Annotated in this window: 57 protein-coding genes and 1 tRNA gene (1 of these 58 running past the window's edge); 24 read left to right on the forward strand and 34 right to left on the reverse strand. The window is 37.7% G+C overall.

Annotation, left to right across the window (positions count from 1 at the left end; all coding sequences use genetic code 11):
- Nucleotides 1-102: 102 nt before the first annotated feature.
- From WC707_00005 to WC707_00045, 9 genes are all read right to left on the reverse strand, one after another.
- A complete protein-coding gene (locus WC707_00005; protein MFA6065552.1) occupies nucleotides 103-636 on the reverse strand; it encodes a hypothetical protein in 534 nt (177 codons plus the stop codon).
- Nucleotides 637-714: 78 nt separating this feature from the next.
- Complete coding sequence (gene ndk, locus WC707_00010; GenBank protein ID MFA6065553.1) at nucleotides 715-1,116, reverse strand: nucleoside-diphosphate kinase; 402 nt, start codon at nucleotides 1,114-1,116, stop codon at nucleotides 715-717.
- On the reverse strand, nucleotides 1,109-2,929 hold the full coding sequence (locus WC707_00015) for a 30S ribosomal protein S1 (GenBank protein ID MFA6065554.1): 1,821 nt from the start codon (nucleotides 2,927-2,929) through the stop codon (nucleotides 1,109-1,111). Before WC707_00015 ends, ndk begins: the two co-directional genes overlap by 8 nt.
- 407 nt (nucleotides 2,930-3,336) lie before the next feature.
- On the reverse strand, nucleotides 3,337-3,687 hold the full coding sequence (locus tag WC707_00020; protein MFA6065555.1) for a hypothetical protein: 351 nt from the start codon (nucleotides 3,685-3,687) through the stop codon (nucleotides 3,337-3,339).
- Between the two features lie 270 nt (nucleotides 3,688-3,957).
- A complete protein-coding gene (locus tag WC707_00025; GenBank protein MFA6065556.1) occupies nucleotides 3,958-4,341 on the reverse strand; it encodes a hypothetical protein in 384 nt (127 codons plus the stop codon).
- A gap of 247 nt (nucleotides 4,342-4,588) precedes the next feature.
- On the reverse strand, nucleotides 4,589-5,467 hold the full coding sequence (locus WC707_00030; GenBank protein ID MFA6065557.1) for a hypothetical protein: 879 nt from the start codon (nucleotides 5,465-5,467) through the stop codon (nucleotides 4,589-4,591).
- Between the two features lie 336 nt (nucleotides 5,468-5,803).
- Entirely contained in the window at nucleotides 5,804-6,757 is a 954-nt protein-coding gene (locus WC707_00035) for a hypothetical protein (GenBank protein ID MFA6065558.1), read from the reverse strand.
- A 19-nt stretch (nucleotides 6,758-6,776) separates the two neighbouring features.
- Nucleotides 6,777-7,292 (reverse strand): hypothetical protein, encoded by a 516-nt coding sequence (locus tag WC707_00040; protein ID MFA6065559.1) that lies wholly within the window; start codon nucleotides 7,290-7,292, stop codon nucleotides 6,777-6,779.
- Between the two features lie 846 nt (nucleotides 7,293-8,138).
- A complete protein-coding gene (locus tag WC707_00045) occupies nucleotides 8,139-8,762 on the reverse strand; it encodes a hypothetical protein (GenBank protein ID MFA6065560.1) in 624 nt (207 codons plus the stop codon).
- A 396-nt stretch (nucleotides 8,763-9,158) separates the two neighbouring features.
- On the opposite strand from WC707_00045, the gene WC707_00050 reads away from it, so the two are divergent.
- The 12 genes from WC707_00050 (at nucleotide 9,159) to WC707_00105 (ending at nucleotide 19,270) form a co-directional block, all read left to right on the forward strand.
- Nucleotides 9,159-10,904 carry a DEAD/DEAH box helicase gene (locus WC707_00050; GenBank protein MFA6065561.1) on the forward strand — a complete coding sequence of 582 codons (1,746 nt, stop codon included), beginning with the start codon at nucleotides 9,159-9,161 and terminating at the stop codon, nucleotides 10,902-10,904.
- 136 nt (nucleotides 10,905-11,040) lie between these two features.
- Nucleotides 11,041-11,676 (forward strand): hypothetical protein, encoded by a 636-nt coding sequence (locus WC707_00055; protein MFA6065562.1) that lies wholly within the window; start codon nucleotides 11,041-11,043, stop codon nucleotides 11,674-11,676.
- A 142-nt stretch (nucleotides 11,677-11,818) separates the two neighbouring features.
- On the forward strand, nucleotides 11,819-12,496 hold the full coding sequence (locus WC707_00060; GenBank protein MFA6065563.1) for a hypothetical protein: 678 nt from the start codon (nucleotides 11,819-11,821) through the stop codon (nucleotides 12,494-12,496).
- A gap of 43 nt (nucleotides 12,497-12,539) precedes the next feature.
- A complete protein-coding gene (locus WC707_00065) occupies nucleotides 12,540-13,157 on the forward strand; it encodes a hypothetical protein (protein ID MFA6065564.1) in 618 nt (205 codons plus the stop codon).
- A 107-nt stretch (nucleotides 13,158-13,264) separates the two neighbouring features.
- Complete coding sequence (locus tag WC707_00070) at nucleotides 13,265-13,894, forward strand: hypothetical protein (GenBank protein ID MFA6065565.1); 630 nt, start codon at nucleotides 13,265-13,267, stop codon at nucleotides 13,892-13,894.
- 40 nt (nucleotides 13,895-13,934) lie between these two features.
- Nucleotides 13,935-15,170, forward strand: coding sequence for a hypothetical protein (locus tag WC707_00075; GenBank protein ID MFA6065566.1), 1,236 nt, complete (start codon nucleotides 13,935-13,937; stop codon nucleotides 15,168-15,170).
- A gap of 126 nt (nucleotides 15,171-15,296) precedes the next feature.
- Nucleotides 15,297-16,631 (forward strand): signal recognition particle receptor subunit alpha, encoded by a 1,335-nt coding sequence (locus WC707_00080; protein MFA6065567.1) that lies wholly within the window; start codon nucleotides 15,297-15,299, stop codon nucleotides 16,629-16,631.
- A 33-nt stretch (nucleotides 16,632-16,664) separates the two neighbouring features.
- Nucleotides 16,665-16,922 carry a 30S ribosomal protein S16 gene (gene rpsP / locus WC707_00085; GenBank protein MFA6065568.1) on the forward strand — a complete coding sequence of 86 codons (258 nt, stop codon included), beginning with the start codon at nucleotides 16,665-16,667 and terminating at the stop codon, nucleotides 16,920-16,922.
- 9 nt (nucleotides 16,923-16,931) lie between these two features.
- The gene (locus WC707_00090) at nucleotides 16,932-17,165 is read left to right on the forward strand and encodes a KH domain-containing protein (GenBank protein MFA6065569.1); all 234 of its coding nucleotides are present in this window, start codon (nucleotides 16,932-16,934) and stop codon (nucleotides 17,163-17,165) included.
- A complete protein-coding gene (locus tag WC707_00095) occupies nucleotides 17,162-18,472 on the forward strand; it encodes an RNA methyltransferase (protein ID MFA6065570.1) in 1,311 nt (436 codons plus the stop codon). Before WC707_00090 ends, WC707_00095 begins: the two co-directional genes overlap by 4 nt.
- 28 nt (nucleotides 18,473-18,500) lie before the next feature.
- Nucleotides 18,501-18,899 carry a 50S ribosomal protein L19 gene (gene rplS, locus WC707_00100; protein MFA6065571.1) on the forward strand — a complete coding sequence of 133 codons (399 nt, stop codon included), beginning with the start codon at nucleotides 18,501-18,503 and terminating at the stop codon, nucleotides 18,897-18,899.
- Nucleotides 18,900-18,970: 71 nt separating this feature from the next.
- A complete protein-coding gene (locus WC707_00105; GenBank protein ID MFA6065572.1) occupies nucleotides 18,971-19,270 on the forward strand; it encodes a hypothetical protein in 300 nt (99 codons plus the stop codon).
- Here the strand turns inward: WC707_00105 and WC707_00110 are convergent.
- Nucleotides 19,267-19,620, reverse strand: coding sequence for a hypothetical protein (locus tag WC707_00110; protein MFA6065573.1), 354 nt, complete (start codon nucleotides 19,618-19,620; stop codon nucleotides 19,267-19,269). The two genes, WC707_00105 and WC707_00110, sit on opposite strands and share 4 nt — an antisense overlap.
- 145 nt (nucleotides 19,621-19,765) lie before the next feature.
- On the opposite strand from WC707_00110, the gene WC707_00115 reads away from it, so the two are divergent.
- Nucleotides 19,766-20,902, forward strand: coding sequence for a hypothetical protein (locus WC707_00115; protein MFA6065574.1), 1,137 nt, complete (start codon nucleotides 19,766-19,768; stop codon nucleotides 20,900-20,902).
- Between the two features lie 7 nt (nucleotides 20,903-20,909).
- On the opposite strand, the gene murC is transcribed toward WC707_00115, so the two are convergent.
- The 3 genes from murC to WC707_00130 all read right to left on the reverse strand — a co-directional run bounded on the left by murC (nucleotide 20,910) and on the right by WC707_00130 (nucleotide 24,609).
- Entirely contained in the window at nucleotides 20,910-22,301 is a 1,392-nt protein-coding gene (murC, locus tag WC707_00120) for a UDP-N-acetylmuramate--L-alanine ligase (protein ID MFA6065575.1), read from the reverse strand.
- 128 nt (nucleotides 22,302-22,429) lie between these two features.
- Nucleotides 22,430-24,073, reverse strand: coding sequence for a hypothetical protein (locus tag WC707_00125; protein ID MFA6065576.1), 1,644 nt, complete (start codon nucleotides 24,071-24,073; stop codon nucleotides 22,430-22,432).
- Nucleotides 24,074-24,099: 26 nt separating this feature from the next.
- Nucleotides 24,100-24,609: a hypothetical protein gene (locus tag WC707_00130; protein ID MFA6065577.1), complete on the reverse strand. Its 510-nt coding sequence runs from the start codon at nucleotides 24,607-24,609 to the stop codon at nucleotides 24,100-24,102.
- Nucleotides 24,610-24,872: 263 nt separating this feature from the next.
- On the opposite strand from WC707_00130, the gene hflX reads away from it, so the two are divergent.
- The 5 genes from hflX to WC707_00155 all read left to right on the forward strand — a co-directional run bounded on the left by hflX (nucleotide 24,873) and on the right by WC707_00155 (nucleotide 32,415).
- Nucleotides 24,873-25,982, forward strand: coding sequence for a GTPase HflX (gene hflX / locus WC707_00135; GenBank protein ID MFA6065578.1), 1,110 nt, complete (start codon nucleotides 24,873-24,875; stop codon nucleotides 25,980-25,982).
- 76 nt (nucleotides 25,983-26,058) lie between these two features.
- The gene (locus WC707_00140) at nucleotides 26,059-27,237 is read left to right on the forward strand and encodes a tetratricopeptide repeat protein (GenBank protein MFA6065579.1); all 1,179 of its coding nucleotides are present in this window, start codon (nucleotides 26,059-26,061) and stop codon (nucleotides 27,235-27,237) included.
- Between the two features lie 48 nt (nucleotides 27,238-27,285).
- Complete coding sequence (locus WC707_00145) at nucleotides 27,286-28,890, forward strand: methyltransferase domain-containing protein (GenBank protein ID MFA6065580.1); 1,605 nt, start codon at nucleotides 27,286-27,288, stop codon at nucleotides 28,888-28,890.
- Between the two features lie 79 nt (nucleotides 28,891-28,969).
- Nucleotides 28,970-30,085 (forward strand): WD40 repeat domain-containing protein, encoded by a 1,116-nt coding sequence (locus tag WC707_00150; protein MFA6065581.1) that lies wholly within the window; start codon nucleotides 28,970-28,972, stop codon nucleotides 30,083-30,085.
- An 83-nt stretch (nucleotides 30,086-30,168) separates the two neighbouring features.
- On the forward strand, nucleotides 30,169-32,415 hold the full coding sequence (locus tag WC707_00155; protein MFA6065582.1) for a UvrD-helicase domain-containing protein: 2,247 nt from the start codon (nucleotides 30,169-30,171) through the stop codon (nucleotides 32,413-32,415).
- Nucleotides 32,416-32,544: 129 nt separating this feature from the next.
- On the opposite strand, the gene WC707_00160 is transcribed toward WC707_00155, so the two are convergent.
- The 12 genes from WC707_00160 to WC707_00215 all read right to left on the reverse strand — a co-directional run bounded on the left by WC707_00160 (nucleotide 32,545) and on the right by WC707_00215 (nucleotide 39,541).
- Nucleotides 32,545-33,135 carry a hypothetical protein gene (locus WC707_00160; GenBank protein MFA6065583.1) on the reverse strand — a complete coding sequence of 197 codons (591 nt, stop codon included), beginning with the start codon at nucleotides 33,133-33,135 and terminating at the stop codon, nucleotides 32,545-32,547.
- 92 nt (nucleotides 33,136-33,227) lie between these two features.
- Complete coding sequence (locus WC707_00165) at nucleotides 33,228-33,629, reverse strand: hypothetical protein (GenBank protein MFA6065584.1); 402 nt, start codon at nucleotides 33,627-33,629, stop codon at nucleotides 33,228-33,230.
- 55 nt (nucleotides 33,630-33,684) lie between these two features.
- Nucleotides 33,685-34,131 (reverse strand): hypothetical protein, encoded by a 447-nt coding sequence (locus tag WC707_00170; GenBank protein ID MFA6065585.1) that lies wholly within the window; start codon nucleotides 34,129-34,131, stop codon nucleotides 33,685-33,687.
- Between the two features lie 90 nt (nucleotides 34,132-34,221).
- Nucleotides 34,222-34,656, reverse strand: coding sequence for a hypothetical protein (locus WC707_00175; GenBank protein MFA6065586.1), 435 nt, complete (start codon nucleotides 34,654-34,656; stop codon nucleotides 34,222-34,224).
- A gap of 3 nt (nucleotides 34,657-34,659) precedes the next feature.
- The gene (locus tag WC707_00180; protein ID MFA6065587.1) at nucleotides 34,660-35,124 is read right to left on the reverse strand and encodes a hypothetical protein; all 465 of its coding nucleotides are present in this window, start codon (nucleotides 35,122-35,124) and stop codon (nucleotides 34,660-34,662) included.
- Between the two features lie 17 nt (nucleotides 35,125-35,141).
- Entirely contained in the window at nucleotides 35,142-35,615 is a 474-nt protein-coding gene (locus WC707_00185) for a hypothetical protein (protein MFA6065588.1), read from the reverse strand.
- An 81-nt stretch (nucleotides 35,616-35,696) separates the two neighbouring features.
- Nucleotides 35,697-36,707 carry a tryptophan--tRNA ligase gene (gene trpS / locus WC707_00190; GenBank protein ID MFA6065589.1) on the reverse strand — a complete coding sequence of 337 codons (1,011 nt, stop codon included), beginning with the start codon at nucleotides 36,705-36,707 and terminating at the stop codon, nucleotides 35,697-35,699.
- Between the two features lie 72 nt (nucleotides 36,708-36,779).
- Nucleotides 36,780-37,235 carry a hypothetical protein gene (locus WC707_00195; GenBank protein ID MFA6065590.1) on the reverse strand — a complete coding sequence of 152 codons (456 nt, stop codon included), beginning with the start codon at nucleotides 37,233-37,235 and terminating at the stop codon, nucleotides 36,780-36,782.
- 14 nt (nucleotides 37,236-37,249) lie between these two features.
- The gene (locus WC707_00200; GenBank protein MFA6065591.1) at nucleotides 37,250-37,687 is read right to left on the reverse strand and encodes a hypothetical protein; all 438 of its coding nucleotides are present in this window, start codon (nucleotides 37,685-37,687) and stop codon (nucleotides 37,250-37,252) included.
- A 14-nt stretch (nucleotides 37,688-37,701) separates the two neighbouring features.
- Nucleotides 37,702-38,277, reverse strand: coding sequence for a hypothetical protein (locus tag WC707_00205; protein MFA6065592.1), 576 nt, complete (start codon nucleotides 38,275-38,277; stop codon nucleotides 37,702-37,704).
- Between the two features lie 44 nt (nucleotides 38,278-38,321).
- Complete coding sequence (locus WC707_00210) at nucleotides 38,322-38,891, reverse strand: hypothetical protein (protein MFA6065593.1); 570 nt, start codon at nucleotides 38,889-38,891, stop codon at nucleotides 38,322-38,324.
- Nucleotides 38,892-38,938: 47 nt separating this feature from the next.
- Nucleotides 38,939-39,541, reverse strand: a complete 603-nt coding sequence (locus WC707_00215) for a hypothetical protein (protein MFA6065594.1) — start codon at nucleotides 39,539-39,541, stop codon at nucleotides 38,939-38,941.
- A 315-nt stretch (nucleotides 39,542-39,856) separates the two neighbouring features.
- Here WC707_00215 and WC707_00220 point away from each other — a divergent pair, with 315 nt between their 5' ends.
- From WC707_00220 to WC707_00245, 6 genes are all read left to right on the forward strand, one after another.
- Nucleotides 39,857-40,339 carry a hypothetical protein gene (locus WC707_00220; GenBank protein ID MFA6065595.1) on the forward strand — a complete coding sequence of 161 codons (483 nt, stop codon included), beginning with the start codon at nucleotides 39,857-39,859 and terminating at the stop codon, nucleotides 40,337-40,339.
- A gap of 196 nt (nucleotides 40,340-40,535) precedes the next feature.
- Nucleotides 40,536-40,952 (forward strand): hypothetical protein, encoded by a 417-nt coding sequence (locus tag WC707_00225; GenBank protein ID MFA6065596.1) that lies wholly within the window; start codon nucleotides 40,536-40,538, stop codon nucleotides 40,950-40,952.
- 164 nt (nucleotides 40,953-41,116) lie between these two features.
- A complete protein-coding gene (locus WC707_00230) occupies nucleotides 41,117-41,725 on the forward strand; it encodes a hypothetical protein (GenBank protein MFA6065597.1) in 609 nt (202 codons plus the stop codon).
- Between the two features lie 214 nt (nucleotides 41,726-41,939).
- Nucleotides 41,940-42,773 carry a hypothetical protein gene (locus WC707_00235; protein MFA6065598.1) on the forward strand — a complete coding sequence of 278 codons (834 nt, stop codon included), beginning with the start codon at nucleotides 41,940-41,942 and terminating at the stop codon, nucleotides 42,771-42,773.
- On the forward strand, nucleotides 42,766-43,110 hold the full coding sequence (locus WC707_00240; protein MFA6065599.1) for a hypothetical protein: 345 nt from the start codon (nucleotides 42,766-42,768) through the stop codon (nucleotides 43,108-43,110). The genes WC707_00235 and WC707_00240 overlap by 8 nt, the downstream gene beginning before the upstream one ends.
- Before the next feature lie 9 nt (nucleotides 43,111-43,119).
- Nucleotides 43,120-44,436, forward strand: a complete 1,317-nt coding sequence (locus WC707_00245) for a hypothetical protein (protein ID MFA6065600.1) — start codon at nucleotides 43,120-43,122, stop codon at nucleotides 44,434-44,436.
- Nucleotides 44,437-44,478: 42 nt separating this feature from the next.
- On the opposite strand, the gene WC707_00250 is transcribed toward WC707_00245, so the two are convergent.
- The 9 genes from WC707_00250 to rpoB all read right to left on the reverse strand — a co-directional run.
- Nucleotides 44,479-45,036: an ankyrin repeat domain-containing protein gene (locus WC707_00250; GenBank protein MFA6065601.1), complete on the reverse strand. Its 558-nt coding sequence runs from the start codon at nucleotides 45,034-45,036 to the stop codon at nucleotides 44,479-44,481.
- 77 nt (nucleotides 45,037-45,113) lie between these two features.
- Nucleotides 45,114-45,554: a hypothetical protein gene (locus tag WC707_00255; GenBank protein MFA6065602.1), complete on the reverse strand. Its 441-nt coding sequence runs from the start codon at nucleotides 45,552-45,554 to the stop codon at nucleotides 45,114-45,116.
- A gap of 3 nt (nucleotides 45,555-45,557) precedes the next feature.
- Nucleotides 45,558-46,502 (reverse strand): hypothetical protein, encoded by a 945-nt coding sequence (locus tag WC707_00260; GenBank protein MFA6065603.1) that lies wholly within the window; start codon nucleotides 46,500-46,502, stop codon nucleotides 45,558-45,560.
- Nucleotides 46,499-47,308: a ribonuclease PH gene (rph, locus tag WC707_00265; protein ID MFA6065604.1), complete on the reverse strand. Its 810-nt coding sequence runs from the start codon at nucleotides 47,306-47,308 to the stop codon at nucleotides 46,499-46,501. Before rph ends, WC707_00260 begins: the two co-directional genes overlap by 4 nt.
- A 3-nt stretch (nucleotides 47,309-47,311) precedes the next feature.
- Nucleotides 47,312-49,387, reverse strand: a complete 2,076-nt coding sequence (gene pnp, locus WC707_00270; protein ID MFA6065605.1) for a polyribonucleotide nucleotidyltransferase — start codon at nucleotides 49,385-49,387, stop codon at nucleotides 47,312-47,314.
- Nucleotides 49,388-49,424: 37 nt separating this feature from the next.
- Nucleotides 49,425-49,682, reverse strand: a complete 258-nt coding sequence (rpsO, locus tag WC707_00275) for a 30S ribosomal protein S15 (protein ID MFA6065606.1) — start codon at nucleotides 49,680-49,682, stop codon at nucleotides 49,425-49,427.
- A gap of 31 nt (nucleotides 49,683-49,713) precedes the next feature.
- Nucleotides 49,714-49,788, reverse strand: a tRNA-Val gene (locus WC707_00280).
- Nucleotides 49,789-49,810: 22 nt separating this feature from the next.
- Entirely contained in the window at nucleotides 49,811-53,890 is a 4,080-nt protein-coding gene (gene rpoC, locus WC707_00285; GenBank protein ID MFA6065607.1) for a DNA-directed RNA polymerase subunit beta', read from the reverse strand.
- Nucleotides 53,883-57,671, reverse strand: the 3' portion of a protein-coding gene (rpoB, locus tag WC707_00290) for a DNA-directed RNA polymerase subunit beta (protein ID MFA6065608.1). The gene runs 537 nt beyond the window's last position; the window shows 3,789 of its 4,326 coding nt (coding positions 538-4,326); the start codon falls outside the window, past its right edge; it ends in the stop codon at nucleotides 53,883-53,885. Before rpoB ends, rpoC begins: the two co-directional genes overlap by 8 nt.

A 57,671-nucleotide genomic window follows, 5' to 3' on the forward strand; every position in this document is an offset into this window, starting at 1 on the left:
GAAAAAAATAGACCACCTTTATGAAAATACTTTTTTCGTGCTTGCTACGATTACAACGCGCGTTTTAAAACAAAAAGATCTTAAAATTATTATTGCGAGGACTTAATCATGAATTTCAAACAAGCTCGCCTTTTGTAAAAACCAATTAGGCAAAAATCCAAGAGGCAGCTCTACTATTTTTGCAACAGATGTAGATTCTTTTAACGAATCTAAATAATGTGCCGGGTGAACGCGTTCTAAATCTGGGCGAGAAACTTCTTGTGGTTCATGAAAGTGTCCTGTTGTACGCTGTAGTGCTTGCGTAATAATACGAGCCGCAACGCGATATTTATTGGCAGGAAACGGATGTAATTTTTCTAACCCATAAGCGGACATATTATATTTATCGCTGTATACAATGGGTAATTTGTCTTCTTCTGCAACTGGTGTAGCAATAATAGATGATTTTTTATAATTTTTGTAAAGTTTTATTCCGCCACCGACAAAAAAACTACATCCGAGTATGGTACATGTAATTTTTGCATTCCAGGTTAATGGATTTACATATGACCAATCAAAAGTTTTAATTGACGTCGGTGTGCTAAGAATTATTGCTATAGAAAGTAAAAATAATATTTTTTTATTGTGTGTATGCATGACGTGTATAATTCGTATTTTGCGAAAAAAAGACAGGAGGAGGGAAAGCCCCTCCTCCTGTCTAACTAATTATTTTGCTTATTCAGCAAAGAAAAATTTCAGTTCCTGCGCAGCGTTTTCTGCTGAATCAGAACCATGTGTAGCGTTTGAGCCGATGCTCGTGCCAAACATTTTTCTTATTGTTCCAACGGCAGCTTGTGCTGGATTGGTAGCGCCCATGAGGTCGCGCCATTCTTGTATAGCATTTTCTTTTTCTAATGCCATAACAATAACAGGTCCCGATATCATGTAATCCACCAATTCACCAAAGAATGATCGTTGGCTGTGCACAGCATAAAATTCTTCCGCTTGTGCACGAGTAAGATGCATTTTTTCCATGCGAGCAAGAGTAAATCCATTAAGTTCAATCAGTGAAATAATGTTACCACTATGCTTTGCAGTGACTGCATCTGGTTTGATAATAGCGCAGGTTTTATTCATTGTTGTCTTCGTCAGTGTAGTTACGAGCTGCAGCATGTCGTTCGAGTTCTAACTGGAACTGTGATTTTGCCTTAGGCCCCACTTGTTCAGTATGTTTTTCACGACGGCTTGGTTGCTTTTCAGCGCGTTGTTCTTTTTTATGTGATGGCTTATTTTCACGTTGTTCTGATTGTTGATCAGCTTTAAGGCTGAGACCAAGTTTGTGATCTTCTTGGCTTACCTTAATAACTCTAAATTGAGCGCGTTGGCCAACTTTTACGATATCTTCAACTTTGTTCACATTGTTTCCTGAAAGTTCAGAAATGTGAACAAGGCCTTCAATGCCGCTATCAAGTTTAACGAAAGCACCAAAATCAGTTATTTTGGAAATTTCACCGTCTACTAAAGATCCAACTGGGTATTTTTGTTCAATATTTTCCCATGGATTTTCAGTAAGTTGCTTGATGCCAAGTGATATTTTTTTCTTTTGCTTATTAATATCAGTAATGATCGCTTCTACTTCGTCACCCTTGTGATAAATATCTGCTGGATGCTTGATATGTTCTGTCCATGAAAGGTCAGAAATATGAACAAGGCCATCTACGCCGCGCATAAGCTGAACAAAGATACCAAAGTCGGTGATGTTACTAATCTTGCCTTTGATCTTTTGACCAACAACAAACTGATCGGTAATTTCTTCCCATGGATTTTTTTCAAGTTGCTTGATGCTGAGAGACATACGTCGATTTTCTTTATCAAGAGATACCACTAATGCTTCGATAGTGTCGCCAACTTTGTAATGTTTTGCAAGGTCGGTAATGCGATCAGTCCAGGATATTTCTGAAATATGGATAAGTCCTTCAACACCTTTTGCGACTTCAACGAATAAGCCGTAATCAGTAATGCTGGAGATGGTACCTTTAACGGTTGATCCAACTTGGACATCTTCAGGGAGGTGTTCCCATGGATTTCCAGCAAGTTGTTTGATACCCAATGAAATTTTTTCATTGTTTTTATCAAATGAAATAACTTTAACGGTAATCGTTTCACCAATTTTAAGAAGTTCGCTTGGGTGAGCAATTCTGCCCCATGTCATATCAGTGATATGGAGAAGTCCGTCTACGCCGCCGATGTCGATAAATACGCCATAGTTGGTGATATTCTTAACGGTACCTTGAATAACTTGTCCTGGTTGCAATGAATCAAGAATTTTCTTGCGAACTTCAGAGCGTTGTTCATTAAGGTATTTGCGACGTGATATAATAACGTTGCCACGTTTTTGATTAACTTTGATGATGTATGCAGTAATATACTGGTTTACAAACTGATCAAAATCATTAACGCGTTGTACGTCAACTTGGGATCCTGGTAAGAATGCAGGGATGCCGATATCAACGCTGAGACCACCTTTAACTTTATGAGTAACAAGGCCTTCTACTGGCTTGCCTTCATCATACAGTTTCATGATAGAATCCCATGCCTTGAGCGCTTTTGCCTTCTCATAGGAAAGAATTACGTTGCCGTCAAAATTTTCAAGTTCATCGATGATGACTTCAATTTCTGATTGCGGAGTTAATTTTTTAAGTTCATGTTCTGTAAATTCATACAGTGGAATCAGCCCGTCGGATTTGTAGCTGATGTCAACCAGGACGCCGTCGGCGCTTGTTGCGATAACAGTACCTTTGATAATACTGCCTGGTTTATACTTGTTAACGGTGCCATCGTATAACGAGGCAAGTTCTTGCTTTTGTTCTGGATTTAATCCAAACTCCGCATCATCCCATTGGGGCTGTGCAGCAGCAAATTGTTTCGGTTTTATAAACTCTTTTGACATTAAGATGCTCCTTTGAGCAGATATCAGGCTTTTTGTGTCTCAAAAAACCCGGTTTAATGGTTGAACATTATTTACTGATAATACATTTTAAAATAGCATATTTTATCTTGATTGCCAAATATAGTAGACCTTATGCGTAACTAAATTTGCTTGAAATAGTCTCTGGAAAAAATGTGCGCAAAAGTCGCTCGTGGTGAGTGATTTCGAAGAAAACGTATCGAACCATGCGACTTATTTTTATTTCGTCAGGACCCTTCGATACATCGATCCTATCGGATCGCCACTCAGGGCGAGCGAAATTATAAAACTTTCTTTTGCTTATTGTGCATAAGGTCTAGTCTTATGCGTAAGAAAAGGGGGACTTTCAAAGTCCCCCTTTTCTTGGTTGTAATCGTATGTTGTAATATTTACATTGTTCTGGCAAATCTAAAGGTTTTAAGTGCCACCATGCCGAAACCAAATGTGCTTAAAGCTCCAAATAGACCAAGAGTAGTGGTTGCTTTGTTGTTGCCTATTGTCGCTAATACTGTTTTATGTTCTTTGTATTCTTTTCTGAGATTATTAACTGATATAGCGGTAAGCGTTGCGCAAGGTAGTGCTGCAAGAGCTGATGTAAGGCTTATCCCTAAGATAGGTAATTTAACCGCAGCCTTTGCTGCCGCTTCTACTACGTCGCCAGCATTGAAAGGATCGAATTTTGCCAACGTTGTAGAAAATACAGCGCTTGATATGCATATATACATTAAAAATTTTTTCATGTTTTCTCCATTTGAATTTTACTAGTTATCTTAATATCTAATTTCAATTATACATGTTTTGTGTATTTTGTCAAAAATTTATGCCGATGTTCAGCTCCGCTCATCTCAGCCCGTCCAAGCATCCCCTCGCTCATCTCGAGTGAATTTCGAAGAAATTAGTATCGAGAGGTATACGTATTAACACAGTCAAAAAAAGAGAGAGGGGGTGTTTCGAAGCACCCCTCTCTCTTTAGCATAAGTTTATTGTTTATGTGCCAAACTGCTCTCTTATTATATTTTGCTAGCAAATTTATAGCTACCATAGGCTAATGCGCTAAATCCTATCGTGCCTAAAGCGCTGAAAATACCTAAAGCTGTTGTTGCTTTATTGTTGCGCACTGTTTTCATGAAGGTTGGGAATTTTGCGGCAGCTTCGTTTATAACGCGCTCTTTTTTATATTCGTCTACTAATTTTTTTGTTGATAATGCTGTCAATGTAAAGCAAGGGACGGCGCCGAATGCTGATACAACGCTTACTCCTAGAAAAGGCAGTACAAACGCACCTTTTGCTACAGCATTTACCACGCTTTTAGAATCGAAAGGATCGATGTTTCCTGCGGATATTGCCGAAAACGCACAACTTGCTGCGCATATATACATTAAAAACTTTTTCATGTTTTCTCCATTTGAATTTTACTAGTTATCTTAATATCTAATTTCAATTATACATGTTTTGTGTATTTTGTCAAAAATTTATGCCGATGTTCAGCTCCGCTCATCTCAGCCCGCCCAAGCATCCCCTCGCTCATCTCGAGTGAATTTCGAAGAAATTAGTATCGAGAGATATACGTATTAACACATTATAAAACAGGGGGGGGCTTTCAAAGCCCCCCCCTGTTTTATCAATTAGGAGAAATTGTTTTTATTTATCAGATATGAAAATTTCAGCATATTTCAGAATTACTGCTTTGAGTTCATTAAGAGTATTTGCTGCTTGTAGCTCTTTTGCTAATTCTACTTTCTCGTTTTTGAAGTTGAATAAACTTGTTCCCATGAGGCGAGACATGTATTTGTTTCCAACCCATTGTAGAACGCTATAATTTGGAGTATTGTAGCACTTATTGATCTCGGCGCAGGCCAACTTTATTGCCGCTCTTATTGTTGCATTAGGTGCAGCAGTGCCAATTTCCGTTGAATTTTCAATTGTGTTGAATACTGTCAAAAGGGCCGCATTTGTCTTAATTCTATTGTCATAATCCACATTATAGCTTGCAGCGAAGCAGTATAAGCGATATGTGCCATATAGTGCGATTATACCTGCTAACCATGGATATTCATATGCAAAATTTCGCGTATTTGTCAATGCATGTTGCATTATTGAATTTATCCTTTCCGTGTTTATCGTCATAATTGGGGCATCGGGTTGTCCACCAAGACGTGCTGCGGCTTTCTGTAATGCATGAGCTGTAACGCCAGTGTCAGGAAATATAGCGTAATTTAAGGTGCCATCAAGTACCCTTTTTACAGGGTCCAAGCCGTATTTAAGTGTATTTTCCGCTGCTTTTGCAGCGGCATCGACTGTCGCTTCTGTAACTTTAGCCGTAACTGTTTGCGCTACGGGGGTTATTGCGGTTTCAGCGACTTTTTCAACGGTAGCATTTGTTAATTTGCTTGCCCCTGCTTGAACTAGTGAATCGCGCCAATTTGATATAAAACCAGCTTTGATAATAGTTGGTTGAAACACGTTTACAGCAACACAGGTCGCTATAATTGCGAGTAATTGTTTTTGTCTTTTGTTCATAATAATATCTCCACCTTTATTAGTTACATTTATTTAGTTATTACTCTAAGAATATCATATATAGAGCCTTTGTCAATAAATATCAAATAGAATTAATTAATTGTTTCAATCTGTATAAAATACAGGTTAAAGGTGGGGTAATGGAGATGATGAGGGTATTGGGACTTTATAGAGAGAAGAAAAGGGGAAGTAGGGGGTAAGCGAAAATAAGCGTTTATAGGGCATATTTGACGGCAAAATAGGCCTAAATTAGACCCCTTTATAGCTTATAGCCTGGTTTTTATGTTAAAAGGGGGCCTAAAGAAGGCCCCCCGAAAATACGTTCTATTTAGGCTATTATTTATTAAAAATTGACGCAAAAGCCTTATTTAGTTGTTCTTGAGCGGTACATCTTTTTGTATTTTGAGCTGTGATTATGTTTATCGTAGTTCTTAAGTTGTTATCTTCTGTGCGATAATAGCTGTGCGTTTTTAATGCGCTATGTGTCACTCCGCCTAATATTCCGGATCCAATGAGCGCTAGTGAAATGCTTTTCGCATATATGCTCATAGTGGTGTCAGTCGTGTAATAATAGCTTGTCCCGAATGCTAAGCCCATGCCTACCAATGTTGTCCCTGGGCTTCTCAGCCAATTATTAAAAAAGCTTGATAGCGCTGATTTGCTTGTGTTCTTTTCATAGCGCGATTGCGCATTTTTTATAGTGATTTCTTCTGCTTGTTTATTTATATATATGAAATGACCCATTTTTGTATTAAATTTGCTCTTTATATCGCTGCGATCGGTTTCGCTTAAAGACGACCCTGTAGCAAATTGCTGCTTAAGTTTTTCAATTTGTTTGTCGGTTGGATTATAGCCGCTCATTTCTGCTATTGCTGCAATGATATTAGCTTTAACTTGAACATTATCATCACTAGGCGTCTTGATTGCTTCAAGCGGATTGTTAGTTTTGCTGCCATTTGTAGAATCTGAAGTTATTTCAGTTTTTTCTTCAAATTTGCTTTGTGAGAGCTCTTTGAAGCCAGGTCTATCCTTATTAAGATTATTTAGCCGATCCAACAACTGCGCCTTCCTATTTTCGTCAGTAATTTTATTGGTAGCAGGCTCTTTGTTTTCTTTTTCACGAAGTTGATTTGCCTGTCGTTCTTTGAGCGCTGTTAGCCATTCGGCAAAATTAGTATCCATAGTCTTCTTGTACTGTTCGTGTCTTTCTCTTCTTTCTCTTTCCATTGCATGGGTAGCGGTGGGGGGTAGTAATAGTAGTATTGTAAGAGTTAAAAATGTTCTTTTCATGAGAGATATTCCATTTGATTTACTTGGTTAGCGATGTTATAGCATCAATTTCAGCATCTATTTCTTTGAGTAATTGATCGTCTTCTGTTTGGGCTTTTTGTTGAGTTGCTTGGCGTTCGGCGTTTTTTATGCTTGTAAAAATGCTACTTGCGTGTGCAATGGTTGTTTTATGAGCTGCATGATCAAGAGGGTTGTTGTGACGATGAAAAAGCGGTTCTTGCGCTTGTTCGTTAAGCAGTTTTACATATGCTCTTCTGGCGCTACGCGTGTTTTCAGGTGTAAGTATATGGCTTATTGGCATGATTTTATTAAGCTCTTGATCGCATGTATCGAGTGCTGTACGTTGTTCTTTTTGTGTGCTGTGCAAAGAAACGTCATCTAAGGCATTTAAAAGTTCTTCCTTTGCCCGTTGTTCATATCGACCCTTTTGGGTTTTGCTGAATTTACCAAAGATTTCTCTGTTGCGGAGATCCATTGCGCACGCTGTTAGTACATGAAGTAATGCAATAATGGAAAAAAGTGTTTTCTTTGCCATCGTTAATCTTTCTGATTGTTTGGTTTTACAATTATTTTTTTTAAAAATAATAACTAATTTTACATATATAAAATTTATATTTTATTCTTAATTTGTCAATTTATATAAGCCAGTGATAGGCCCTTTGGGCCACGCTCGACTTCGCCAAGGCCACGGACGCACGGGTCGATGGGCGTGCAGGGTGAGAAAAGAAAGAAAAAAGAGAGAAATAGGGGTAGGTGTAAATCAGGGTTTATAGGGCCATATTTGACGGCAAATAGGGGGCTTTAAAGCCCCCCAAGCTATGTTTTTTAACTAAAATCGCTTATTTTTTATCGTTTGAAATGAAATCTACCAAAATTATCATTTATAAAGGCGATTCTTTTTCGGTTAAACGGATTGCGTTTGCAGATATCAATATAAGTACTATAGGTTGTATCGATGGCGTGGGTGAGAGTTAAGCTGGCGCCAATAAGAGTTGCAAAAGGGCAATAGGCTTGTGATTGTTGGTTTATCAGGTATTAAATTGCCATTTTTCGCGTCACAAAAAGCTACGGTAAAGTAGAAGATCGGGTTTTTTATTACACCTTTAAAAAATGTTTTGGTTGCTTGCCGGGGGTAAAAATGCCCGTTTTTTTGCTATTTATAGCTTTAGTTATTTCTTTTCTATCGTTATCGTCCAGAGGCGCGAAATCAATGTTTTCGTCGCTCTCTATAATACGTAGCCTTGGATTGTTACGTGGGATATCGCTTAACGCTGCAGCAATTCTTATATCGTGTGCAAAAATTATGACTTAATTTGCTTATTGCGTATAGGGCTTGTTGTCCAACCCATAGCGCAGGCCTAAATAATCGAAACCATAAAAACTATGCGATTTGTTGTGAGTTGTTTACCAGTTGAGCGGTGATACAATCTAATTCTTCAATAATTATTGTGCGTCTTTGAGGTAATTTGCTTAGCCAGGATGAAAAGTTATTATGTGCCTTGGTAGAATCCCTGGTTTTTTTTGTGGTTCTTAATATTTCACACAAAAATGCTATGCCAGCTATTTTTTTGAGTGGTATGAAGTTATACGGTTTGATTATGTAATGTGCTGTATAATATACTATGACCGACAACAAAAAGCTCTTATTTATAATATTTTTAAGCCAAATAGAGGCTGTGCTTGAGGTATTTAGCTTTGAGGTTTGCTGTTCTGGGCGAATAAGACGATCTTGCTCATTGGCTTTACTAAGGGCTTGTTTTCGATTGGCAATCGCATCTCTGATGTGTTGTTTTTCAAGTTCATTGAGAGCAAATTTGGTTGTGTCTAGGTTTTTTAATTTTTTTAGCATGATTGTGGCAGTATCAAGTCCGTGCGGATTAATACTCATTATGGTTTTTACAATAATATCACCGGCGGGCATTTTGTGACCTTGTTGGGCGGGTATTGTAGCTTGCATGACCCCATTAAGTATATTCAGAGTGAGTAATAATATTATTTTTTTCATAAAGGACCGTTTTTATTATTTTTTATAAATTTACTACTATTCTTAGTTTATATGAAGAAAAAAACATGTCAATTTGAAATTCGATGCAATTTTTAGGTTTATTGGGCTCCGTCTTGTGCGATGACGGGGAGAAAGAAAGTGAGATAGGTTTGGCGGTATACTTGACAAAAGAGCAAAAAAGATTAATATTGAGAATAATGTATATCCCTAATAGAATATACGTTTTAATCTCACTCGCATCTTTTCTTATGCGTCTATCTTAAAAGCAAGCAAGGCTTTCCGAGTGGCATTAAAAACTCGGCCTTTCCATACATCAAGATCTGTGTAAGCTCCGAAATTCATATAAGGGATATAGCAGTATTATCGTTTAACCCTTATTAATCAAGAGAAGATTATATGAAAATAACATTTAAAGATTTTAACATGATGCCTGAAATTTATCAGGTTATCGAAAAATTAGGCTTTACGGAGCCTACAGAAATTCAAAGTAAGGCAATACCAGCGTTATTGGCTGCTGACAAGGTTGATATCCATGGTCAAGCTCAAACGGGTACAGGTAAAACGCTTGCTTTCGGTCTTCCTTTGTTGCACCGAATTGAACGAGCAAATAGGTCTACTCAGGCATTAATAGTTGCTCCAACGCGTGAACTTGCTTTGCAAATTTGTGATAGCATGCGTCCTTTTGCGCAAGCGCTTGGCTTGGTTGTTGAGCCTGTGTACGGCGGCATGTCTATGGAAGAACAAATTAGAGCGTTAAAGCGCGGGGTTCATATTGTTATTGGTACTCCCGGCCGCTTGAATGATCATCTTCGTAGAAAAACTCTTTCCCTTAAAGATATTAAAACATTGGTTCTTGATGAAGCTGATATCATGCTTGATATGGGCTTTAAAGATGAAATCGATGAAATTATGCAATATGCTCCAACAACAAGAGAAATATGGCTTTTCTCTGCAACGGTTAAAGCTGGTATCAGCACGTTGATGAACGCGCACATGAAGAATCCTATTTCTGTCCGCGTGAGCAAAACTAATGTTGGAACGCCAACAACTAAGCAATATTTTTGCGTATTGCCTATGAAGCAACGTCTTAATGCATTATGTCGCTTTATAGAATGTTCCTCTGAGTTTTATGCCTTTATTTTCTGTCAAACCAAAATTTTAACCAGTGAAATTGCTGAGCAATTAGCACGTCGCGGTTATAATGTTGGTGCATTGCACGGCGATATGAGTCAAGCTCAAAGAAACTTGGTGATTAAAAAGTTTAAAAATAAAGAAATTACTATCCTTGTTGCAACTGACGTTGCTGCTCGTGGTATTGATATTGCGAATTTAAGTCACGTAGTTAACTTTTCTCTTCCAGAAGATCACGAAAGTTACGTTCACCGTGTAGGTAGAACGGGTCGTGCTGGTAAAGAAGGTATCGCTATTACTTTTGTTGGTAAAAGTGAAACACGTTTTATCCAAATGATTCAACGCAAGTTCAATATTCAAATTTCACCATTAGAAGTTCCGTCACGTGATGCGATTATTAAAGGTCGCGTTGCTCAAGCGGCTCAATATCTTGTGCACATTAATGAACAAAGTGTAACCAATGCTCCTCATGCTGCTATTAAAGATATGCTTGATAGTTACTCAGAAGCAGAATTGCGCACAGCATTAATGTATATTCTGCATGAAAAGTTTTTGAGTTCTATTTTGAAAGAAGAAGAAATTTCATTCTCTCCTGCTCGTGCAACATCTTCTGAATTTGAAAAAACAGTTCAAGAATGCGTGTTGTCGGTTGGTGCTGATGATGGTTTAACTTCTACCGAAATTACACAATATTTAACAGAAACTGGTCTTATCACAGAAGAACTCATACAAAAAATACGCATTATTAAGCGTCGTACTTTTGTAGAAGTGCCCGTAGGTTGTGCATCTGCATTGCTTGACGCATTACGCAACACTTCACTTGCAGGACGCAATACGCGCTTTGCATTTGTTGAAGAAGATGAAAATCAGCAGCAGCGCCGTAATAGTGGTGGTGGTGATTTTAATAATCGCCGTCGTTCTTCTGGCGGATCTAATAATAGACGTTATGGCGGCTATTCAGAAACCCGCAATAGTGGTGGTTATGAACGTTCCGACCGTCGCCGCTATTAATTGATTATTAGTATAAGTATTATTTTACAAGGCTCGTGTGAAAACACGGGCCTTTTTTATATACAAATATGTTGCACATGTTAAAATAAAAAAATTGATGTGGAATTTTATAAAATAATGTAACAAGGGTATTTTTATGAAACATGATGCCTTTAAAATAGCACTTATTGCATGTGTAATAACGGCGCCATCTGCATGGTGTATGAATAAAGTCGTAGAGCCGTTGCCGAATGCCATGACGTCGCTGTATAAAACGATATGTCCTGCCATAGGTAATGTGAGAAAATTTAATAGGGTAATGGGAGATTGCCGCGCAGACATTGGTTTGTTGTCTAAGCAAGATCAAGGTACGTTGTTTTCTCATCTTAACGGGCAAATTAACGAGCAGCGTCGACCATGTAAAAAAAATCTAGATGATTGGAATGGATCAAGAGGAGATAAATGTAGATCAGATTGGTGGTTTATTCGGAGCGTTACATCTGATTTGAATTGGCGTGGACTTGGTATAGGAAGCGCCGCAACTGTTTTTGGAGGTGTTTTTACAAATCTGGCAATAGTCGCAATATTAAATAATTATTCTGTGAACGCTATGGAAAATACTGCTTTTTTGTGCGGGTTTGCAATTTTTGGATACGGCATTTATAAAACGGCGCGTTCATTTGGACATAGCAAGGTGCTTCAAGCGCAGGTTGCGCCATATGACGAGTGTAATGATACTGTGTGGCGATTTAAGCGAGACATGGAAGTTGCTTCTGATTTATCTCATTCGTAAATCCACCGCTATTAATTGATTATGAGTATAAGTATTATTTTACAAGGCTCGTGTGAAAACACGGGCCTTTTTTATATACAAATATATTGCACATGTTAAACTTGTGCGAATGTTAATTTGTTTTTTTATTAGGATTATGCGCATGAAAAATAGTACATATACGTTGTTTTACTCTGTCATTCTTTGTGCAACTATCAATTCCGCATACGGGATGCAAGTTGAAAAAAAAATAGATCCAAAAAAATCTGAAAAACATATCAAAGCGCTTCTCGGTAAACGTCATGACAAAACAGCGTTTATGCTATTTCATGAGAAAAATAAAGAACAAATAGATGAGAAGTTGTTTAAGAACGCATTGTTCGAGAAGCATAAAGAAGATGCAGAAAAATATGTGAATTTTAAAAATGATGCTATCGATGATGGCGATGGTGTATATCAACATATGAACGGCAAGGGCTTTTTGGGAGGGCTTTCTTTGTTTGGCGCAAGTGCTTTAGGTTCCTGGTTTACAGGAAGATTTTTTGCACGACATGTAGGAAAACTTGCAACTGATTTTTTGGATACGAGTAGCTCATTTGTATTTACTCGGCACGATGTAACTGTGCTTGCAGCTGGACTCGGCGTATTCTTATGTTCATGGGCTGGTTATCGCGGCGTAAAGCGTGCTTATTATAGCTATGATTATACTAATACTTTAAAGCAAGAACTTTCGTGCGTAACTGATATAAGAAAAGGTCTTCAACATATTGACGATTCGTATCCAATAGGGGAACCATTCAGTATCTTGACTTTAGAGATCGTTAACAGTTTGAATCATTAAATTAAATTAAAGAATATGTTTAACTTTTATGAAGGGTTTTTTTATGAAAAACAATGTTGTTTTTATGACTGTAGTGCTTTGTGCAGGTTTATCAGTCTCGCCGTTGCAGTGTGGTAAGGTTAATTATGATAATATAAATAACGAGCTTCGTTGTGCGATAGGCAATCAAGGTGCATTTAAGGATGTATACCACCGCTATGAACATTCTATTACGAATGATTCGGCGAATATTCCTGTGAAGGAATTAGTTGGAAAGCATATCAAGGAGCAGATGGAAATTCGCAACAAAGAAGCTCAGGCTTGGGATGCGGTTAAAAAAGATCGTGAGGATAGTAACTTTTTTAAAAGAGCTACCGCTGATGTTAAGTGGCGGAAGCTTGGTGCAGGTTTTAGTGAAGCTGTAGTAGCCGGATTCTTTACTCTTGTATTTGCTAAATTGGGCATGAAGATGCAAGATCCCGTGCAGTCTGGTTGTGCGGGTTTATTTGCCGCAGTGTCTGCTTTTTTTGTATATCATGGTGCGGGAAAAACGGTTGATGCTGTGCATCACTCGGAGCATTTTAAAGGCTTAGTGGCGGTACTTCAGGATCATAACAAAGTTCTTGGAGGCGTTACTCATGACGACGAAAAAACTTATGACGGCGAAAAATCCCGCGATTGAGATAAAGTACTATAAAATATGTAGGTGATTTTTAAAATAGGGGGCTTGCCAAGAGCAGGCCTCTATTTATTTATTTATGTTTATAATCCCCGAGTTAAAGAGATTGTATGAAAAGCAAGATTATCGCAGTAGCGGTGTTTTTGTGTTTAGCTGCTGCATCGCTGCAGTCTGGTATTCAGGATTATCAAAATATATATGAGAGGCTTGTGGGTGTTATAGGCAATCATACAGCATTTGCCGCGATGTACGAAAAAAGAAGACATGCTATTGAAAATGACCCGAGGCCGCGATGCATATCAGTTCTCTTGTATGATGCTATGGATCAGCGTTCAAACCGTGCCAAAGAAAAATTAGAAGAGTGGCAAAAGAGGGTTGCAGATGTTCGTGAGCAGGGTAACTCTTTTCAGAAAGCTACCGCTGATTTTGAATGGTTGCGGCTTGGTGCTGCTTGTGCAACAATTACAGCCAGTTTAGGGCTTGTTGCCTTTTGTGCCAGCAATGTGCAAGATCGCACTCTACTTTGGTGCATGGGTTTATTGATACCAGGAGCCACTTTTTTTATATGTGATGCCTTGGATAGAATAGCTAGTGCCATGAATTATGAACGCTATCTTTATGAGGAATGGCGTAAAACTTTCGGATCTTACAGCGTTTTGCGCGCTGAGTTTGTAGCGCGTGAGATGTATTATGATAGATATGGCCATATAAGAGCGAAGGCAGAAAATGTGCGACGGTGAGAGTCGCGGGGATAGTATTATTGTACAAAAGGGTTCTCGTATGACCTTTGAGCTTACAGAGGGTGTTGCAATAGCAGCATTTTTATGTTTAGTCGCAGCATCATTACGGTGCGGTGTTCTGGATTATCAAAAGATGTACGGGGAGCTTGTGGGTGCTATGGGCAATCATACAGCATTTGCTGCGATGTACGAAAAAAGAAGATATGCTATTGAAAATGACCCGAGGCCGCGATGCATATCATTTCTCTTGTATCATGCTATGGATCAGCGTACACGCCGTGTCGAAGAAGAGATAAAAAATTGGGGAAAGAGGGTTGCAGTTGTTCGTGAGCAGGGCAATTCTTTTCAGAAAGCTACCGCTGATTTTGAGTGGCGGCGGTTTGGTGCTGGTTGTGCCGAAACTACAGCAGCTTTAGGGCTTGTTGGCTTTTGTGCTCATTGTGCCATGAATGCCCAAGATCTCACGCTATCTTGGTGCGTGCGTTTATTGGCTGCAGGGTCTACTTTTTTTATATATGATGGCGCGAATAGAATAGCTAGTGCTATGCATTATACATCCTACCTTTATGAAGAATGGCATAAAATTTCCAAATCTTACAGCGTTTTGAGCGCTGAGTTTGTAGCGCGTAAGATGTATTATGATACAAATGGCCACGTAAGAGCGCCGGCAGAAAATGTGCATTTAGAAGAAAGTAACGATATGCAGGATTATCAAAATATATATGAGGAGCTTGTGGGTGTTATGAGTAATCATACAGCATTTGCTGCGATGTACGAAAAAAGAAGATATGCTATTGAAAATGACCCGAGGCCGCGATGCATATCAGTTCTGTTAAAGGATGCTATGGTTCAGCGTTCAAACCGTGCCAGCGTAAAATTAAAAGATTGGCGAAAGAAGATTGTAGGTGTTCGTCAGCAGGGCAATTCTTTTCAGAAAGCTACCGCTGATTTTGAGTGGCGGCGGTTTGGTGCTGGTTGCGCGGAAGCTACAGCAGCTTTAGGGCTTGTTGGCTTTTGCGCTCATTGTGCCATGAATGCTCAAGATCTCACGCTGTCTTGGTGCGCGGGTTTATTGGCGGCAGGGTCTACTTTTTTTATATATGATGGTGCGAATAGGATACGTAGCGCCATGTATTATGAAGCCTATCTTCAGGATAAATATATTAAGAGTGGTGATTCTGACGGTGTTTTGATGGGCGAGTTTTTGGCGCGTCAGATGTATGATGATGCAAATGGCGATGTAAGAGCGTGGGCAGAAAATCTGCCGCGGTACTAGAATGATTGAATAAAGTCGATGAAGCGTGATCTATAAAAAGATTATGGGCGGCGGCCTTATCAAAAATAAAATTATTGTTATAATTAATAAGATATCTTTAAAAAACTCTAACTTTTGATAAAACCCATGTTTGATCTTTTAGCAAACAAATTTTCATCCATTTTTTCTCGCCTTACCGGTTCTGGAAAACTTGATGAAAACGCAATTAGCACCGTATTTTCTCAGATAGAAGACGCCTTGTTTGAGGCCGACGTGCCGTACGCTGTTGTCAAAGACTTTTTAGGAAGTCTTAAGCAAGAAGTAACCGGGCAGGCCAGAAATAAAGCTCTTAATCAGCGCGAGCAGCTTATTAAGCTAGTTCACGATAAAATTTTGTACTTTTTAGGAGGAGCGGGGCAAGGGGCGTTCTCTTTTGCCATTCCGTCTACCATTATGATCATGGGGCTTCAGGGGTCCGGTAAAACAACAACCATTGGCAAACTGGCTCATTTTGTTCAGCAAGCGGCTCTTGCCCGTGGCAAAAAACGTAAAATTTTGATCGCATCGGTTGATTTTTATCGGCCGGCGGCCCATGAACAACTTAAGATCCTCGCGCAGCAAGCCCAGGTTGATTTTTATCAGCCAAGCGCGCGTACGCCCGTTGAGGCAGCAGTAGAAATTTATGCATATAGTCAATCTCAGCGTGTTGAGCTCCTGATACTAGATACTGCAGGTAGGCTTAATGTCGACGCAGAGCTGATTAAAGAATTACAGGTTATTGATGCTCGGTTGAAGCCAAAATACAAATTATTAGTGCTTGATGCAATGACCGGCCAAGAGTCTTTATCTATCGCTCAAACGTTTGAAGATGCCTTAAATTTTACCGGGGCTATTATTACCAAAATGGATAGCAATACGCGCGGTGGAGCTCTTTTTGCCTTTAAGCATGCAATCAAAAAGCCGATTCTCTTTGTTGGGCAGGGTGAAAAAATAGATGACCTGGAGCAGTTCAAGCCTGAGCGTATCGCAACGCGAATGCTTGGCATGGGTGATATGCAAAGCCTTTTGGAAAAAGCTCAGCAAAAAATACAAGTTTCAGAAACTGAATCGATGTATGCCTCGTTCAAGCATGGCAAGCTGACTTTGCAAGATTTTGCTCAACAGCTTTCTATGGTAGACCGGCTGGGGTCGTTGTCGAGTATTGTTAAATATCTTCCAGGGGCATCGCAACTTAATCTTTCTGATGATACAATTAGTAAAGGCGAGTCGGAAATTAAAAAATTTAGAGCTATTATAGGTTCTATGACGCTTAAAGAGCGTACATCCCCACAGATTATTGATAATTCACGCAAGGAGCGCATAGCTCGCGGAGCGGGGGTTTCAGTTTCAGAAATAACACTTTTGTTGACTCGATTTGAACAAAGTCAGCAATTTGTTAAAATGTTTAAGAAGATGGGTTCTTTTAATAATGTTTTCAAATAATCATCATAATCACTTTTAGAAAGGTTATACGTTATGGCAGTTAAAATACGTTTTTCACGTATTGGTAAGAAAAATGCACCTTTTTACCGTATTGTGGCAATTGATTCTCGTCGTAAACGAGATGGCGAATCTTTAGAAATTCTTGGTACATACAATCCGCTGAAGGGTGAAATTGTACAGTTCCATGATGACAAAATACAAGCATGGGTTCAGCAAGGCGCAATAATGACTGATGCGGTAAAGAGATTGCAAAAAATATATAGATCATCGCTCGTTCAAGCTCAATCATAAGCGGGTCTCATGATAAAAGAATTGATTAGCTCTTTTGTGAGAAAATTAGTTGATAAGCCGGATGCCGTTGTTGTAACAGAAATTGCAGCAGATGGTAAATATCTTATTCAAGTATGCGTTGCGCCTCATGATCTTGGAAAGGTCATTGGGAGCGAAGGTAGAACTTTTAGAGCATTACGCGCAGTTGTAGGTTTATTAAGTAAGCATTCCCATACAGATGTTGTTGTTGATATTGCAGAATGATCATTTCTATACATACGCTTTTTCCACAATTATATGATTCTTTTTTGCAAACAAGCTTGATTAAGCGAGCTCAAGAAAAGAAATTAGTGGAGTTTTGCGTGAATAATCTTTTTCTTCAATGTTCTCCCGGAGAACGGGTTGATGCGCCTACATTTGGTCACGGCGCTGGTGTTCTTATTAAACCGGCCGTTATAGAAAAGGCAGTTAATCAATCTGATAGTCAGTTTGGAAAATCTTTTAAAATTTTCTTTTCGCCTCACGGGAAAAAGCTTGATCAAAGATTATTAAAAGATATTTATCAAAAAAGTGTTGAATATGGACACTGCGCTCTGTTTCCTGCTCGTTATGAGGGAATGGATGCTCGAGTTGAAGAAGAATATGCGGATATTGTTATTTCTTTAGGAGATTTTGTCCTGATGGGTGGCGATCTTCCTGCAATGGTTTTCATCGAAGGCATGTTGCGATATATTCCTGGAGTTGTTGGAAAAGCTGAGTCTGTAGAAAGCGATTCGTTTTCCGGTCCACTTGTTGATTATCCGGAATATACTGAGCCGATTGAGTGGATGGGTCGAATGGTTCCTGAGATTATTCGTTCTGGTGACCATAAAAAAGTACGCGATTGGCGACAAGATATGGCCGCCCGTCGTACGGTGTTGCATCATTTTGAGTGGGCGAGAAGTCACTTAGATACTGATGAGGGTAAAAAACTTATCTGCAAGCAAATTCCTGCTCATTATGCTGTCCTCATGCATTCTCACATTCTTTTGCCTGGGGGCTTGGAGGGAACGTCGTCGGTAACTTCTATTGATATGCATGATATAGCTCGTTCTGCGAAAACGTACGGATTAAAGAAATTTTTTATTGTAACGCCACTTGAAGATCAAAAAAAAATTGTCGCACAGTTATTACAATTTTGGCAACAGGGTCCTGGGATTGAATACAACAATCATCGTCATGAAGCAATGAATAATGTTGTGTTGTGTTCTTCGCTTGAAGAAGTTATTCATGCAATTTCGTTGGCCGAGCATAACGATCCGTATTTGATTGCAACATCAGCAAAAAAAGAACACTCAGATAATAATATTACCTATTATGATCAGGATGTAGTATGGGCGCATGAACAACCGGTCCTTTTTGTGTTTGGTACAGCGCATGGGCTTGCGCCTTCTATTATTAAGCGATGTCAGGCATTACTTGTTCCGCTTGAGGGCCTTTCTCAGTTTAATCACCTTTCAGTCCGTTCTGCGGTTGGAATAATTTTTGATCGGTGGCTAGGCATCAGTCCAAAAAAAATGTATAGTAAATAATATAATCACTTATAGCTTTGGGAATATCATGAAAGCACAAAAATATACAAAAGAGACCATACGCACTGTGGGTATGGAAGATAGAGGATTTCCTCAAATTAATGTTGGCGATGCAGTTGAAGTCATACAAAAAATTAAAGAAGGCGATAAAGAACGCTTGCAAACTTTTGAAGGCGACATTATTGCAATTCGTAACAAAGGTGTATCAACTACGTTTACCGTTCGTCGCATCGGCGCAAATGGTGTTTCTGTAGAACGCATTTTTCCTTATTATTCACCAATTATCGAAAAAATTAATCACTTAAGAACAGGTGATGTTTGCCGCGCGAAGCTTTTTTATATGAGATATCGCATTGGTAAATCGGCTCGTGTTAAAGAAAAAGTTCTGAGCAGAGAACAAAAAGGACTAGCATCAAAAGCGGGATAATTAGCGGTTTTTTACTGTTCATTGTTCTTTTTGCGGGAGGATGTTATAAAAAAATATCTTCCCAGCGCCGTTTGTTTACCGATGAAGCTCGTCTGATTGATATAGCTTTTCCGGTTGGAATTGTTTTATACAATCAAGATGAATATGATTCTTTTTCTTCTCACACCTGTGCCGTACAGTTTTCTTCGACAACCCATCATGCGGCGCTTAAGCAATTTTATCATTATGAAATGGAGCGCCTTGGTTGGAAAAGTACGGGAATTTTTAGTACGACCGATCAGGTGGTTCTCGTTTTTGAAAAACCACACAAAATGTGCGTTGTTACTATAAAAATCGGCCTTGTCGAACTGTTTGTTGGCCCCAAAAATTAGTCTTCGATATCAAGATCTTCATCAGCAAGAGCATTTTTTTCTTGCACAGTTTTTCTTTTACTGTGCTGACGTTGTAATTTACGTTCTTGTTCTTCTAGTTCACGCTCTTTTTTTTCTAGCTCACGTTCTTTTCGGCGCAAGTCATATTCACGATCGCTTTCTCGTGAGCGTGATGGCGTATTGTCGACGTAGACAACTCGTTCTCGTGGCTGGCTAGCAGAAGCCATAGCGGAGCCCAAAAGATATCCCCCGAAAAGACCGCCGGCAACAGCACCGCCCCTGCCCCCATGCGACACTTGTGGCGTTAACAAGCAGATGCTTATAGCCGCTATTAATAATTTTGTTTTCATACTGCTACCCTCTCTATTTTAAAATAATATTTGTAATTATTTTAGCATGACGATTAGGCAAGAAGCAAGAAAATAGTGCCAGCATGGCGTTCTATGCTAGTATATGTATAAATAAATCATAATTGTGGTGTATGGATGGGGTTTTATGCATAAGAATATTGTTGCGTGTCTTATTATTATTTTTTTTTCATTACAAGCAATGGAATTTAAAACTAACAAACAATCATATTCTCTTGTTGAATCAGATATAAAAAAATCAGGTGTATTACAAGATTTACTGTGTGATTATAGTGATAAAAATGCTTTATCAGAGATTGATCTGACTGATTATGATGATCACGAAATTAAGCTGTTAGCGAATTTGTTAGCAACTACGTCTATTACAGAAGAACCTGAGGAGTCTCTCGAGGAACCTATTGAGTCGTTATTGAAAAAAATATATGTTGCCAATAAATATTGTATCGAGCCATGTTTTTCGCAACTTATTGCGATAGTTGCAGCGCGTGTCATGCACAGCCCGCAGGTAGTTTGGGCGTACCAACAATGTAGTGTGCTGCCAGATATTGATACAGCAGTTGTTGCAACTATTATACAGCAATATCGTGATGGCATTTTTAAGCCGTGGATTGAGAAGCGGATCTGTAAAACAAGTTCTATACTGTATGCTACTGAATTATACATACGAGGTAAATTGCTTGTTACGGCGGACAATAAAAGCCTCTTTTTTAAACTTAATCAAAAAAATAAGCCGCTCGTGCGTATTAATATAGACAATAATGCGTCATCTATACTTAATAAAAAAATTACAGGGAAGCCTCAGGTAATAATGCCTGATAATACTATAATTTCTTTTGCTTCGTCGCATGATATGTATCAATACGATATTAATACTGGCGAAGAAAAAAAACTTCCTGAAGATAAGAGAGCGGTAATAGAAAAACTTTCAAAGCCAACAGCTTCTTTAGAGAAATTTATTAGTTTCATTCCCAACTTTGCGCGTTATGATTTTATCTCGCCTTGTCATATGGTTGCATATAAAAAAGCGCATTCAACAACTATACAATTATGGAATCTTGAAACAGGTGATTGCCTAAAACTGGTAGGCCATACCTCTCCCCCCATGACCTGTACCATTTCATCAGATCATTCCAAGCTTTTTTCGGCAGATTGTACCAGTATTAGACAATGGAATCTCAAAGAGCCTCTTGATAAATTATCTCATTACTCAGTCGATCGATTGGTTAAAAAAGCAAACAAGTTACGATATTCTGGTCTTGCGTAATAAAAAATTATACGAGATAATGCGCGAGTTTATTTACTTTTCCCGCGCCAAGTAAAAGTAACAGATCACCTTCATGCATCACCGCATCTACATTGTTTTTAATAGAGACAAACGCGTCTTCTAATGGTTCATATGAGACGGTGCACGTTGGATTGCATGATCGTAGTTCTTCTACCAAGCGTTGACTGGTTATCGTATCTATAGGAGATTCGCTCGCGGCGTAAATATCGGTAATAATTAAATGATCGATAGAGCTTGTAGCGAATACCTGCAAAAAGTCTTTCCATAAAGCCTGTGTACGCGTGTAACGATGTGGCTGAAAAACAACAATTAATTTATTATGTGCTTTTTTGCGGGCGACCAGCAGCGTATTATAAATTTCGGTCGGATGATGCCCATAGTCATCAAAAATTTCCGCGCCGTGATACGATGTTCCCTTGTGACTAAAACGTCTCTCTATGCCCTTAAAATTGGCCAATGCATGCGCAATTTCATTAAACGGTATTCCAATATCACGCGTTATTGCAAGAGCGGCAAGCGCATTAAGAATATTGTGTTTGCCAGGCATGGCGAGCGTAATAGTACCCAATGCTTGGTTGTTGTTTTTTAACCATACAGAAAACGTAGAATAATCTTTTTCTAACACTATATCTGTGGCATATATATCGGCAGCGGGGTTAAGGCCGTAGCTGACGGTTTTTATGTGGGGTAGGGGTAGAATTTTTTGTAAATTACTGTCGTCGTAACAGACAATGGCTTTGCCATAGAATGGGATATTACTCAAAAAGTGTAAAAAGGCTTTTTGTATATCAGCTAAATCTGTATATACATCAAGATGTTCTAAATCTATGTTGGTGACGACTGCCAGCGTTGGATACAAATGTAAAAAAGATTTATCGCTTTCATCAGCCTCTGCAACCAAAAAGTCACCTTTACCAAAACGCGCATTGGTAGAAATATTTTTTAAGTGCCCGCCGATAATGACTGTTGGATCTTTGTGCGCTTCGATAAGAATATGAGAAATTAATGACGTGGTGGTGGTTTTTCCATGTGCTCCGGCTATGGCGATACTGTACTTGGTGCGCATAAGCTCTGCCAGCATGAGCGCACGCGAAATGGTAGGTATTCCCCGCTGCTGTGCAGCTACAATTTCTGGGTCGTGTGGTTTTATAGCGGATGAGTAGACAAGAATATTAATCGAGGCATCATGGCAATGTGCCGTATTATTCCCTTTATAAATCTGGCACCCCAACGCACGCAAATTTTCGATACTTTTTTGCTCCAAATCTAGATCACATCCGGAGATTGTATAACCTTGATAATGCAGAATGGTCGCAATGCCGCTCATGCCGATACCACCAATGCCTATAAAATGAATATGCGCTTTTTTATTGTACATGTGAAAAACCTTTTATTGTTACGCGTATTCTTGATAGTGTACCCAAAAAATAAATATCGCCTAATAATTTCTTACTAGGCGACCAACTGTACTATTAAATTGGTCGCGCAATTCTATTTTTTCATATTTTACGGTAATTCAATTCTGTCCAAAGCATCCGCGAACGCTTCTTGAGGCTCCATCGTTACTGTAGTATTATTTTGTTCCTGCTTACCGAATAATTTCTCACACTCAGCAAATTTCTGAGGATCGATCTTCGCAACTTTATTCTTCTTTTTATATGCTAACATTTTAGTATAAAGAGCATGCTTCTCAATTAAATCATTATAACCGTCGCTGTTAAGTAACTTTTCATAATCTCTTTGCACTCGCTCACTAGCTTTATATTCTGTATGAATTGGCAGTGTTTTTATATCAACAAACGTACCATCATATCTAATAAAATCTTGTCGCGGTCTTACATCAAGAGACGTCTCAGGAACAACAGACAAGAACACTTGTTCTTCTGGAGAAAACACCTTATCAATTATATTAAGATTAAAGTGTGAATTTTGTGAATAATGAACAGGATATACTCTCTCTAATGCATCTACTATTTTTCCCATGTGTTCTACAGAATTTATTAATTCACTATGACCTGGGTGCTGCTCATTTATAGTTATATTAAGACATGCAACAATTTGACCTGCAGCAGTCGGCTTAAGTTTCTTTTTCTTTGTGACAGAGGAAATTGAAGATAAGGCAATATCTGTAGCTTTTAATGTTGCTCCTATTGCGATAAACTTCATCCCTCTAGCTCCACCATCTATAATATTGCGAAAAAGATCTTGCGCAAAATATGGCCTTAAGTCTGGTGATAAGTTTGACGCTGCTAGTAATCCATAAGCTAAACCGCCTGTCGCTAATCCTACTGTAATTTTAGCACCAGTTATCGTTTTATTGGAAAGAGTACTCAATTCTCCCTTGAATTTTTTAGCGCTAAATTGCGCTCCGTTTACTACAAGATCGCCCTTAGAATGAACATAAACAACTTTCTTAGCCCCTATGGGCTTAAATTGATCTTGTATGCTTCTTACCGGATATCCCAAAAATATCACCATTTCTGCAGTAATTTTTTGTAGCGCATGAGAAACACTAGTACATCCGTGACTGTGAGCTATAATATATATTTTCGCTCCTCTATATCTAGGAACACCCTTAATATATGCAGCTAAAGCTTTTCCAGCAGTCATTCTGGCTTCATCACTATTAAAACCGGACCAAGAAAATGGTAATAATTCTAACGGGGTTCCATTGGCATTTGCGAGAAACTCGGCAAATCGTTTTATGTGCTCAAAATTATTCGTGAATACAGGACCACTTTTAAACTTTGATCGCGGTTTCGCTTCAGCCTCTTTCTTTTCCTGTTCTGTATATTTTCTAAAAGCATCAGTTTGGCGCCCCCAGGTACCATGAACAATAGGAAGTAAAATAAGCTCATCAGGGTTGGTACACCCTGGCGGGATAAACAATTCAGCTGGTCCTACTTTGATTTCATCTTCCTGCTTAACCCTAGGTTTTTCTATGCCAAAATGTGAATTAGGAGCTGCATAATCAACTTTAATCTCTTTAATATCTAACCCTATACTTTTAGGATCTGTTACTTCCTGCTTTTTCCATGGTCCATGATCATTTGAATTATTATTTGAATTAGTTATACCCTCTTCCATGCTTTTAATATTATTTGAAATCATTAAAACTGTAAAAAGAGCGCTCTTTATTAGAAAATCCACGTTAATATCCATTATTATGTTAATTGTTATTTTAATTTTTCATCTATCGCATCATCAATGCTGCATCTATCTTTATAATCATCAGCAGCTAGACCTTGAACTTTAAACCAGGACCATGTAGCCACAGAACCTGTAGCCACTAAAATTGTAGGAGTAAAGGCCTTTGCTAAATTTATATCATCCATAAAAGTCGATGCAATTCCAACTCCTATAGCATTTGTAACCGCTGTAACTGTAGTTGCAATACTGCATCCAACAAGTATCCAAAATATGTCTTGACTCAATTCACCTTGACATGGATATATTTTTCCAGCCCAAGAAGGTTCGGTTTTAGCCCATACATCCCTAAGTCTTTTCCGTTCATTTGCATCAAATTTATCAACAATCTCTTTTTGATTGGTAATAATATCTGTAACAAGGGTTGCGTTAGTTGCTTTGAGGGCGCCTTCTAGCTGGCTTAATATAACAAGTTTATCAGTTGTAGCTGGCTTGTTATGCTTTTGTCGAGAAAATGCTTGACCAGTATAAATAGGCATGCTTGAAATAAGACAAAGGCAGAAGATTATACTGTTTTTTTGTGAAAACATAAGTTGTCCTTTGGAAATTTAAAATTTAATACTTTGAAAGTATATATTAGAAGCGCTTGTTTGAAAAGTGAAATATATCGACGTATTTTTAATTATAAGTGCAGGTTGAAATGTTGGTGTGGGTGATAGTTTGGTGAAAAGTGCGTTGACAAAAATGTGTGAAAGAGGGATAATAAGAAGATATTCTATTACTTTTCTACTTGGTCATGATCATGTCAAAAAACAACGGTACGTTAACAGCTTTGCGGGCGAAGACTTTAATAGTTGGAATACATTCTCCCAATAACTATACGAGCAATATTCAGTCTTACTTTGAAGAATTTAAAAATTTGGTCAGTTCCAATGGGATTGTTCCTGAGGCGGAGCTTTTTATCAAGCTCAGGTCTATTGACCCTGCCCATTTTGTTACCAAAGGTAAGCTAGAAGAAATCCAAAAAATATGTACCGAAAAGAAAATTGAAGAAGTCGTTTTTTCTGAACCGCTGTCTGCTCAACAAGAACGTAATTTGAGTGAAGTTCTTCAAGCGCGTGTTTTTGACCGCACCCAATTGATTTTAGAAATTTTTGAAAAAGGCGCGCAGTCGGCCGAAGGTAAAACTCAGGTTGGTTTGGCGATGCTCCAGCACCAAAAAGCTCGGTTAGCCGGTCGTGGTATTTCTATGTCTCAACAGGCGGGAAGTATCGGTACGCGCGGTCCTGGTGAAACGCAAAAAGAGAAAGAAACGCAGCATCTTGAACACTTGATGGTCAAGTTACGCCGCGACCTTGATAAATTGGCTGCTGTCCGCATGACACAACGCAAAAAAAGACTTTCAAGTTCATTGCCGCTCATATGTTTGATCGGGTACACCAATGCTGGCAAATCAACCATTCTTAATGCATTAACGCATGCTCAGGTAAGTGCTGCAAACAGATTGTTTGAAACACTTGATACAACAACGCGTGAGTTATTTGTTGGCGGTAAAAAAATTGCGCTTCTTTCTGACACGGTTGGCTTTATACAACAATTACCCCACACCTTGATAGAAGCATTTAAATCGACCCTCTCTGAATTAACATATGCACATCTTTTGTTATTAGTTATTGATAGCGCTGATGCTGATTGGGAATTGCATATTAAAGTAGTGTATTCGGTGCTTTCTGAATTGAATGTTGATAAGCCGGTCGTATATGTTTTTAATAAAATTGATATGGTTGCGGATCGCGAAGCTTTTGAGCGCGCGGTGCAAAAATACAATCCCCATGTACTGATATCTGCCAACAGCGAGCAGGGTATCGAACCGCTTGTTACGTTCCTCCAAAATTGGAAATTTTCCGCATAAACTCTTGCCTTTTTTCTACGTTATTTTTTACATTCACGATATCTTGTCAGTATCGTTTTTGTGAAGGAGTGCGGATATGAAGTCGTTTAACTATTGTCGCTTTATAACTATATGTGCGGTAATATGCTCATTTGGCATTGGTGCTGTTGAGCATGCATCAAAATTATCGAGTTATTCTCCAGAAGATTTGTATATGCTGGGTAAAAATAAGCGCATGCAGGGTGATTATAAAAGAGCGTTGCCCTATTTTAGAGCTGCGTTTGCCCGAGATCCTCAACATAGACAGGCTCACATAGAGCTTGCAACATCATATCTAGCGTGCGAAAATTTTGTGCGCGGTTTTGATTTATTACATTCTTATGTTTCTTCTTCTTTGCCGGCAGATAAGTTGTGGCGCGGTGAAAACTTAGATGGAAAAAGTATTGCGGTATACGCATCGCATTGGGGTATTGGCGATGATATTATGTTTTCCCGTTACTTACGTTGTTTAAAAGAAGCGGGTGCTCATGTTACTCTTGTCGTGCCTGAAAAATTACAAAGACTTTTTACGTTCAATCTTCATGTTGATAGTATACATGTTGAAAATTTAACGGTTTCTATTCAAGCCGATGAAATTTATTTTGATGGAACAAGCTTATTGTGCCGCAATGCCGTTGATGGGTTTGATTATCATGCGCATATTATGAGCTTGCCAAAATTATGCAAAGTTCGTAAGGCTAATGTCCCGAGTGAGCCATATTTTGCTGTAGATAAAAAATTGTATGAAAAATACAAAAATATTTGTGCACAGGATAATAATTTTAAAGTTGGTATTTGTTGGTATGGCGCAGAGCGGCGTGATGCGCAATTGCAACAGCGCTCTATGAATTTACATGATTTGGCGCCATTATTATCGCAACCGGGCATTACTTTTTATAGCCTGCAGTATGGTAAAGCGCATGCAGCATCAAACATAATTGCCTTTGATGATTTTGATATGTCAGAAGGAGCATTTATGGATTCTATTGCTCTTATGAAAAATTTGGATCTTGTTATTACGATTGATACGTCAGTGGCGCATCTTGCAGGAGCTTTGGGCGTTGAAACATGGGTTATGCTTCCGCGTGCTGCTGACTGGCGATACGCTGCGCATGATTCTGAGTGTTTATGGTACCCAACAATGCGTTTATTTAAACAGCCGGTTGCTGGTGATTGGCAATCTGTTGTGAATGCTATAGTCGACTTGTTGCATAATAAGCAAAAGAGAAGTTTATAAGTTCGCTCACCCTGCTAAAAAGCCTGTATTTATTTGGGGAGAAAATACATGATTAAAAAAATAGTAATTATTATAATTGGCGCTGCATCAATATGCAGCGCCGAAGAACAGTATCAAGATATTTTAGTTAATAATGTTGTGGTGAGTCAGGGCGCTCGTGAATGCGCTTCGCGTTATGAAGCGCTTAAGCCACTTTTTAAAAAATATAAAAGACCATTTACTGTCCTTGATATAGGCGCATCTCAGGGGTATTTTACGTTGCGAACCGCATGGGATTTTCCTCAGGCTGTAGGGATTATGATTGAGGGTAACTATTCGTCAGATTGGCATACTTCCCAAAACTTGTTGAAAATTTGTAAAAAAAACACAGAGCTTTCTAATATTATTTTTCTAAATACCCATCTCACGGTAGAAGCTCTTGAACGACTGGCAGATTGCGAGCATTTTGATGTAGTTCTTGCATTTAATATTATTCACCATTTTGGCAAAGAGTGGGAGCGCGCTGCGCAGGCTATATTTAGGTTGGGTGATTTTACTATTGTAGAATCTCCACCATCGCATGATAAAGTGTTTGCTCAAAATCATGAAGTAAAAGCGTTAGAAGAATTTCTCGAAGATAAAAATGGCGTTGTTATCGCAAAAACCCCTCGACATACCGACCCTTCTGCGTTAGCTCTTATGAGGCTATATACAACACCTAAGAAAGAAATAAATTATAAGCACTGGTTTTATGGAGATTCTTCTGCAGTAGGTAAAATACATTATAATATTGAGAGCACGTTTGAAGAAAAAAAATTTATTAAAAAAAATGCTGAACATCGTATTGAGCGACCATGGGTTCCTGGCATTAATTTTATTACGTTTAAAACGCTCAATGGGTTATGGCCTGATAAAGAAGCTGTTGTTTCAGAATTACTAACATTTAAAAATTTAGAGCATGGCGATCTTTTGCCATGGAATGTTATTATTCGCGGTAGGCGTCTTACGGCAATAGATGATGATGAAGGTTATTTTTATAATCCATCAAAGTGCCTGTTGCAGACTATAGGCTTTTCTTTATTGTCCGCGTTTGAGGATGTGAAAAATTATATATTATATGAGTTGTATCCTCAGGTTGGCGCTATTATTCAATCGAGCTCTCAAGTAAGATCTATATTGACTCCAGTTTCTTATGGCGAGCTCATCGATAAAATTACGATTTTGGAAATTAAAAAATCAAAAACAACTGATGTTAAAAAATTAAAAAATATTGAAACAGAGCTCGCAGCGTTACTTAAAGTGCTGAATGAGCACATACAAATAACGCCAGAGGTGCAAGTAGTTATTAATGAGTTGCGATCGGTGAATTATATTTTGTGGGATGTTGAAGATCAGTTGCGTGAACGAGAAAAAATGCAGCTTTTTGATGATGAGTTTGTTCAACTTGCACGCAAAGTATATTTTACTAATGATTATAGAGCGGTGCTTAAAAGAAAATTAAATGATGTATTGGGCTCTGATATTATCGAAGAAAAAATTTATGCAGAATACGTAAAATTAATTCTTGATGAGTTTAAAAACCCAGCTTCGTGTCTTAACGCTTCGTCATGTAAAAATACCATATGCTCTGTTTTGGGTTGTGTGTTGCAGGAACAGTCTACGCACGATGTGTAAAAAGCTTTTCTTGAAATTATTAATCGATTTTGGCATAGTACATTGCGTCAAACTATAATCATCAAAAAAAGAGGTACTTATGCAATTGTTATATATACTCCTACTCTGCGTGAGCGGTGTGTTACATTCGATGGAATCAGTGTTGGATGATGTAGCGCCCGTCGCTCTTGAAGGAGCTTATTATCATTCAGATTTGCAAAATAAATTTGAAACTCACAGCTCATATTTTCTTGAACATGCAGGATTTTTGTCGAAAGAGATTCGAGACGATTTGCAAAAAATAGATCCTAAGGCTTTACAGATGTATCGGCCTATTATGTACTTGCAGGGGATGCGTAATCAAAATTCTAATGAATACAAAAAGGGAGATAATTTTCTTCAGACGACTATAAAAGAATCTGTTGAATATAAGGGAGAATCTTTAAAAGGTGAAATAACTCAAATAGATGCTTTTTTGGAGAATGCAAAAAAATTGAGTATTACGTTTAGAGTGTTGCAAGATCGTGGAACTGAAGAAGAGAGAAAGTGCATGCTTGATTTAGAGGCCGACGCGAAGGGAACATGTTTGGCCATTAATAAATTTAGTAAAGAAATTTTTGTTGGTTGTGAAGATGGCAACATACATATTTATAAGTGTGCAAATCGTCTCTTTACGTATGCGACTAAGTTGACCAAGCAGCATCAAAAAGCTCTTGTGGCTCTTAAAGTCCATTTTGGAGATGCGGGACTCATTTCTAAATCACAAGATAGCGAGATATACATTTGGAACCTTCTAAATTTAACTCCCTATCTTAAAATAGGCAAAACTGCTCACGGTAAAGATTATCTATTTGAGCGTGCAATTGTTCAGTCGCATGTATTCAAGAGTAACGTTAGTTCATTTCTTGATGCTGACGCGATATATACTATCCCTCTTTCTTGGTTGCGTGGCAACCCGGGTCTTAATCTTTCTCAACACTGTTATGCGTATCATGTAGAAAAGCTCGCTCAGTTAAAAAAGCCATGCACAACCGGTTTGGCTGGGCATATAGAGCAGGAAAATAATGCGAATAATAATATGCTGAATTCGCTGTATAACATGCCTATCATGCATACCTTTGAGCCTGAAGTAACTGCAGCATTTAAGAAGCATATCGAATTGCGGGCGGCGGAGTTGGGTTGCAAAGTTCAGGACACTACTTTTGCAAAACCCTAATTTTATTTGATCAAGCGGATAAGCTTGTATAGACTAAAGTGCATGTATCAGTTTTTTTTTACGTGCACTTTAGTTAGTTTTTTATGATAGAATCTTACAAAAATAAATTTAATATATTTTTTTCCGACAGCCTTAATAATGAACAACAGCAGGTTGTATCACAGGCCTCAGGTGTGTTGCTTGTGCACGCAGGTGCGGGCTCTGGCAAGACTCGTGTTATCACCGCGCGCATGACGCATCTTATTCTTAATGATGGTTATGATCCTGCTTCTATTATTGCCGTTACGTTTACTAATAAAGCGGCGCGAGAAATGAAAGAACGGATCGTTTCTTTTTTGCCGCATGGGAGTGCGATTCCATTTGTAGGTACGTTTCACTCGTACTGCTTACGATTATTAAAAAGTTATAATCGTTTTTTGTCGGTCCCCGATTTTTCTATTTTGGATCATGCTGATCAAGAAAAATTAATAAAAAATTTATTAACACGTTACGGCGTGCATAAAAAATTAACGCCAAAAAATGTCTTGTATGCCATATCGCAGTTAAAGAATGAAGCAGTAACTGGTGTTGTTATGCCACTTTTTGCTGACCCACTCATGAAACAGATTTTTATGGCATATGAACAAGAAAAGGCGCATTCGCACTGTTATGATTTTGACGATCTTCTTGTGGAAACAGTAAAGCTTTTTAAGACTCATCCAGATTTTAAACGTTCTTATCAACAATCTATTAAGCATGTACTTATCGATGAGTACCAAGATACTAATCAGGTACAGCACGCATTACTTAAAGAAATTGCGTTTGATCATGATAAAAAATTTGTCTTAGATTCTTTATGCGTTGTGGGCGATGAAGATCAATCGATTTATTCTTGGCGCGGAGCGACAGTCGCTAATATTATTAATTTTAAGCACGATTTTCCTCAAGCCATATCTGTAGCAATAGAACAGAATTATCGTTCAGTTCAGCCAATTTTGGATGCCGCAAACGTTGTAATTCATAATAATATGCAGCGAAAAAATAAAAAATTATGGTCCCATAAAAAAGCTCATGATCGAGTCAGGGTGTTGGCGTGTACATCGGGCTATCAAGAAGCAGAGGCTGCAGCTTTGTGTGCAAAGAGTATGCGAGCAAAAAAAATATCATTACAATCTCTGGCAATATTATATCGGTCCCATTACCAATCTCGTGCATTAGAAGAAGCGCTTATTCGCAATAGTATTCCCTATAAAATTATTGGCGGTATTCAGTTTTATGAGCGGCAAGAAATTAAAGATTTATTAGCATATATGCGTCTTGTGGTAAATCCATACGATCGCGTATCCTTGATGCGCATTATTAATGTACCGGCACGTGGGTTTGGTGAGAAATTTCAGGAGCTTTTGTTTAGTTGTTGGGATAACGAGCCATTTTTATCATTTCAGGGCGTTATTCAAAGAATGATTGAGCAACAACTTGTTACCGGTGCAAGGCTTGATGCGCTTAAAAAGTTTTCAGAAATTTTTGTAGGGCTTTCTGGCGCAGATGCTGCAACGATGGTATTGGAACGTATTATTAATAAAATAGACTATTTTTCTTATCTTAAAGATGCGCATGATCCTGAGGATGCGACTACAAAAACGGATAACGTTAAAGAATTGGTTAATGCCATTCAAGCAATGGAAGAGCGTACGCCTTCATTATCATTGAATGACTTTTTGGATGAAGTTGCTTTATTGCAAGAGCATATGGCGCAAGAAGATGTTCATGAATATGTTCGTCTGATGACGTTGCATGGGGCAAAGGGGCTTGAATTTAATACGGTTATTTTGGCGGGGCTGGAAGAGGGTATTTTGCCGAGCAGCCATTCGTTAATGAGCCCAGAGGGAATAGAAGAAGAGCGTAGATTGTTATACGTTGGCATCACGCGTGCTTGTGAGCGATTATTGATTACTCATGCGCGATATCGTTATACGTATGGATCAATGACTGATCAACGACCCTCGCGTTTCTTGGAAGAAGTAGAAGCTTCGGATTGTAAATTTAATGAGGCGTTGCAGTGGGGCTCATCTCAAATTTCTTATTATTTTGATCAGTGGTTAGCTCAAGATAATAATCGACATGATGTTGGCGTTGCATCAGTTGTTGTTGAAAGTAAAATTCCATCAAGCAATGTACAGCATGTAAGGCCTGCATGGCGTGCGGCTCAAGTGGTTAATCATGCTACGTTTGGGATAGGCGTTATTCAAAAGATTGAGCAGAAGACAGAAGGAACGGTGTTTTTGACGGTTAAATTTAGTAACGGTACAAAAAAACTTGACGCTCGTTTTGTAACAAGTGCCGGTCGTTAAAAAACGTTTTTTTGATGATCCCTCGATACTAATTTCTTCGAAATTCACTCGGAATGAGCGTGCGACGCATTTCGCTCGTGGTGAGTGCCGCCCGTAGGGAGGTGTATCGAACCATGCGAATGCGTAATTTTAATCAGCTGTTTGCATATCAAGTATTGCTTCGCTTACCACGCCAGTTATGACTGACGTTTTGACATCAATAGGTGCGGCGAGTGGTTTGTTTTCAAATAATAACATATTTTTGTCATTGATCATGGCTGGAATATCGGTGTCATGGTTGAGTATGATATCTTTGCCGATAATTTTATTATTACTGAGCTTGACGCCATCGCCAGGGACTATAAAATAACCATATTTTGTATTCAGAATTTGATAGTATTGATCTTGGATAGTAAAATTATCGTGTAAGTAGGGGCCTTGCCATTTTTTAGGGAACATGACAACCATTGGTCCGACTTCTGATCCTTCAAAAGCTCGCGTATTCAAAAAATCTATATAATTTTTTTCATGTTTAAATTTAGTAATATGGCATGTGTCATTAATGCGTTTAAAAATACTAGCAAGTTCATGAACTTGCTGCGCAATCAGTTGATCATTAATGGTCTTTTTTGTTGTAAAAAGTTGATATAGCGTAAAAATAAAAAGCCCGCATAAGACAGCAGCGCTTATGGCAGGGAATATATAAGAGTTTTTATTGCGACGACGTGTATAGTGAGTCATAATTAGCCCTATCTAAAAATAAGATTATGTATAAAAACTACTATAGCGTGTGTGATAAAGCAAATAAAAAGCTATCGATACATAGTATCGCGCTAGTAGTTTGCAAATAACGCGAGACTAACCACATTGCTCCTCTTTTTTGTTGCCAAAGCATCCATGAATGGCTTATATGGGCACAGACGATACGTTAGGTCATCTATGATTTTTTCGATTATTTTTTCTTGTTCTGCTTGAGGTGCTTTGTTAAAGAGTACTTGGATGGTATGACGATCTTCTTGAGCTTCTGTATCATTTTTCGCTTGTTCAAGATGATATAAAAATTGTGAATAGCAGGTGCATGCTTGATTAGCGTTGGGATAGTTTTGAATGTTTTTTATCTTATGTTCTAATTTTTCTTGTAACGCTTTAAAAAACGCATCGGCATTGTCATCAATACTAATAAGTGCGTTGCTTATAAAAAAACATGACGCGAGTAAAAATAATTTCTTATTCATAAATTCCTGCAATAAAAAGGGGCGGCGCAGGCCGCCCCAAAACTGTTAAATTATTTTAGGCTATTTTGGATAGCTTTTCTAGCAATGCAGCTTTATCGATAGATTTTTTTCCGGCGACCTCAGCGAATTTATTAAGAGCTGTAAATGCATCTCCTTCAGCAAGCGCTTCTCTAGCAGCTTGAGAAGTACATAAAGTTGCAATTTCTGTTATGGCCTTTTCAATCTCTATTTCTCGTTCTGCCTCAGTTTTATCATTGAGTACAAAATCTGTTTGTACAGTATGACTAATTGCTTGAAGTTCTTGGTCATTGTGAAAGTTTTTCAAATGGCGCAAATAGTTGGCGCAGCAGCCGCATGTTTCGGCGTCGTTTGAAAGTTCTTGCATTTTGCTTTCCATTTTTTCTGTCATCGCTTGAACAAAAGCATTGGCGTTGTCGTCAGCATTAATAAGCGCGTTGCTTGCAAAGACAGCTGACGCGAGTAAAAATAATTTCTTATTCATAAAAAATCCTTAAATTTGTCGATTGTATGATGTGATCGTATTTTAGTATACGTTTTTTTATAAAAAAACCCAACGTGCGTGAATAAGTTTTTACGATAGTAAAATAATAACACTTTTTTGAGCACTGTTATTTTCTGGGGCACGTTCTAATGCGAGCATTATGAATAGGTTGAGATCGGTTATGATTGAGCGCATGTCCCCTTCGGCCATATTTTTTCGAAATAATGTAAATCTACATTTAAGACTGACCTGTAGTGCCATTTGTTTGACAACTGCTTCCTGTTGTTGTTCGCTCAAAGCGTAAAATTTTTTTCTTGCTATAACTGAAGAATCACTTTTATCTGTTGCGATATGCTGCAAAAAATGTTCGCAGCAGGTACAAGTAGCTGTATCTTTAAAATTTTCTTGCATTTTTATATGCATTTTTTCTTGCAATGTGTGCAATAAATTATCATTGTCGATAATTTGAGCATGCATACTGTTTGCAAAAATAGCTGTTGCAAGCAATAATAATTTTTTGTTCATTATTTATTCGATTAATTTTTTGTAAAGATTGTGAAGATCGGTGTTGCTAGGAGCAATATCTTTTTTCAAGCGTGCATATTCAGTCATGTATCCTGCAATGTTGTTATTATTATCTATTGTTTCTGCAAAATCTTTGGTTGCGCAAAAAACAATAATTATTTTGCTGATCACATCAATGCACGCATCCTGCTCTTGTTTAGTAAGCTGCGCGTATTTATCAAGCTGTTCTGGATTCCCCAGCGCTTCTTGTTGCAAGATGAGCATTGTTTTTGTAATGCGTTCTTGATCAGGAAGCTGTGCGTTTGTTAAAAGAGCACCAAAGCTATAATATTTTTTTTGTATATTGTACTTGATTTTCTGCTCAAGTTTTTCGGATAACTGCTTGATGGTGCTGTCAATGCGCTGCTCGACTGGCAGAGCTATATGGGGGCATGCGAGTAGCATGCCCAATAAAAGTTTTTTGTTCATATGTTTCTATCAAATTATTATTTTTTTGAAAAAAAACGCATGAACCAAGAGCGTTCATCTTTTTTTTCAGCGATTTTTTTGAGAAGTTCTTGGAGATTTTGATCCTGGTTATACTCGCTGAGAAGCAGGGCGACTTCTATTACTTTTCGATCTTTTCCTGGGGTATTTAGCATTACATCAGTTAGTTTGTATGAAAGTATGGTTGCCTTGGCATAATTTTCGGCTACTTTTTTTTGATCATGTGGCGTTAGTTGCGCATATTTTTTTGAAGCGTCTTCATTGAAGGTATGACCCTCTTCTCTGATTATTTCTTCAAAATCCGAACAGCTCTCTTGAGTTTTTTTATCTTTAGAGTTTTGTCTTATTGAAGCCAATTCTTCTCTAACTTTTTCCCAAAGAGAAACCGGTTCCACAGAGACTGGTTCTTCTGCTAATAATAATTGGCTACCGAGTGTAAAAATGCTTGCGAGAAGAAATAATTTTTTATACATATAAAATCCTGCTGATTATTAAAAAATAACACAATAAACTTGTTAGAATATAAATCTTTTCTTTTAGAAAATCAAAATATATTAATAATCGAGATGCATTACCTGGCGCACTTCGTGCATCGTTTGCTGCGCAATAAGACGAGTTTTTGCAGTGCCATCTAAGAGTACGCGCATAGCGTACTCAGGGTCCTGCTCAAACTGTTTTCTGCGTTCTCTGATTGGCTCTAAGAATGTGTTCAAAATTTCGGCAAGTCTTTTTTTAAGTATCATATCGCCTAAGCCGCCGCGTTGATAATGTTCTTTAAGCTGTGCAACTTCTGCAATGTTCGGGTCAAATACGTCAAGATAGGTAAAGACGGTGTTACCTTCTACTTTGCCTGGATCGCTGACATGAATATGTCCGGGATCGGTGTACATGCTTTTTACTTTTGCAACAACCGTGTCTGCAGAGTCAGAAAGGTAGATGGCATTATTAAGCGACTTGCTCATTTTATTGTGACCATCAGTGCCGCATAACCGAGATATTTTTGGTACGAGTGCTTCGACTTCTGGGAATACGTTGCAAGAATATAATCTGTTAAATGTTCTGACAATTTCATTGGTTTGTTCGATCATGGGTAATTGATCTTCGCCAACAGGAACAATGTGCCCCTTAACGATGGTAATATCAGCCGCTTGACTTATAGGGTATACAACAAATCCTGCGGGTACATGTTCACCAAAGCCTTTTTGTTTGAGCTCTGTTTTTACCGTTGGGTTGCGCGTGACTCTATTGATACTAACGAGGTTTAAAAAAAATATAGTTAATTCTGCAATTTCTGGAATCAGCGATTGTATGAATATTGTTGTTTTTTCTGGGTCGATGCCAACGGCTAAATAATCGAGCGCTACTTGAGTGACATTTCTTCGGACCTTGCCCGGATCTTCATAATTATCTGTGAGCGCTTGCACGTCGGCAATCATGACATATTGATCATATTTTTCTTGCAACATAATGCGATTGGCAAGTGATCCTACGTAATGTCCAAGATGTAACGGCCCCGTTGGACGATCACCGGTCAACACGCGTACGGCTTTATTTTTTGTTTCCATAATATCTTTACGTTAATTTTGTTCTGGGTAATAAGCAATTGTATATTGAGTATAAAAATATTGCCGAACAAATCAACAGGATAATCGTTCTTCGACTGGCGTATTACTACTATTAGTTTGGTCTGAACCGATAAATTCTTGTGCTTCAGGGTTATTTGCCGTTTTGCTAACATTGCGCCTGAATTCAATAATTTCTTGAGGGCTTAAACCTAATTCTTGTTGCAGAACTTTAACGACATCAAGAAAGCCACTATAACTTTTAAATTGTTCATCGCAAAATTGTTGACATTCTGCTGGTCTATCGCGTCTTACGGGATGCCGTATGCAATATAAAAAATTGCTGAGTTCAACGCAGGCATTATCAATCTTTGGATTACCGGTTATTGTGCTACAGGTTTTTTTAATAGGAGAATCACCAGGGACGTTTTCAAAGTATGGCGCATATGGTGATTTTTGTGTAAAACCTATTGGTGTTGTATTAGCACAAAATAAAATAAAAAAGATAAAATTTAATTTTACATAATTCATATACATTTTCCTGGTTAGCAATCTAAACCATCATGGGTGGAAGCTTTAGGCGTTTTAGGTTTTTCGGGTTCGGCGTTTTTTACGGGTTTATTAATATCTCGTGAAAAATCAACAAAGTGTTTAGGGCTTAAATGTAATTCTTGTTGCAGAATTTTAACGATATTAAAAAAACCGCTATAGTTTATTGATTGCTCATCGCAAAACTGTTTGCATTCTGCTGGTTTATTCTGATTGTTTTCCTGTTGTATGCAATATAAAAAATTGCTGAGTTCAACACAGGCATCGTCAATCTTTTTATTGCCGGTTATTGTGCTGCAGGTTTTTTTAATAGGAGAATCACCGGGAATATTTTCAAAATACGGTGCATAATTTGATTTCTTTGCGTAACTTATGTTTGCTGCGCCAGCAAACAAGAGAGTAAAAACCGTAACGTATATTTTTGATGTATTCATGCGAAGTAACTTTCTTATTTTAAAGATTTTTTAATGCTACCTTTAACAGGATTTCTATACTCAAAGCCTCTAGACAAGGTTCCGTAAAGATGCTGATCTAGTCCACTGCGAATAGAAGCATCAATCACCGCGCCATCATCGCTACTAATAGTATTGTTGCGTATGATGCCGAACTCTTCCAGTTTATAATAGAGGTGAGCAATTTTATCATCAGTTACGCTTCTTTTTTGCTCATCTACGGTAACGGTGCGTTCCGCGTTACGAGCTATAGTGGCATAGGTGCGATAGACATAAAAATTTTCGTGCACATGTTTTTTAAATTCTTCGAGACTTATTTCGCAACCATTTTTGCACGTTTGCCCAATATGATGTAGCCCTTCAGTGAGTATAAGCGGTGGTATTTCATGATTATTTGCTGTATTTTCAAATGCAGGGTCTTTTTTTAATTCTTTGATTGCGTGAGCAACCTTATCTACCGCCGCCTGTTCAACGTTTTTATGGTTGACAAGCTCAACTGCTCTGCAATGCAGCATGCTTAGATTAAACGCGGTTAACGCTACTATAGTTATTATTTTTGATGTTGTTTTCATAAAAACCTCTTTAAATTTTAAAAAAAATTATTATTGCTTACTTGCTAAGCCGTAGGGCGCCCTTGCCTTAATCCATTCGAAATCTGATTCAAGTCTCGCGAAATGAAAGCAAGATTATCATGATTAAATTCTGGTACTTTTTTTAATTGGTTACAATATTTTATACCATTATTCAAACAGGAATCATAAGCTTTTTTGCTTAGGGCTACCGCCCCTAAGCAACCAATAACACCTGTAGTTACAGGGTAAGAGTTTGAAGCAGTCAAATAAATTTTTACTAATCCCAAAGCTCCTCCGAGGACCAATGCAGTAAAACCTGTTTCTGCAGCTATACGTGCCGGAGATTTAGGCAATGCAAAAGATGTTTTTAAGCTAGCACATTTAGTGGCGCATTGTGTCTGGGTCGCGCTTGTTGATGCTCTTTCCCATGCTGAAAACGTATTATACCACATCATGCGTTGATAACGAGCAAAACCATACCCAACAGCACTGCCTACCAAAACTGATCCTGCAACAAAGGCAACTTCGGGACCATGTTCAATTGAATAAGAAGTTGTAGGAATATTAGTAAAACCTAAACTCATAAGTACAAGTAATATCATATTATTTTTCATAAAAACCTCTTTAAAATTTAATAGGCAAATTTGCATTATTAAGTATATCATGATTTTCGCATAAATGATGTATAGAGTGAGTACGCTGATGAAAGTAGTATGCCTGCGGATGCAAGCTGAATGAATCTATGCTTTTTACTGATTTCTACTTTGATAGTGCCATCGTCTTGATAGGTAATTCTTCTATATAAATATGGGAAAAAAATGCAATTATCTTCTTCAACAATTTTTATTGAATTAAGCAGATAGCTAGGTTTAATAAGATCGTGACGATATTTATTTTCTCTAATATCAGCTGGGCCCCTATACCCCCACCCGAAAAACCATGTATTCTGTTGATCAAAATACTCTATAGTTCTATTACCCAGCCATGGATGAAAAGTTATTTTTACTTTATGTACCATGCACTTAGATGCAGCCAAAGGATCAATCATGGCATCGTATGCCTGTTCTTTTTCATGAGTTAATTGTTTAGCTGGAGTGGTCATTCTAAAAACAAATTTGAATGGTTTTGTGGGGTAAAAATCGACTCGGCTTTGTTGTGACTCTAAAGGGCCTGTTTTAAACTGGTAAAATGCGGCATCTTGTATAATAGCGTAGCATAAAAAATTACCCATAAAACATAATGCTAATAATCGACGTATATACATATTATTCCCAGATTTTATATAATTTATAACTTAAATATGTATTATTAACAGTACCAATAAATAACTATTTGTCAATATTGACAAATAGTTATTTATTGGTATTTAGCGAAAAAAATCAATTTATAGGGCAAAATAGCCAAAATGTATAAAAAACTAGTATTTTTTTACAAAAAAACATCTTTCGGCACTTTTTATTCGTTTTTAGGGCACTTTAACATGATTTTAATGCTTTATTTTTAATTGACAATTTGAATATATTTGTTAAAATAATATATATAGTTAATATGTATAATCTTAAATAATAAGGATAAAAGTATGAAGAAGATATTAGGTTTAGCAGCGTTGATAGTAGGTCAAATGTATGGTTATGGTTATGAGCCGCGTTATAGGCCGGGATTGCATGATTATGCAGTTGCCAAAACCCACAATAATGTTTTATTTGCGGGGGGTTTGGCGGGTACTGGGTATTTTATGCATAAAATGGCAGACCAATTTTTAAATTCTGATAAGGGCTGTGCTCGATATTTCAAATCAAGCAAATGGCTTGTCCCTGGTGGAATCTGTTTTACCATAGGTATGGCAAATTCTTTGAGAACTAACTGTGGAACGACGCCAAAAGAAGCTTTGTATAAAACCTTGTTACCATTTACCGCTGTTGCAACAGGTTATTATGCATCTAAAAGTTTACAAGTTTTAAATAAAGTTCCATCTAAAAATGCTCGGTTGTTATGTGGAGTTTATGCAGGCTTGACCGGATTGAGCTTATTTGAAATTTACAATCAAAGTCATATGTCATAAGATTTGATAAGCGCATGGGGGATTCTATTCACAGAGTCCCCCTGTGTTTTTTTAAGTTATTTTTTCTTAATTAAAAGTATTACGTAGGCTTCTCGTAATAAATCCCTCTTTTGAAAATATTGACAAATTGCATTATTATTGATTATATTAATAGTAACTAATAAATATATTTTAATATATGAATGAGGGTGTAAGTATGAAAAAAATAGTAATAATAGCAATGGCTATATTTTCAATCACGGCAGTCATGCAGGTATCTGCTCTTGAGAAGTTATCCGAAACTGCTTATCGTAAGCCCGCTTGTCCTCCTTACTATCCTCGTAAACGATACCGTTCTGCTGAGGAGTACTTGGCAGTAATATTTAATGCATTAGTAAGTATACGTGAGAATGAGTGGCGACATCTTAGAGAATTGCGCGAGATGCAAGAGGATCAACGCCGTTGGCTAGCTGAGTTGGATAGGCGCTTACATCCTGAGTTACATCCCGAGTATAAAAAATCACAGAGTGAGAAAGTTAGTTTTACTAATGCTAGGCTTTCAAATGCTAAGATTGGTGGCGCTAATGTGAGTTCGAAAAAAAGAATTTTCACAGCTGGATCACAATTCGAATAATTTATAATCAAAGCCATATGTCATAAGATTTGATAAGCGTAGGGGATGCGTTCAGCAGCATCCCCTACGCTTAATTTTAGTTTTTTTTAAAAATATATAATCTATTAAGCTTCTGATATGATCTGGTATGAAAATATGATTAATAACTTATTAAAGAGCAGATTATGATGAATTTGCAAAAAATAATGGTTAGTGTATTGATAGTTATCTCTTGTGCGCCAAAGTTATGGGCGGTTAAGTATCAAAAATTTCAATTAAACAAAGCGCAAATTAATAGAATTTCTGAGTGCGTGTCGCAAGATTTTGCGGTTTTTAGAGATCGGCAATCGCTACTTTTGGATGCGTTGCCAAACTCGATAGATGCCAATTTCCCTTTTAAAGTATTTCGTAATAATTTTGTTACATGGAATGTTATTTTAGAACAAGTTGATCTTATCGATCCGAAATTTAGAAAAAGATATGCGCTTTCGCTGCTTGAGCATAAGAGTCTCATGAAAGATGAAATAGAACAACAAATTCGCTATGCAGAGTTGATAAAAAATAAGATTGATAATCGTTTAAATAAGGCGCTACAAAAAATTTCTCAATATACTTCTAGTGCCCCTGAATCTTGTAAAGCGTTGGTGAATGCACAAAAGCTTTCTCCTGTAATTTGCACATTATGTAAACATATACAATATAAACAGATTAATGCTGATCAAAGAAGCGCATTATATGCTATTTCAGATATCGCTACCGAATATTATTTTAAAAAATACCCACCGATTATTTAGTCATGTAGTTGTGCAAGAAGGTGTTGGAAAATATATGGTAAATAATAGGTCCCCTGATGCTGTAGCGCCAAGTTAATCAGTTCTAGCGTCCATTGAAAATGTTTCTTGCTGTGGAATGGTTGGTACCAAAGCATGAGTTTTTGTTAAAATGGTATTTTTCTATATCTTCTGGGATAAATTTATTTATTATCGAAGTTATATGAAGGAGAGAGTTATGGTATTTTTAAAAAACTTTTTTTGTTTAATAATTAATGAGCTGGGATTTTTGTCCTGGAGGGATCCGTTAGAAATAGGTCTGTTGGCGGTTGGGATATATTATTTTTTACGATGGCTCTCGCAGGATACCGAAAAAAATGCAATAGTGTGGTTTTATGGCTATAGCATACTTTTTTTTGGGGCTTATTATGTTCAGTTGCAAACAGTGAGCTTGTTTTTGATTATTACTGTACCTGTAGTTGGTCTTTTTTTTATTATTATACATCAGCACATGTTGCAGAAAAATTTTATTACCATGACGCGGCGCGCGGTGTCTATAGCAGATCATACGTCCGATTGGCTCCACACATTTATCAGTGCTTGTTTATATGGTTTGAATAAGCATAAAGATGTTGTGTGGATTTTGGAACGTGCTGATATGCTCGATGTTTTTTTGACGTCCGGATCATTGGTAAAAGCGCCTTTAACAGGACCGATTATCGAACTCATTTTGTCCTCAGAAAACAATAATTTAAAAAATAATTCTATGATATTAATTGATCGTGATGGCCGTCTTGTAGCTTATGACGTGTCTTGGGTTGCTCGTGGTACAGATTGGAAGCACGATGCTCTTCTTATGTCTTCAAAAACTGATGCAATTATTATAAAAGCGTCATTATCTACACGGCTTTTTGATATTATTTTGTTTGGAATAAGTATTGAGCGTCTTTCTGTTGGCGAAGTATATGATTTGTTGAAATATTGCACTAAAAAGGGTGTACGAGAAGAGGTAATGCATTATGTCGATAGCCATTATAAAAATTATAAAAACCAAGAGTTTTTTATTGCCTAGTTCCGTGATTATGGGCTTTTTTTTATGGTCCATGCTGAATAATTTGTATTATTACAAAATAATAGTAAGTGTGCCATTATGCTTTTACAATACAGAGCGTATTTCTATTGTAGATGCGCCGCAGACAATTACTGTTGCATTTAAAGGTAGGCGGACAGATCTTATTGCGTATGATGTTCAGCATTATGTTGTGAGGTATAATGCTCAAAAATTACATCAGGGTGAAAATGAAGTGTGCTTTACTCCACAAGATTTTTTTTTGCCACCGACCATTAGTATGATAAGCTGTAAACCTATGTGTTATAAAATTATTGTACAAACGCTTATGCCTGCCTGAGAATATTTTATGCTTAATCTTTTTGGTACTGATGGGATACGTGGTCCGTTTGGTACCGGGCTGCTTGTTCATGAAAAATTGCATGCAATGGGCAAAGCTCTTGCATTGTGGGCTCTTAAAAGATACCAACATAATCCTAGAATACTGATTATTCATGATACTCGTAATTCATGCGCTCTTATTAAGGCTTATTTGAAGGGTGGGTTATTGCAGTATCCGGTATCTATTTTTGATGGATCTATCCTGCCAACACCGGCTGCTGCTCATTTTATGCGTGATAATATGTTAGATTGTGCTGTTATTATCTCGGCTTCCCATAATGTATATTCTGATAATGGGATAAAAATTATAGACAATAAAGCGGGCAAACTGTCACTTGATGATGAGCTATTTATTTCTTCTTTAATTGTTGAGCAACTAGGCGCAATAGATGTCTATGGGGAATGTGGTCGGGATACTATGTTTGATGCGCAGTCGCGATATATTGAGCAGCTAGTACGCTATTTTTCAGCAGCTTTTCTTAAAAATAAAAAAATTGTTATAGATTGTGCCCATGGCGCAACATTCAAAGTTGCTCCCGCTATTTTTTCTGCGCTTGGAGCCGATATTGTTGTTATTAATGATACGCCCGATGGCTATAATATAAACAAAAATTGTGGAGCACTGGTATTGCAATCTCTTCAGCAGACAGTTGTCGCAACCTCTGCTGATATAGGATTTGCCTTTGATGGGGATGGTGATAGGGTTATTGCCGTTAATAATAAGGGCTGCATTAAGAACGGCGATGATATTTTGGCTCTTTTGCTTACCCATTCACGGTATAATACGCAAACAACGATTGTTGGAACATTGATGACTAATTGTGGGCTTGAGCAAAAGCTTATACAAAGTAATAAAGTTTTGTTGCGAACCTCTGTTGGCGACAAATTTGTTCTGCAAGAAATGCAACAGAGAGGTTTGATTATTGGCGGCGAGCAATCGGGACACATTATTTTGAGCGATGTCGTTTCTACCGGTGATGGTATTCTGGTTGCGCTGACCGTTCTTGAAGCGCTTGTCGCCACTGATAATTGGGATATGAATAGCTTTGAACCTTATCCGCAGGTTTTATTAAATATTCCGGCGCCGCGTACGGTTGCATTAACTGATGCATGTATTGTTGATTATATTGCAGCGGCACAGCAAGAGATTGGTAATGGCAGATTGATTGTTAGATTTTCTGGAACTGAGCCAGTATTGCGTATTATGGTAGAGGCTTCTCATTATGATACAGCATATGCCGTTGCCCATAATCTTGCAGATAAGTTAACTCCATTTTTAGTTTAAAAAAAAGGCATGCTTTTTTCTGGCATGCCTTTTTAGAATTATTTACTCTCTTTCAAGTAGTTCTTTAATGACGAGCATTGTTTCATGAATTGATCTCCACTTGTCTGATGCTCTTTTAATAACAGAAAGTTCTTCAGGATTTTGTGGTTGTGTTGCAGAAAGAGCTTCTAATTTTTTTTCACATTCTTGATGAATAATTTTGCAGCGTTCTGCGCATAATGATGAAAATTCTGATACGTTGTACGTTTTTTCATCGATGCTGACTGTTGCATGAGGGTTGGCGTTGTTGTGTAAAAGATGTTCAATAATCGAGAAAGTATCGCAGCCCATTGAGCATTTTGCTATAGCAAACATGAGGGGCGTTGCACCATCTTGTGTTATTGAGTTAACATCGGCACCGCATTCTACTAATTTTTCTACGCTTTCTTTGTCTGCACGATCTATAGCATAGAACAGTTCTTCAGAGAGCATAATTACTTTGTCTTCTTGTAATTGCTTTGCGTCGCAGCAGCCCTTGTTTGATACATCTGTATCAAGAGCGTGATTATAGTGAGGGGCAAACAAGAAAGAACATGACAATAATACTACTACTTTTTTCATACCATCTCCTTTTTATTGGTAAAATTAAGCTTCACTAAAAACCGTATCACAAATGTTTTTGGAAGTCTAATGAGTTTTTATGGGTCATTTGTGTCTAAACTTAATGCGCTACAAGCAGCACCAATGTGGTAAAAAATAGTGTATAATTTTTGATGTTTAGTTTGTATATTATTGCATTTTAATGCTTTAAAATCTTGATGCGGATCATCTTGAAAACCAGCATTAAAATGCGACTTGATCGTATCTTTGTGGGCTACTGCTTTATACAATTCGCACTGCTCTATCCTTTTTTTGTCATTAAGATACAGCGCCTGTTTGTATTGCTTTTCTATAGTTTTTGGTGAGAATGGAGCATACGTGTCAAGAATATCTTGAACATCGCAGGATATTGTAACGTGTTTATGATGTATTGGCTGCTGTACATAACAGCGCGCCGCAAGCGCTTTAAGACTCGCAACATTGTCTTGATTATCTTGCATGCCGTAGGCTACAAAAAATATAAAAAGAATATAGAGCATTTTTTATGCAAAATGGTTGAGGAAAAATTTGTTATACAGTAATTCGAGGCCAACGTCTGTTGAGCCGCCATTTTTGTTATTGTAGTCTATCGTGTATAAAAAATCATGAGTTTGTGCCAGCTCTTTTATTTTATACTGACGCCAGTCTTTTTGCATAAATGAAAAGGGTAGACGTTTAACGTGTTTTCGTGCGGCTTCTGGGCCGTTCTTATGAGCTTCTTCGATAAAAAGTGTCGCTTGCCACAGTAAGTCAGACCACAAGTAAATCCAGAATTCATGTTCAAAATTTTCTTTGAGAGATTGCCATTCTTGCCAAAATTTTCTTTGATTTTTTTCAAAAAAGTATTGGCTCAGCGCGAAAGCGTTTTTATCAGATACAATAATTCTTGATACCCAAGGTTTAAAGAAGGGTATTAGTTTTTTACTTATTACTGATTGATATTCGAGTAACATGCAGACATGTTCAAGCGAAAGATGCTTAGAATTTTGCGTTATTATTTCTGAAAATTCTGATGAAAGGGTGGGATAATTAAAAAATGATGTGAGGAGCGATATGCTTGTTGAAGTTATAGGCGCATCAAGTTTAACATTTTGTACAGATTCTGATGTATTAATCACTTGGTCAGTTGTTATAAAAAAACCAAAACGATGCGGGCCCGTATACGTAGCGCTATAAGTAATAATTTTTTTTTTTAGTTTTGCATCTAGATGGGATATGTCTCCCAACCAATAAAAATGAGCTTGTCCCAAAAAAAGAGTTTCGAGACAATTATATAATTCATGAGGGTGTTCTTTTGAATACGGTAAAGGCACGCATGCTGGTCCAAAAAAATTGTTTTTTTTGGACCATATGAGCGAAAAAAAAGTTATTGGGTAGACATTCCCACTAAAGCACCATACAAAGGGTGTTTCAGTGGTTGAATGCTTTAAAAATTGATCAAGGTTCAATCAATTAATTCCTGATATAAAAAACTCTTTTCTTGTATCATGGTATCAGCTTCATGATTAAAAACATTGCACGAAGCTTCATCAAAAAATTCAAAAAGCTTATTTGCGCCCTTGCAAGCCAATTCTTGAACATTGTTATAGCAACTCCATGAGATTGGATGTTTTTCCGCAGATCCTTGTATTTCAATAATATTACCGCTGCGAGTGAGAACAAAATTGAAATCAGCATCGATTATTGTATCTTCTGCAAAATCCATATCCAAGAGTGGTATGTCGCCAGAAAGTCCAACAGAAATTGCAGCAAGTTCATCGGTTATAAAGTTTTGCTTGATAATACCCTTTGATTTCCAATAATCTTGAGCAGCTTTCAATGCTAAATAAGCGCCTGTTATGGAAGCAGTTCTCGTGCCCCCATCTGCTTGCAACACATCGCAATCAATAAAAATTGTTTGCTCGCCAAGGACATTGAAATTTATAATTGATCGCAACGCTCGACCAATGAGTCTTGATATTTCAATAGTTCTACCGCTTCTTTTATTAATAGTTACATCACGTACGGTGCGCATAGGTGTTGATGCGGGTAGCAACGAATATTCTGCCGTCAACCATCCAGTTTTTTTTCCACGGAGAAAATGTGGAACGCCTTGTTGAAGGCTAACGGATGATAAAACTTTGGTGTTACCCATTTCAAACAACGTTGATCCTGCTGCATAGGGGTATATATTGTACGCAACTTTAAGGGCTCTGAGTTCATCAAATGATCTATTATGAGCTCTTTGTTTGAGATTTAAAGATGTCCTGTGCATGCATTATCCAATAATTTTTAGTCTAATACGTCCTGTTTCAACTTCATAATCAAGTACTTCAACGCTTACCACATCATTTATTTGAAGATTTTTCATTGCTTCTTTATCTTGATTTGATATTGTCGACACGTGTACAAGACCATCAACTCCTGGAGCCAATTCTACAAAGATACCAAAATCAGCAAATCTTTTCACTATACCTGTATATCTTGTATGAGGTTCAATGATACCACCAAGTACCTTCACCCAACTGAGTGCTTGTTCAAGCTTTTCCCCTGGATGTCCAAAGATTTTTACCAGGCCATCGTCTTGAATGTCGATAGTAGTCCCAGTTTTTTCAGTAATATCACGAATAGTTTGACCGCCTTTACCAATGATGGCGCCTATTTTTTCTTTGGCAACTTTAAGCGTCATGAATTGTGGTACTAACGCAGAAAGTTTAGCATTAGGGGTCGTCATTACTTTTTGCATTTCATTAAGAATATGCAAACGAGCTTTTTTTGCCTGAGCAAGTGCTTGTTCAAAAATATGATGCGGTAATCCATCTTTATATTTTATATCCATCTGTATTGCAACAATACCATCAGATGTTCCAGCAACCTTAAAGTCCATAAGGCCAAATTCATCTTCAATACCAGCAATATCGGTAATAACTTGAAATGAACCATCATCTGATAATAGTCCCATAGCAACGCCACTTACCATTTTTCTAATAGGTACGCCTGCGTTCATCAGGGCCATAATGGATCCGCATACGGTTGCCATTGAGCTAGAACCATCGGATTCTAAAATATCTGTAACAATACGAATAGTATAAGGAAATATTTCTGGATTAGGTAATACCTCTTTGATAGCAGATGCCGCAAGGTGACCATGACCAATTTCTCGACGCCCTGGTCCGCGATTAGGTTTTACTTCGCCAACTGCAAAAGCTGGAAAGTTATAATGAAGCATGAATGGACTTTCTATGGTTTGTCCCATGAGATTGTCAATCTTTGCTTCATCTTGACCACCGCCAAGTGTAACACTTGTAAGAGCTTGTGTTCTGCCTCTCATAAAGAATGAAGATCCATGATTGAATGGAAGCAAGCCAACTTCAGTTGAAATTGGTCGTACTGTTTCAAAATCACGAAGATCGATACGCTTATTGAGTACAAAAATAAGATGAGTAATTTTTTCTTTAAGTATTACATCAAAAATATAAGACAAAAATGTTTTTGATACTTCCGGATTTTTTTCTACTTCTGTTGCATAGGTACTAAAAAATGTATCTTCTAGTGCGGTACGCGCTTGAGATCGTACTTGTTTGTCCTGAGTAAATAATTTTTTAACAGCATCATCTGTTAAAATTTGCTTCACTCGATCTGACCATACTGACCAGTCAAAAGCGTCAACAATTGGTTCTTTTTCTACACCAAGACTTTTTGCTATTTCTTTTTGCCATGCAACTTGCAGCTTAATTTTTTCATGTGCTAAAAAAAGCACATCAACAAAATCTTTTTCTGATATTTCATTGGTTGAGCCTTCAACCATGTTTATGCCATTTTCATTACCAGTAACGGTTATTCTGACATCAGATGCTAAATATTGTTGATATGTTGGATTAAAGATCCATGATCCCTCAACGCGTGCAACCTCGCATATTCCCACGGGACCCATAAAAGGAATTTTTGAAATAGTGAGTGCTATTGAGCTTGCTATAAGTGCAAGTGGATGTGGCATATTTTCTTTATCAACAGAATAAACAGTTGATAACATTTGTATTTGATTGAAGTAATTAGCAGGAAACAAAGGTCGAACCGCACGATCTATTATACGCGAAGTTAACACTTCTTTGTCAGTAGATTTTCCTTCACGCTTAAAATAACCGCCTGGAATCTTTCCTGCCGCTGCAAATTGCTCACGATAGTCGATTGTTAATGGTAAAAAACCAGGAAATTCTTTCGAAGGTGCAGACACTACCGTTGATAAAACTACAGTGCCTCCTTGCTGCAACCATGCAGCACCATCAGCTTGCCCGGCAAACTTACCAATCACTACTTCGTAACCAAACTCTGGTAAACTAAATTTTTTTTCCATTACGATAAACTCACTGAGCTAAAAATATATAATTTTTTTATCCTCTAAGATCAAGCTGATCTATCAGGCTTTTATAGGCAGGTTGACGATGTCTTTTCAAATAATTAAGAAAGCGTCGTCGTTGTCCTACAAGTTTCATAAGACCCGTTTGTGCAGTATAGTCCTTTTTATGAATTTTGAAATGTTTATTAATTTCATCAATACGATGACTTAATAAAGCAACTTGGACCTCAATAGATCCTGTGTCTTGATCATTAATTTTATGTTTATTAATGATAGCTATTTTTGATTCCATTGTGAAAAAACTCCAATCAATATGAGATTACTGGTAGGCGCGAGCGGGATTGAACCGCTGACCCTTGCTACGTCAAAGCAATGCTCTGCCACTGAGCTACGCGCCTTTATTTTACCTTTTACTTATTTTTAACTTACATTTGTTGTATCTTGATCATCGCCATGTTGCTCAAGATACTTTTTTCTAAACGATTTTATTCCTGTACCAGCAGGTATCAACTTACCAATAATAACATTTTCCTTTAATCCGTAAAGGTAGTCAATCGATCCTGAAATGGCAGCTTCACCCAAAATCCTCGTCGTTTCTTGGAATGATGATGCAGAAATAAAGCTTTCTGTTTCAAGTGACGCTAATGTTATTCCCATGAGTACTGGTTTTGCGGTAGCTACTTTTTTGCCTTCCGTTTGAAGCGCCATGTTAATAGTTTTGAAATGAATTCTATCAACACGATCTCCGACTAAGAAACTGGTGTCGCCTGGATCAGTAATACGAACTTTACGTAACATTTGTCTTACAATAAGTTCTATATGACGATCATTGATATCAACACCTTGCAGACGATAAATTTCTTGAATTTGGTTAACAAGATAACGTTGCAATGTTTCTGGTCCAAGAATACGTAAAACATCATGCAATATTGGTGTACCCGATGTTATAGGGTCTCCAGCATTAATGTGTTCTCCGTTGACCACATTAAGCTGTTTGCCTCGTGGAATGAAATAATCAATTGCTTCATCGCCATGAACGACTGATATTTTTCTTAAGCCACGATGCAGTCCGCCAAAAACTATTTCACCATCAATATCAGCAATAATTGCTGGATCTTTTGGCATACGTGCTTCAAATAATTCGGCAATTCTAGGTAAACCGCCTGTGATATCTTTTGTTCTTGAAGCTTCGCGTGGCATTTTAACTATAACGTCACCAATTTCTACCCGCTGACCATTTTCAACACTTAAATATGAACCAGCTGGTAAATAATATTGAATAATTTCATTCCCATCTTTATCAAGTATATTAATGGCGGGTTGATATTTGTCGCTCTTATGCTCAAGAACAAGCTTTGCTGAACGATGAGATGTTTCATCATATCGTTCTTGAATAGTTACATTTTCTACAAGATCAATGTAATTTACCTTACCAGCATGCTCTGTCATAATTACTTTATTGTGAGCATCGATTTCAACAAGCTTAGTTCCCGTTGTAACTGCTTCACCATCTTTTACAAGCAAACGTGATCCGTATTCAATATTATGACTTTGTAATTCACGCCCATCAGGAGATGTCAGAATTAATTTAGACTTTCTATTCATTAAAACGATTTGACCCTCACGGTTTTTTACCGTTTTAATGGCTTGTAATTGAACAATACCATTATGCTTTGCAACAATCGAAGATTGTTCACTCAAGCTAGCTGTTCCACCAATGTGGAATGTTCTCATAGTAAGCTGAGTTCCAGGTTCACCAATGGATTGAGCCGCTATGATACCAACTGTTGCGCCGATATCAATTAACATTCCTTTTGACATATCCAGACCATAGCATTGCGAACATATTCCTCGCTTTGCTTGGCAGGTTAATACAGAACGAACGGTTATTTTCGTAATAGCAGAACCTTTTATTTTTTCGATATCTTCTCTTTGCACAATATCGTTTTGTTTTAAGAGAAGCTCACCAGAAACAGGGTCCTTTATATCAGCTGCGAGAGAACGTCCGTATGCGCGATTTGCAAGAGAATAAATAATATCACCGGATTCTTGAAGATCTTCAAGCTCAATGTAACCCATTGTTTTGCAATCATTCATACTAATGACCATGTCTTGAGCAACATCGACCAATCGACGTGTAAGATAACCGGAGTTTGCAGTTTTTAATGCTGTATCCGCCTGCCCTTTTCGCGCACCGTGTGTTGAAATGAAATATTCAAAAACGCTCAAACCATCTTTAAAGTTTGTTTTAACAGGCGTTTCCATAATTTCACCAGATGGTTTTGCCATCAAGCCTCTCATACCAACGAGCTGCTTTATTTGATCTTTTGTACCGCGAGCTCCAGATTCGAGCATCATAAATATAGGGTTGAATGACTGAGATTCTTTATTTTCATTCTTAAAGGCAATCTGATCTTCTTTTTCAAGATCTTTCATCATGCTAGAGGCAATATCTGCTGTTGCATGAGTCCAAATGCTTAATATTTTATTATATCGTTCCCCGTTTGTTATGATCCCATCCATATACAGTTGCTCAATTTTTTGAACATCTTTATCAGATTTTTGAATAATACCATCTTTTTTTTCTGGAACAATTAAATTACTGAGCGAGAATGAAATACCACCCATAGTAGAATAGTTAAAGCCTAGTTTTTTAATGCTATCAAGACATTTTACCGTTGCTTGGCTTCCAAATTTATAATAAATGCGCTCAACTAATCGAGTTAAGTCACCTTTGCTCATAATTTTATTAATCCATTCAAAGTCAGATCCTTGTGGAATCGCTTCGAATAAGATAACTCGGCCTACTGTCGTTTCAATCATTTTTGATGCTGACAATCGCAAAGTTATACGAGCATGTAGTCCAACTTTATTAAATTGGTAGGCAAATATTACTTCTTGAATAGATGAGAATGTAATACCCTCTCCTAGCTCATTGCATCGGATTTTGGTTAAATAATGAAGCCCAAGAACCATATCTTGAGAAGGAACAATAACCGGTCTGCCGTTTGAAGCGGATAAAATGTTATTACTTGAAAGAACAAGACTTTTTGATTCTTCAATTGCTTGTTCGCTGAGCGGAATGTGAACGGCCATTTGGTCGCCGTCAAAGTCTGCGTTATATGCATGACAAACAAGTGGGTGAATCTTAATAGCTTTACCATCGACGAGCGTTGGATAAAAGCTTTGAATCCCAAGCCTGTGTAGCGTTGGAGCACGATTGAGCAATACCGGATGATTTTTTACAACATCTTCAAGCACATCCCATATTTCGGGGGAAGACTCTTCAACCATGCGCTTTGCAACGCGAAGATTTGGTGCGATTTCTCTTTCTAGTAGCCCCGCAAACACGTGACATTTAAAGAGTTCAAGCGCCATAATTTTAGGCAATCCACATTGATCAATGCGTAGTTCAGGATCAACAACAATCACAGAACGACCAGAATAATCAACACGTTTACCCAATAAATTTTGTCTGAATCGTCCTTGCTTACCGCGCAATATTTCACTCAGAGATTTGAGTGGACGACGATTTGAACCACGTACAGGTTGTCCTCGACGACCATTGTCTATAAGTGCGTCAACTGATTCTTGTAGCATGCGTTTTTCATTTTTAATAATCACTGAAGGCGCATCGATTTCTATTAAGCGCTGCAACCGAATATTGCGATTTAATACTCGTCGATACAATTCATTGAGATCAGAGCTTGCAAACCTTCCACCTTCTAGCGGAACTAAAGGTCGTAAATCTGGTGGGAGAACAGGCAGTATGTCCATTATCATCCACTCAGGACGTAGATTGCCTTGTGCAAGCCCTTTAAAGATTTTTATACGACGCATTATTTTGTGACGCGCTGCAACGGAAGATGTTTTTGAATACTCTTCTTGTAATGTTGTTATTTCTAAATTAAGATCGAGCATTTTAAGAATGCTTCTTATTGCCGCGGCACCAATATCAACATGAAATTCCGTATCTTCTGGATGCAATTCCATGTAATGCTCATAATCTGATGAACTTAATAATGTTTTTCTTGGATAAGGAGATTTTCCTTGAGAAACCACTATATATGCATCAAAATAAATAACACGCTCAAGATCTTTAACGGGCATATCTAGTATCAAACCCAGATAACTCGGAATTCCTTTTAAGTACCAAATGTGACATACGGGTGCAACCAACTCAATATGGCCCATTCTTTCACGCCGAACACGCGCTTGAATAACTTCTACGCCACATTTTTCACATGTAATACCTCGATGCTTCATGCGCTTATACTTGCCGCAATTACATTCCCAATCTTTTACAGGACCGAAAATGCGAGCGCAGAAAAGGCCGTCGCGTTCAGGTTTTAACGTGCGATAGTTAACGGTTTCTATTTTTTTTACTTCACCGTATGATAAAGCTCTAATTTTTTCCGGTGAAGCAAGCCCGATTTTTATAGCGTTAAATCTACTTGTTTGAATATATTCTTTAAATCTTTCAAGCATTTGATTAGCCACCGACTTCCTCCTTACCGCTCTTAAATAAATCTATTTGTAGACCTAAGCTTTGAAGTTCTTTAATTAAAACATTAAATGATTCAGGCAATCCAGGTTCTGGAACCTTTTCACTGCGAACAATAGCTTCATACACTTTGTGTCGACCTGCAACGTCATCAGATTTATACGTTAACATTTCTTGTAGAGCATACGATGCGCCATAAGCTTGCAGCGCCCATACTTCCATTTCACCAAATCTTTGTCCGCCCATTTGAGCTTTGCCGCCCAATGGTTGCTGTGTTACCAATGAGTATGGCCCAACAGAACGCGCATGTAATTTATCGTCAACCATGTGATTCAATTTCATAATATAAATTGAACCTACGGTAATCGATTGATCAAAATGATCACCTGTTCGTCCATCACGTAGTTTGAAAGTGCCGTCCTCGGGAAGCATAACTTCTTTGAGCAATGGCAAAATATCCGTGTCAAATTGAGCGCCGTCAAATACGGGGGTTTTGTAAAAAACACCCAACTGAGCTGAACGCCGTGCCAATTCTTCTAGGCCGTCTTTTCCGTGTAATTTTTCATAATTTTTAATAAGCTCTTTGCCATAAGATTTTTCAAGATATGCTTTGACCTCATTAAAACCTTGTTGTTCAATTATTTCACCAAGCCTTTTGCCTGCCTGACGACCGGCATATCCTAATATTGTTTCTAAGATCTGCCCTACGTTCATACGAGACGGTACGCCGAGCGGATTAAGAATAATATCTACAGGAGTTCCATCTTCCATGTATGGCATGTCTTCGCGAGGTACAATGATAGAGACAACACCCTTGTTACCGTGTCTGCCAGCGACTTTATCGCCAACTTGGACAGGGCGCTTCATGGCAATATACACTTTGACCATTTTTATAACGCCGGATGGTAACGGATCGCCCTTTTTGAGTTTATTGATTTTTTCTTCTTGAAGACCTTTTAAAATTCTTACTTGGTTTTCAAAAACATTTTTAAATAAATCAATATTTTCATTAATTGCCTTATCTTCTGTACGCAATACAAGCAAATCTTGCAAAGATAATGATTCAAGCTTTTCTTGATCGAAAAGATCTTTTTTAAGCAAGGTTTTGGATACTTTATTGTGAGGCAATGCACCATCTAACAAAGTACAAATTTTCTGGAAAACCATTTTTTCAAGACAATTTGTATGCATAGTAAAATCAGACTCAAGTCGTTGCGTTTCTTTAAGCACAAAGTCTTTATAGCGCTTGTCTTTTCTTATGCCACTTCGTGAGAAAATTTTAACATCTATAACAGTACCTTCAATTCCTGGCGGTACACGTAAAGAAGTATCACGCACTTCTCGTGATTTTTCTCCAAAAATAGCTCTCAAAAGTTTTTCTTCAGGAGAATATTGGATGTCGCCCTTCAATGTGACCTTGCCAACAAGAATGTCTCCAGGGCGCACTCGCGTTCCAATTCTTACAACCCCATCTTCATCAAGCCCAACTAAAGCGTTTTCGCTTACATTAGGAATATCACGTGTTATTTCTTCAGGTCCAAGCTTGGTATCGCGAGAATCCACAATGTATTCATCGATATGAACAGATGTGAGCGTATCATCGGCAACAAGTCTTTTGTTTAAAATAATAGCATCTTCAAAGTTGTATCCACGCCATGGCATAAAGGCAACTAAAAGGTTTGCGCCAAGCGCTAGTTCACCATTGGCTATAGATGAGCTATTTGTTAAAATATCGTTTGCTTTAACAACGTCACCTACTTTTACAATAGGTGTTTGATGAATCCATGTGCTATAACTTGAACGTTGAAATTTTCTTAAATAATAGGTTTCAACGCCTTTAGAAATCCATTCATCTGTATTTTTAAATGATTCTTCAAGTGATCGAATCATAATTTTTTCAGAAGAAACATATTCAACAATGCCATCGCGCTTTGACGTTACGCAAGCACCGGAAGCATAAGCGATATCTCTTTCCATGCCCGTACCAACAATTGGCGATTGCATTCTGATAAGAGGAACTGCTTGCCGCTGCATGTTTGCGCCCATTAACGCACGGCTGGCGTCATCATGTTCAAGAAATGGAATTAATGCAGTAGCGACGGAAACAAGCTGCTTTGATGACAGATCAATATAATTAATATTTTGAGCGTCAGTATATAAAAAGTTACCTTCATGTCGAGCAAATATAGGCTTTTCATCTAATGTATGAGAGCCTGGTTTTATAGAATCTGATTGAGCAATGTATTTGTGAGCTTCTTCAAATGCATCTAAAAATACAACTTCATTCTTCATAACCCTGTCAACAACTGGTCGATAAGCCGTTTCAATAAATCCTAAATCATTGACAGTAGCATATGTTGCTAGTGATGAAATAAGACCAACTGTTTGACCTTCTGGCGTTTCGATAGGACAAATTCTTCCATAGTGTGACGTATGAACGTCGCGAATTTCGTACGTTGCCCTGTCTTTCATAACGCCGCCAGGCCCGAGAGCAGAAAGTCTTCTTTTGTGCGCAATTTCTGACAAAGGATTTGTTTGATCCATAAATTGGGAAAGTTGTCCAGTGCCAAAAAATTCTCGCAGAACAGCATTAAGAGGCTTTACATTTAAAAAATCTTGCGGCATTAATGCGCCATGACTTTCTTGAATTCTAAATCGCTCACGAACAATGCGATCGATTCTTAAAAGCCCCAAATGTACCTGATTAGTTAATAGTTCGCCAACCAAGCGAACTCTTCTATTACCCAAGTGATCAATATCGTCGAGTTCCCCCTCGCCGCGTTCACGTAAGTTGACTAAATAATTAATAGTCGCAAAAATATCTTCACGTGTTAACGTTGTTACATCCTCAGCTGTAGACAGATGCAATTTGCGATTCATACGAATACGACCAACTTTGGTAAGATCGTACATTCTGCTATTGAAAAAAAGGTTTTCCAAGCGTTCTTTGATCTCATTTAATGAAGAACTGTCGCCGGGCCATACCTTAGCATGAATTTCTTTAAGAGCTTCATCTTGCGTATAGCATTTGTCTTGTGTGAGCGTTAAAGGAATCGTAGGCTGTAAAACATATCCGGAAGACGTTATTAACGTAAATTGAATATGGTTAATATTTTTTAATTGATTGTAATGTTCTTCGGTGAGTACTTGACCTTGCTCTAGCAGTATCTCGCCCGTTTGAGGCATAATTATATCTGATCCGCATACGCGATTAATAATGGAAGTTTTTTTCAACATGAGTCGGTCAACAAGAGACTTCTCCAGTTTGATAAGAATTTCTTTATTGATTCGCTTGCCAATATATAATTCTTCATCTTTTACTTCTAACATGCCTCGCTCAATGCGTAATCCGATGACCGAAGCATCTAGTTTTTGATAAAATTCTCCATTAGAACAGGTAATTGTATCAAAACGATAAAATAATGAAATAATATTATCGCGAGGAACGCCAAGTGCTTGCAAGAAAGTTGTAACTAAAAGTTTTTTCTTTTTATCTATGCGAACATACAAATGATCGTTGCTGTCAAACTCAAAATCTATCCAAGAGCCACGCATTGGTATAATGCGAGCCAAGTAATAGGGCTTTCCTCGAACATCCTTAATTTTCTTGCTGAGTGAAAAAACAACCCCTGGTGAACGATGAAGTTGACTTACAATAACACGATCAACACCATTTATTAAAAATGTTCCAAGGTTGCCAATCATAAAACGATTTTCCTGTTCATACAGATCAACCATGATAGGAATATCAGCGAAAAAAATATCTTGCTCTTTTAT

Source organism: Candidatus Babeliaceae bacterium (assembly GCA_041660765.1).
In the GTDB taxonomy this organism is placed as follows: domain Bacteria; phylum Babelota; class Babeliae; order Babelales; family Babelaceae; genus JBAZVR01.

Bases quoted from the DNA above. Each gene is read 5' to 3' on its own strand.
- WC707_00005 (MFA6065552.1), bottom strand. From the start codon at position 636: ATGCATACACACAATAAAAAAATATTATTTTTACTTTCTATAGCAATA.
- ndk (MFA6065553.1), bottom strand. From the start codon at position 1,116: ATGAATAAAACCTGCGCTATTATCAAACCAGATGCAGTCACTGCAAAG.
- WC707_00015 (MFA6065554.1), bottom strand. From the start codon at position 2,929: ATGTCAAAAGAGTTTATAAAACCGAAACAATTTGCTGCTGCACAGCCC.
- WC707_00020 (MFA6065555.1), bottom strand. From the start codon at position 3,687: ATGAAAAAATTTTTAATGTATATATGCATATCAAGCGCTGTATTTTCT.
- WC707_00025 (MFA6065556.1), bottom strand. From the start codon at position 4,341: ATGAAAAAGTTTTTAATGTATATATGCGCAGCAAGTTGTGCGTTTTCG.
- WC707_00030 (MFA6065557.1), bottom strand. From the start codon at position 5,467: ATGAACAAAAGACAAAAACAATTACTCGCAATTATAGCGACCTGTGTT.
- WC707_00035 (MFA6065558.1), bottom strand. From the start codon at position 6,757: ATGAAAAGAACATTTTTAACTCTTACAATACTACTATTACTACCCCCC.
- WC707_00040 (MFA6065559.1), bottom strand. From the start codon at position 7,292: ATGGCAAAGAAAACACTTTTTTCCATTATTGCATTACTTCATGTACTA.
- WC707_00045 (MFA6065560.1), bottom strand. From the start codon at position 8,762: ATGAAAAAAATAATATTATTACTCACTCTGAATATACTTAATGGGGTC.
- WC707_00050 (MFA6065561.1), top strand. From the start codon at position 9,159: ATGAAAATAACATTTAAAGATTTTAACATGATGCCTGAAATTTATCAG.
- WC707_00055 (MFA6065562.1), top strand. From the start codon at position 11,041: ATGAAACATGATGCCTTTAAAATAGCACTTATTGCATGTGTAATAACG.
- WC707_00060 (MFA6065563.1), top strand. From the start codon at position 11,819: ATGAAAAATAGTACATATACGTTGTTTTACTCTGTCATTCTTTGTGCA.
- WC707_00065 (MFA6065564.1), top strand. From the start codon at position 12,540: ATGAAAAACAATGTTGTTTTTATGACTGTAGTGCTTTGTGCAGGTTTA.
- WC707_00070 (MFA6065565.1), top strand. From the start codon at position 13,265: ATGAAAAGCAAGATTATCGCAGTAGCGGTGTTTTTGTGTTTAGCTGCT.
- WC707_00075 (MFA6065566.1), top strand. From the start codon at position 13,935: ATGACCTTTGAGCTTACAGAGGGTGTTGCAATAGCAGCATTTTTATGT.
- WC707_00080 (MFA6065567.1), top strand. From the start codon at position 15,297: ATGTTTGATCTTTTAGCAAACAAATTTTCATCCATTTTTTCTCGCCTT.
- rpsP (MFA6065568.1), top strand. From the start codon at position 16,665: ATGGCAGTTAAAATACGTTTTTCACGTATTGGTAAGAAAAATGCACCT.
- WC707_00090 (MFA6065569.1), top strand. From the start codon at position 16,932: ATGATAAAAGAATTGATTAGCTCTTTTGTGAGAAAATTAGTTGATAAG.
- WC707_00095 (MFA6065570.1), top strand. From the start codon at position 17,162: ATGATCATTTCTATACATACGCTTTTTCCACAATTATATGATTCTTTT.
- rplS (MFA6065571.1), top strand. From the start codon at position 18,501: ATGAAAGCACAAAAATATACAAAAGAGACCATACGCACTGTGGGTATG.
- WC707_00110 (MFA6065573.1), bottom strand. From the start codon at position 19,620: ATGAAAACAAAATTATTAATAGCGGCTATAAGCATCTGCTTGTTAACG.
- WC707_00115 (MFA6065574.1), top strand. From the start codon at position 19,766: ATGCATAAGAATATTGTTGCGTGTCTTATTATTATTTTTTTTTCATTA.
- murC (MFA6065575.1), bottom strand. From the start codon at position 22,301: ATGTACAATAAAAAAGCGCATATTCATTTTATAGGCATTGGTGGTATC.
- WC707_00130 (MFA6065577.1), bottom strand. From the start codon at position 24,609: ATGCCTATTTATACTGGTCAAGCATTTTCTCGACAAAAGCATAACAAG.
- hflX (MFA6065578.1), top strand. From the start codon at position 24,873: ATGTCAAAAAACAACGGTACGTTAACAGCTTTGCGGGCGAAGACTTTA.
- WC707_00140 (MFA6065579.1), top strand. From the start codon at position 26,059: ATGAAGTCGTTTAACTATTGTCGCTTTATAACTATATGTGCGGTAATA.
- WC707_00145 (MFA6065580.1), top strand. From the start codon at position 27,286: ATGATTAAAAAAATAGTAATTATTATAATTGGCGCTGCATCAATATGC.
- WC707_00150 (MFA6065581.1), top strand. From the start codon at position 28,970: ATGCAATTGTTATATATACTCCTACTCTGCGTGAGCGGTGTGTTACAT.
- WC707_00155 (MFA6065582.1), top strand. From the start codon at position 30,169: ATGATAGAATCTTACAAAAATAAATTTAATATATTTTTTTCCGACAGC.
- WC707_00160 (MFA6065583.1), bottom strand. From the start codon at position 33,135: ATGACTCACTATACACGTCGTCGCAATAAAAACTCTTATATATTCCCT.
- WC707_00165 (MFA6065584.1), bottom strand. From the start codon at position 33,629: ATGAATAAGAAATTATTTTTACTCGCGTCATGTTTTTTTATAAGCAAC.
- WC707_00170 (MFA6065585.1), bottom strand. From the start codon at position 34,131: ATGAATAAGAAATTATTTTTACTCGCGTCAGCTGTCTTTGCAAGCAAC.
- WC707_00175 (MFA6065586.1), bottom strand. From the start codon at position 34,656: ATGAACAAAAAATTATTATTGCTTGCAACAGCTATTTTTGCAAACAGT.
- WC707_00180 (MFA6065587.1), bottom strand. From the start codon at position 35,124: ATGAACAAAAAACTTTTATTGGGCATGCTACTCGCATGCCCCCATATA.
- WC707_00185 (MFA6065588.1), bottom strand. From the start codon at position 35,615: ATGTATAAAAAATTATTTCTTCTCGCAAGCATTTTTACACTCGGTAGC.
- trpS (MFA6065589.1), bottom strand. From the start codon at position 36,707: ATGGAAACAAAAAATAAAGCCGTACGCGTGTTGACCGGTGATCGTCCA.
- WC707_00195 (MFA6065590.1), bottom strand. From the start codon at position 37,235: ATGAATTATGTAAAATTAAATTTTATCTTTTTTATTTTATTTTGTGCT.
- WC707_00200 (MFA6065591.1), bottom strand. From the start codon at position 37,687: ATGAATACATCAAAAATATACGTTACGGTTTTTACTCTCTTGTTTGCT.
- WC707_00205 (MFA6065592.1), bottom strand. From the start codon at position 38,277: ATGAAAACAACATCAAAAATAATAACTATAGTAGCGTTAACCGCGTTT.
- WC707_00210 (MFA6065593.1), bottom strand. From the start codon at position 38,891: ATGAAAAATAATATGATATTACTTGTACTTATGAGTTTAGGTTTTACT.
- WC707_00215 (MFA6065594.1), bottom strand. From the start codon at position 39,541: ATGTATATACGTCGATTATTAGCATTATGTTTTATGGGTAATTTTTTA.
- WC707_00220 (MFA6065595.1), top strand. From the start codon at position 39,857: ATGAAGAAGATATTAGGTTTAGCAGCGTTGATAGTAGGTCAAATGTAT.
- WC707_00225 (MFA6065596.1), top strand. From the start codon at position 40,536: ATGAAAAAAATAGTAATAATAGCAATGGCTATATTTTCAATCACGGCA.
- WC707_00230 (MFA6065597.1), top strand. From the start codon at position 41,117: ATGATGAATTTGCAAAAAATAATGGTTAGTGTATTGATAGTTATCTCT.
- WC707_00235 (MFA6065598.1), top strand. From the start codon at position 41,940: ATGGTATTTTTAAAAAACTTTTTTTGTTTAATAATTAATGAGCTGGGA.
- WC707_00245 (MFA6065600.1), top strand. From the start codon at position 43,120: ATGCTTAATCTTTTTGGTACTGATGGGATACGTGGTCCGTTTGGTACC.
- WC707_00250 (MFA6065601.1), bottom strand. From the start codon at position 45,036: ATGAAAAAAGTAGTAGTATTATTGTCATGTTCTTTCTTGTTTGCCCCT.
- WC707_00255 (MFA6065602.1), bottom strand. From the start codon at position 45,554: ATGCTCTATATTCTTTTTATATTTTTTGTAGCCTACGGCATGCAAGAT.
- rph (MFA6065604.1), bottom strand. From the start codon at position 47,308: ATGCACAGGACATCTTTAAATCTCAAACAAAGAGCTCATAATAGATCA.
- pnp (MFA6065605.1), bottom strand. From the start codon at position 49,387: ATGGAAAAAAAATTTAGTTTACCAGAGTTTGGTTACGAAGTAGTGATT.
- rpsO (MFA6065606.1), bottom strand. From the start codon at position 49,682: ATGGAATCAAAAATAGCTATCATTAATAAACATAAAATTAATGATCAA.